This window comes from Bradyrhizobium cenepequi (genome assembly GCF_020329485.1).
GTDB lineage: Bacteria > Pseudomonadota > Alphaproteobacteria > Rhizobiales > Xanthobacteraceae > Bradyrhizobium > Bradyrhizobium cenepequi.
Genome location: NZ_JAGKJI010000004.1, coordinates 172,087 through 229,757, shown reverse-complemented (window position 1 = coordinate 229,757; position 57,671 = coordinate 172,087). Strand labels below are relative to the sequence as shown.

The 57,671-nt window shown below is 59.7% G+C and carries 48 protein-coding genes and 1 pseudogene (2 of these 49 only partly in view); 36 read left to right on the top strand and 13 right to left on the bottom strand.

Going from position 1 to position 57,671, the window contains the following annotated elements; translation table 11 throughout:
• The 4 genes from phnC to phnE (J6497_RS08020) form a co-directional block, all read left to right on the top strand.
• On the top strand, positions 1 to 43 hold the final stretch of the coding sequence (gene phnC, locus J6497_RS08035) for a phosphonate ABC transporter ATP-binding protein (protein WP_225703714.1). It extends 773 nt beyond the left edge of the window; 43 of the gene's 816 nt are visible here — the last part of the coding sequence; its start codon lies off the left edge, out of view; the stop codon is at positions 41 to 43.
• 80 nt (positions 44 to 123) lie between these two features.
• The gene (phnD, locus tag J6497_RS08030; protein ID WP_225703713.1) at positions 124 to 1,059 is read left to right on the top strand and encodes a phosphonate ABC transporter substrate-binding protein; all 936 of its coding nucleotides are present in this window, start codon (positions 124 to 126) and stop codon (positions 1,057 to 1,059) included.
• 73 nt (positions 1,060 to 1,132) lie between these two features.
• Entirely contained in the window at positions 1,133 to 2,017 is an 885-nt protein-coding gene (phnE, locus tag J6497_RS08025) for a phosphonate ABC transporter, permease protein PhnE (protein WP_225703712.1), read from the top strand.
• Positions 2,014 to 2,862 (top strand): phosphonate ABC transporter, permease protein PhnE, encoded by an 849-nt coding sequence (phnE, locus tag J6497_RS08020; protein WP_225703711.1) that lies wholly within the window; start codon positions 2,014 to 2,016, stop codon positions 2,860 to 2,862. Before phnE (J6497_RS08025) ends, phnE (J6497_RS08020) begins: the two co-directional genes overlap by 4 nt.
• 149 nt (positions 2,863 to 3,011) lie before the next feature.
• Here the strand turns inward: phnE (J6497_RS08020) and phnF are convergent, their stop codons facing one another.
• Positions 3,012 to 3,743, bottom strand: coding sequence for a phosphonate metabolism transcriptional regulator PhnF (phnF, locus tag J6497_RS08015; protein WP_225703710.1), 732 nt, complete (start codon positions 3,741 to 3,743; stop codon positions 3,012 to 3,014).
• Positions 3,744 to 3,856: 113 nt separating this feature from the next.
• On the opposite strand from phnF, the gene phnG reads away from it, so the two are divergent.
• From phnG to J6497_RS07965, 10 genes are all read left to right on the top strand, one after another.
• Positions 3,857 to 4,318, top strand: coding sequence for a phosphonate C-P lyase system protein PhnG (gene phnG / locus J6497_RS08010; RefSeq protein ID WP_225703709.1), 462 nt, complete (start codon positions 3,857 to 3,859; stop codon positions 4,316 to 4,318).
• A gap of 5 nt (positions 4,319 to 4,323) precedes the next feature.
• Positions 4,324 to 4,929, top strand: coding sequence for a phosphonate C-P lyase system protein PhnH (gene phnH / locus J6497_RS08005; RefSeq protein WP_225703708.1), 606 nt, complete (start codon positions 4,324 to 4,326; stop codon positions 4,927 to 4,929).
• 2 nt (positions 4,930 to 4,931) lie between these two features.
• A complete protein-coding gene (locus tag J6497_RS08000; RefSeq protein ID WP_225703707.1) occupies positions 4,932 to 6,035 on the top strand; it encodes a carbon-phosphorus lyase complex subunit in 1,104 nt (367 codons plus the stop codon).
• Positions 6,032 to 6,916, top strand: a complete 885-nt coding sequence (locus tag J6497_RS07995; RefSeq protein WP_225703706.1) for an alpha-D-ribose 1-methylphosphonate 5-phosphate C-P-lyase PhnJ — start codon at positions 6,032 to 6,034, stop codon at positions 6,914 to 6,916. Before J6497_RS08000 ends, J6497_RS07995 begins: the two co-directional genes overlap by 4 nt.
• A complete protein-coding gene (gene phnK, locus J6497_RS07990; protein ID WP_225703705.1) occupies positions 6,909 to 7,709 on the top strand; it encodes a phosphonate C-P lyase system protein PhnK in 801 nt (266 codons plus the stop codon). The genes J6497_RS07995 and phnK overlap by 8 nt, the downstream gene beginning before the upstream one ends.
• An 8-nt stretch (positions 7,710 to 7,717) precedes the next feature.
• Positions 7,718 to 8,416 carry a phosphonate C-P lyase system protein PhnL gene (gene phnL, locus J6497_RS07985; RefSeq protein WP_225703704.1) on the top strand — a complete coding sequence of 233 codons (699 nt, stop codon included), beginning with the start codon at positions 7,718 to 7,720 and terminating at the stop codon, positions 8,414 to 8,416.
• A 27-nt stretch (positions 8,417 to 8,443) separates the two neighbouring features.
• Complete coding sequence (locus J6497_RS07980) at positions 8,444 to 9,595, top strand: alpha-D-ribose 1-methylphosphonate 5-triphosphate diphosphatase (protein WP_225703703.1); 1,152 nt, start codon at positions 8,444 to 8,446, stop codon at positions 9,593 to 9,595.
• Positions 9,592 to 10,188, top strand: a complete 597-nt coding sequence (gene phnN / locus J6497_RS07975) for a phosphonate metabolism protein/1,5-bisphosphokinase (PRPP-forming) PhnN (RefSeq protein ID WP_225703702.1) — start codon at positions 9,592 to 9,594, stop codon at positions 10,186 to 10,188. Before J6497_RS07980 ends, phnN begins: the two co-directional genes overlap by 4 nt.
• A gap of 13 nt (positions 10,189 to 10,201) precedes the next feature.
• Positions 10,202 to 10,813: a pyridoxamine 5'-phosphate oxidase family protein gene (locus J6497_RS07970; RefSeq protein WP_225703701.1), complete on the top strand. Its 612-nt coding sequence runs from the start codon at positions 10,202 to 10,204 to the stop codon at positions 10,811 to 10,813.
• A 271-nt stretch (positions 10,814 to 11,084) separates the two neighbouring features.
• A complete protein-coding gene (locus tag J6497_RS07965; protein ID WP_225703700.1) occupies positions 11,085 to 12,221 on the top strand; it encodes a GGDEF domain-containing protein in 1,137 nt (378 codons plus the stop codon).
• A 36-nt stretch (positions 12,222 to 12,257) separates the two neighbouring features.
• On the opposite strand, the gene J6497_RS07960 is transcribed toward J6497_RS07965, so the two are convergent.
• Together J6497_RS07960 and J6497_RS07955 are read right to left on the bottom strand one after the other, a co-directional pair.
• On the bottom strand, positions 12,258 to 12,929 hold the full coding sequence (locus J6497_RS07960) for a glutathione S-transferase family protein (RefSeq protein WP_225703699.1): 672 nt from the start codon (positions 12,927 to 12,929) through the stop codon (positions 12,258 to 12,260).
• A gap of 1 nt (position 12,930) precedes the next feature.
• Positions 12,931 to 13,671, bottom strand: a complete 741-nt coding sequence (locus tag J6497_RS07955) for an SDR family NAD(P)-dependent oxidoreductase (RefSeq protein WP_225703698.1) — start codon at positions 13,669 to 13,671, stop codon at positions 12,931 to 12,933.
• A 441-nt stretch (positions 13,672 to 14,112) separates the two neighbouring features.
• On the opposite strand from J6497_RS07955, the gene J6497_RS07950 reads away from it, so the two are divergent.
• On the top strand, positions 14,113 to 15,138 hold the full coding sequence (locus J6497_RS07950; protein ID WP_225703697.1) for an aldo/keto reductase: 1,026 nt from the start codon (positions 14,113 to 14,115) through the stop codon (positions 15,136 to 15,138).
• Between the two features lie 58 nt (positions 15,139 to 15,196).
• On the opposite strand, the gene J6497_RS07945 is transcribed toward J6497_RS07950, so the two are convergent.
• Entirely contained in the window at positions 15,197 to 15,568 is a 372-nt protein-coding gene (locus J6497_RS07945; RefSeq protein WP_446479922.1) for a hypothetical protein, read from the bottom strand.
• Positions 15,569 to 15,572: 4 nt separating this feature from the next.
• The gene (locus J6497_RS07940; RefSeq protein WP_225703762.1) at positions 15,573 to 16,205 is read right to left on the bottom strand and encodes a hypothetical protein; all 633 of its coding nucleotides are present in this window, start codon (positions 16,203 to 16,205) and stop codon (positions 15,573 to 15,575) included.
• Here J6497_RS07940 and J6497_RS07935 point away from each other — a divergent pair.
• Positions 16,205 to 16,483: pseudogene (locus J6497_RS07935) on the top strand (transposase domain-containing protein); the annotation flags it as partial. The gene J6497_RS07940 and the pseudogene J6497_RS07935 sit on opposite strands and share 1 nt — an antisense overlap.
• Before the next feature lie 298 nt (positions 16,484 to 16,781).
• Here the strand turns inward: J6497_RS07935 and J6497_RS41525 are convergent.
• The gene (locus J6497_RS41525; RefSeq protein ID WP_225703695.1) at positions 16,782 to 22,346 is read right to left on the bottom strand and encodes a DUF4082 domain-containing protein; all 5,565 of its coding nucleotides are present in this window, start codon (positions 22,344 to 22,346) and stop codon (positions 16,782 to 16,784) included.
• 498 nt (positions 22,347 to 22,844) lie between these two features.
• Between J6497_RS41525 and J6497_RS07925 the strand changes: the two genes are divergently transcribed.
• A complete protein-coding gene (locus J6497_RS07925; RefSeq protein ID WP_225703694.1) occupies positions 22,845 to 23,102 on the top strand; it encodes a hypothetical protein in 258 nt (85 codons plus the stop codon).
• 178 nt (positions 23,103 to 23,280) lie between these two features.
• Here J6497_RS07925 and J6497_RS07920 read toward each other — a convergent pair whose 3' ends face one another.
• Complete coding sequence (locus J6497_RS07920) at positions 23,281 to 24,531, bottom strand: GTP-binding protein (RefSeq protein WP_225703693.1); 1,251 nt, start codon at positions 24,529 to 24,531, stop codon at positions 23,281 to 23,283.
• A gap of 1,012 nt (positions 24,532 to 25,543) precedes the next feature.
• Entirely contained in the window at positions 25,544 to 25,915 is a 372-nt protein-coding gene (locus tag J6497_RS07915) for an H-NS histone family protein (RefSeq protein WP_225703758.1), read from the bottom strand.
• A gap of 737 nt (positions 25,916 to 26,652) precedes the next feature.
• Between J6497_RS07915 and J6497_RS07910 the strand changes: the two genes are divergently transcribed.
• On the top strand, positions 26,653 to 27,021 hold the full coding sequence (locus tag J6497_RS07910; protein WP_225703692.1) for an H-NS histone family protein: 369 nt from the start codon (positions 26,653 to 26,655) through the stop codon (positions 27,019 to 27,021).
• A 256-nt stretch (positions 27,022 to 27,277) separates the two neighbouring features.
• Here the strand turns inward: J6497_RS07910 and J6497_RS07905 are convergent, their stop codons facing one another.
• The 3 genes from J6497_RS07905 to J6497_RS07895 all read right to left on the bottom strand — a co-directional run bounded on the left by J6497_RS07905 (position 27,278) and on the right by J6497_RS07895 (position 32,901).
• Entirely contained in the window at positions 27,278 to 28,756 is a 1,479-nt protein-coding gene (locus tag J6497_RS07905) for an undecaprenyl-phosphate glucose phosphotransferase (RefSeq protein WP_225703691.1), read from the bottom strand.
• 389 nt (positions 28,757 to 29,145) lie between these two features.
• The gene (locus J6497_RS07900; RefSeq protein ID WP_225703690.1) at positions 29,146 to 30,318 is read right to left on the bottom strand and encodes a polysaccharide biosynthesis/export family protein; all 1,173 of its coding nucleotides are present in this window, start codon (positions 30,316 to 30,318) and stop codon (positions 29,146 to 29,148) included.
• Between the two features lie 255 nt (positions 30,319 to 30,573).
• Complete coding sequence (locus J6497_RS07895; RefSeq protein WP_225703689.1) at positions 30,574 to 32,901, bottom strand: polysaccharide biosynthesis tyrosine autokinase; 2,328 nt, start codon at positions 32,899 to 32,901, stop codon at positions 30,574 to 30,576.
• 659 nt (positions 32,902 to 33,560) lie between these two features.
• On the opposite strand from J6497_RS07895, the gene J6497_RS07890 reads away from it, so the two are divergent.
• The 12 genes from J6497_RS07890 to J6497_RS07835 all read left to right on the top strand — a co-directional run bounded on the left by J6497_RS07890 (position 33,561) and on the right by J6497_RS07835 (position 46,681).
• A complete protein-coding gene (locus tag J6497_RS07890; protein WP_225703688.1) occupies positions 33,561 to 33,887 on the top strand; it encodes a hypothetical protein in 327 nt (108 codons plus the stop codon).
• Positions 33,865 to 36,087: a peptidase domain-containing ABC transporter gene (locus J6497_RS07885; RefSeq protein ID WP_225703687.1), complete on the top strand. Its 2,223-nt coding sequence runs from the start codon at positions 33,865 to 33,867 to the stop codon at positions 36,085 to 36,087. The genes J6497_RS07890 and J6497_RS07885 overlap by 23 nt, the downstream gene beginning before the upstream one ends.
• A complete protein-coding gene (locus J6497_RS07880) occupies positions 36,084 to 37,502 on the top strand; it encodes an HlyD family type I secretion periplasmic adaptor subunit (protein WP_225703686.1) in 1,419 nt (472 codons plus the stop codon). Before J6497_RS07885 ends, J6497_RS07880 begins: the two co-directional genes overlap by 4 nt.
• Before the next feature lie 194 nt (positions 37,503 to 37,696).
• Complete coding sequence (locus J6497_RS07875) at positions 37,697 to 38,758, top strand: Gfo/Idh/MocA family protein (protein WP_225703757.1); 1,062 nt, start codon at positions 37,697 to 37,699, stop codon at positions 38,756 to 38,758.
• Positions 38,759 to 38,809: 51 nt separating this feature from the next.
• Entirely contained in the window at positions 38,810 to 40,312 is a 1,503-nt protein-coding gene (locus J6497_RS07870; RefSeq protein WP_225703685.1) for an oligosaccharide flippase family protein, read from the top strand.
• 31 nt (positions 40,313 to 40,343) lie between these two features.
• A complete protein-coding gene (locus J6497_RS07865; protein WP_225703684.1) occupies positions 40,344 to 40,862 on the top strand; it encodes an acyltransferase in 519 nt (172 codons plus the stop codon).
• A gap of 115 nt (positions 40,863 to 40,977) precedes the next feature.
• Positions 40,978 to 42,087 carry a DegT/DnrJ/EryC1/StrS family aminotransferase gene (locus tag J6497_RS07860; RefSeq protein WP_225703683.1) on the top strand — a complete coding sequence of 370 codons (1,110 nt, stop codon included), beginning with the start codon at positions 40,978 to 40,980 and terminating at the stop codon, positions 42,085 to 42,087.
• A 29-nt stretch (positions 42,088 to 42,116) separates the two neighbouring features.
• Positions 42,117 to 43,154 carry an NAD-dependent epimerase/dehydratase family protein gene (locus tag J6497_RS07855; RefSeq protein WP_225703682.1) on the top strand — a complete coding sequence of 346 codons (1,038 nt, stop codon included), beginning with the start codon at positions 42,117 to 42,119 and terminating at the stop codon, positions 43,152 to 43,154.
• A gap of 228 nt (positions 43,155 to 43,382) precedes the next feature.
• Positions 43,383 to 44,243, top strand: a complete 861-nt coding sequence (locus J6497_RS07850) for a glycosyltransferase family 2 protein (RefSeq protein ID WP_225703681.1) — start codon at positions 43,383 to 43,385, stop codon at positions 44,241 to 44,243.
• A gap of 207 nt (positions 44,244 to 44,450) precedes the next feature.
• Positions 44,451 to 44,966, top strand: coding sequence for a glycosyltransferase family protein (locus tag J6497_RS07845; RefSeq protein ID WP_225703680.1), 516 nt, complete (start codon positions 44,451 to 44,453; stop codon positions 44,964 to 44,966).
• The gene (locus tag J6497_RS07840) at positions 44,963 to 45,475 is read left to right on the top strand and encodes a glycosyltransferase (RefSeq protein WP_225703679.1); all 513 of its coding nucleotides are present in this window, start codon (positions 44,963 to 44,965) and stop codon (positions 45,473 to 45,475) included. The genes J6497_RS07845 and J6497_RS07840 overlap by 4 nt, the downstream gene beginning before the upstream one ends.
• Before the next feature lie 66 nt (positions 45,476 to 45,541).
• Positions 45,542 to 46,681 (top strand): DegT/DnrJ/EryC1/StrS family aminotransferase, encoded by a 1,140-nt coding sequence (locus J6497_RS07835; protein ID WP_225703678.1) that lies wholly within the window; start codon positions 45,542 to 45,544, stop codon positions 46,679 to 46,681.
• A gap of 75 nt (positions 46,682 to 46,756) precedes the next feature.
• Here the strand turns inward: J6497_RS07835 and J6497_RS07830 are convergent, their stop codons facing one another.
• Complete coding sequence (locus J6497_RS07830) at positions 46,757 to 48,055, bottom strand: glycosyltransferase family 4 protein (protein ID WP_225703677.1); 1,299 nt, start codon at positions 48,053 to 48,055, stop codon at positions 46,757 to 46,759.
• Positions 48,056 to 48,316: 261 nt separating this feature from the next.
• Here J6497_RS07830 and J6497_RS07825 point away from each other — a divergent pair, with 261 nt between their 5' ends.
• From J6497_RS07825 to J6497_RS41520, 4 genes are all read left to right on the top strand, one after another.
• On the top strand, positions 48,317 to 49,837 hold the full coding sequence (locus J6497_RS07825; protein ID WP_225703676.1) for a class I SAM-dependent methyltransferase: 1,521 nt from the start codon (positions 48,317 to 48,319) through the stop codon (positions 49,835 to 49,837).
• 33 nt (positions 49,838 to 49,870) lie between these two features.
• Positions 49,871 to 51,064, top strand: a complete 1,194-nt coding sequence (locus tag J6497_RS07820; protein ID WP_225703675.1) for a glycosyltransferase family 4 protein — start codon at positions 49,871 to 49,873, stop codon at positions 51,062 to 51,064.
• Positions 51,061 to 51,786: a polysaccharide deacetylase family protein gene (locus J6497_RS07815; RefSeq protein WP_225703674.1), complete on the top strand. Its 726-nt coding sequence runs from the start codon at positions 51,061 to 51,063 to the stop codon at positions 51,784 to 51,786. The genes J6497_RS07820 and J6497_RS07815 overlap by 4 nt, the downstream gene beginning before the upstream one ends.
• Positions 51,787 to 51,856: 70 nt before the next feature.
• On the top strand, positions 51,857 to 53,212 hold the full coding sequence (locus J6497_RS41520; protein ID WP_225703673.1) for an O-antigen ligase family protein: 1,356 nt from the start codon (positions 51,857 to 51,859) through the stop codon (positions 53,210 to 53,212).
• Positions 53,213 to 53,414: 202 nt separating this feature from the next.
• Here the strand turns inward: J6497_RS41520 and J6497_RS07805 are convergent, their stop codons facing one another.
• Complete coding sequence (locus J6497_RS07805; protein WP_225703672.1) at positions 53,415 to 54,332, bottom strand: hypothetical protein; 918 nt, start codon at positions 54,330 to 54,332, stop codon at positions 53,415 to 53,417.
• Between the two features lie 555 nt (positions 54,333 to 54,887).
• Here J6497_RS07805 and J6497_RS07800 point away from each other — a divergent pair.
• Both J6497_RS07800 and J6497_RS07795 read left to right on the top strand, forming a co-directional pair.
• Positions 54,888 to 55,910, top strand: coding sequence for a glycosyltransferase family 2 protein (locus tag J6497_RS07800; protein WP_225703671.1), 1,023 nt, complete (start codon positions 54,888 to 54,890; stop codon positions 55,908 to 55,910).
• Between the two features lie 778 nt (positions 55,911 to 56,688).
• Positions 56,689 to 57,671, top strand: the start of a protein-coding gene (locus J6497_RS07795; RefSeq protein WP_225703670.1) for an Ig-like domain-containing protein. The gene runs 1,762 nt beyond the window's last position; the window shows 983 of its 2,745 coding nt (coding positions 1-983); it begins with the start codon at positions 56,689 to 56,691; its stop codon lies beyond the right edge, outside the window.

The following is a 57,671-nucleotide window of genomic DNA, read 5'->3' as shown; positions in this document are numbered from 1 at the left end:
TGCCGCAACAGCTCCGGCGCTCGGCACCGCAGCCGCGGCCTGAACGTCGCAACCTCAAATCCAGGGAAAGTCGCTGCAGTGTGCAGTGGCCTAACAGGCGTTGCCACAACACAGGGGTAAACCATGATCACTCGTCGCATCGTTCTCGCCGGCGCCGCAGCGCTCGCGCTCACCGCGTCCGCTTCGGCGCAGGACTGGAAGGCCAAATATCCGGAGCTGACCTTCGCGGTCGTGCCGGCCGAAAACGCCTCCGGCGTCACCGAGCGCTGGACGCCGTTCGTCAACCACCTCTCCAAGGAACTCGGCGTGAAGGTCACGCTGCGCATCGCCAACGACTACGCCGCCGTGATCGAGGGCCAACGCTCCGGCAACATCCAGATCGCAAGCTACGGTTCGGCCTCCTTCGCCCGCGCGCGGCTGACCGGCGTCAAGACCGATGCCTTCGCCAACGACATCAATGCCGACGGCTCGACCGGCTACTATTCGGTGTTCTTTGTCAAGGCGAACAGCCCCTACAAGACCGTGGAGGACGTGAAGGGCAAGAACCTCGGCCTCGTCGATCCGAACTCGACCTCCGGCAACAACGTGCCGCGCTTCGAGCTCAACAAGAAGGGCATTCCGGACGCCGACGCCTATTTCAGCAAGGTCGTCTTCACCGGCAGCCACGAGAACGCCGTTCTCGCGCTTTCGCAAGGAACAGTCGATGTCGCGGCCAACCAGTGGACCAGTGACGCCGACTCCACGCTCGCCCAGATGCTGCACAAGGGGATGCTGAAGAACGCGGACGGCTCGCCGATGAAGAAGGATGATTTCCGCATCATCCACAAGTCGGCCGAGATCATCAACGGGCCCTATGCCTACAATTCCGATCTTCCCGACGATCTCAAGGCTGCGATCGCAAAGGCGTTCTTCGATGCGCCGACCAAGGACAAAGCGATGTTCGACAAGCTCTCGGACGGCCAGAAGAAGGGCTTCCACCCCGCGACCACCAAGGATTGGGACGGCACGATCGAGCTGATCAAGTTCGTCGACGCGCTGCGCAAGAAGAAGGCGTCCTGATCGATCGATACGAATACGCAGGCCGGGTCGATTGCGACCCGGCCTGTTTCTGTCGAGGCAAGCAGCAAATCCGATGGCCACCGGCGTATCCATTCTTCCCGCCCAGCAGCTTGCGGCGCTGAACGATGCCTATCGCAAGGCGGTTGCGCGCAAGCGGCTGAAGACGATGATGGCGGGGGCGGTGTTCTTCGGCGCACTCGTCGTCGCAGGCATCGGCGCCGAAGTGAATCTGCGCACGCTCTTCACTTATTTCGGTAACTTCGTCTCTTATTTCGACCGCATCCTCACGCTCGATAGCGGCCAGCGGGTCTGGACCGATGTCGGCGAATGGTTCTGGGGCTGGCAGAAATGGCTGAAGCTGCTCGCCGAGACCATTCTGATCAGCTATGTCGGCACGCTGATCGGCGCCGTCTTTGCGTTCGCGCTGAACTTCTTCACCGCGCAGAATACCTCGCCCGGACCGTGGTTGCGCTTCATCGTCCGCCGCCTGCTCGAATTCGCCCGCACTGTGCCGGGCATCGTATTCGCGCTGGTCTTCGTGATTGCGTTCGGCCTTGGCCCGATGGCCGGCGTGCTCGCGATCGCCGTGCATTCGACCGGTGCGCTCGGCAAATTGTTCTCCGAGATCGTGGAGAATGCTGACATGAAGCCGGTGGAGGGCATCCGCTCAACCGGTGCGAGCTGGCTCTCCTGTATGCGTTTTGCGGTGCTGCCGCAGGTCTCGGCGGGCTATGCCAGCTACGCGCTGCTGCGCTTTGAGATCAACGTCCGCGAAGCGTCGGTGATGGGGTTTGTCGGCGCCGGCGGTATCGGGCAGGAGCTCGTGGTCGCGATCCGCAAATTCTATTATTCCGACGTGAGTGCCATCCTGGTCACCATCATCGTGACCGTGTTCGTGATCGACATCACCACCGGCTGGCTGCGCGCAAAGCTGTTCGGCAAGGAGGCGCGGGCATGAGCCAGTTGCCGAAGCCGGACCCGCAGGCGTTGCGGGCGAAATATCCTGACGTTTTCGAGCGGCCGGCATCGGCCCGGCTCGCCACACCCTTGATGCTGCTCGCGGCATTCGCCGTCCTTGCTTTCGGCCTGTTCGATCTCGGTTTCTCGCCGTCGAGGCTAGTGAGCGGGCTCCGCGAGCTCGGCTGGATCACGCTGATGATGATCCCGCCCGACCCCGGCTCGTCGCTGCCGACCTATCTCTCCGCGCTCGGCGAGACGCTGTCGATCGCGCTGCTCGGCACCACGCTTGCCGCTTGCATGGCGCTGCCGGTCAGCCTGCTTGCGGCGCGCAACATCATTCCCTCCGCCATCTTCCGCTTTCCGGTGCGGCGCTTTCTGGATTCGATCCGCGGCGTCGACACGCTGATCTGGGCCTTGGTGTGGATCAATGTCGTCGGCCTGGGTCCGTTCGCCGGCGTGCTCGCCATCGCGGTGTCGGATTTCGGCGCCTTCGGTAAGTTGTTCTCCGAGGCCATTGAAGCCGCAGACAAGAAGCAGGTCGAAGGCATCAGGGCCTCCGGCGGCAGCACGCTGCACGAGATTCGCTTCGGTCTCCTGCCGCAGGTGTTGCCGGTCATCGCCGGGCAGGTGCTCTATTACATCGAATCGAACACACGTTCGGCCACCATTATCGGCATCGTCGGCGCCGGCGGCATCGGGCTGCAGCTCGCCGAGCAGATCCGCGTGCTGGAATGGCAGAAGGTGTCGTTCCTGATATTGATGATCCTGATCGCGGTCGCCGTGATCGACTGGATCTCGACAAAACTCCGCTTCGCCATCATCGGCCAGCGCGCGGTGGCGTAGGAGTCACCTCGCCCGCTCTTGCGGGGAGAGGTCGGCGCGAAGCGCCGGGTGAGGGGGATTCTCCGCGGACTCCTGTCTATCGAATTTGCGGAAGCAGCCCCTCACCCTGACCCTCTCCCCGCGAAGAGCGGGGAGAGGGAAGAACAAGCTCACCCGTTCTCCACCAAAAACTCCACACGCTCCGCCGCGAAGCGCGAGCGCTTTGTCACCAGCGGCCTGCCGTCGGGATCGACGTCGGTCGAGTCGACCACCAGGATCGGGCGGCCGAGCGCCAGGTCGAGCCGCGCGGCGTCGGTGGCGTCGACGATCCCTGCGGTGATTCGGGTCGAGGCGCGGCGATAGTCGCGGACGCCGAAATGTTCGAGCAGCTTCGTCATCGAACGGACGCTAGCGAAGACGTCTCCGGCGCCCGGAAAGCGTTCGGCGGAAAGCCAGGCGGTGGAGACGCAGATCGGCGCGCGATCGGCGAGCCGCACCGACTCGATGCGAACCAGCGGCGCGCCGGTCTTCAGTCCGAGTTCTCGCGCCAACTCGCGGCTCGCCACGTCTTGCGACGCATCGATCAATTGCCCGCGCGGTTCGCGGCCGCCGGCGCCGACGATCTCAGAGAATCGCGTGCGTGAGCGCAGCGGATAGGCGATCTTCTGCTCTTCCACATAGGTGCCGCTGCCGCGCTCGGCGCGCACCAGTCCGCGCTCGGCCAGCGCCGCCAAGGCCCGCCGCACCGTGTGCCGGTTCACGCGGTAGGTCTCCGCGATCTCCATCTCGCCCGGCAGCTTCTCGCCGGCGGCAAAGCGGCCCTCGGCGATGCCGCGCTCGATGCCGTCGGCCACCAATCGCCACAGCGCGACCCCTGATGAGGAGGTGTCCTGCAGGCTCATCCCGGAAACCCAGTTCTGTCCAAAATCATGCCTGTGTCATGAAACAGTCATGGCGTTTGCTTATCAAGTTGTCTATTATCATAGACAACTTGAGTCAGGCAAGGTTCCGCGACATGATGAAGACCGAGCAAGACAGCAGGCGGGCGCAGCGCAGGGCGGCAATGGCGGTGCTCGCGCAGTCGGAGGCCGCCGATATTTCGGCCCGGCTCAGCGCGATGGCGCTGCCCGATCACAAAACCCTGCGCGAGCCGGAGAACGGCCTCGTGATGGTGCGCGGCCGGGTCGGCGGCGACGGCATATCCTTCAACCTCGGCGAGGCGACCGTCTCGCGTTCAGCGGTGCTGCTTTCGACCGGCCAGGTCGGCTTTGGCTACACGCTCGGGCGCGACCATGAGAAGGCGCAAATGATCGCGTTATGCGACGCGATGGCGCAATCGGACGCTTTTGCCGACGCAGTCGAGCAGGAAGTGATCGCGCCGCTGCGTACGGCCATGATCGCAAGGCGAAGCCAAATGGCCGCGGAGACGGCGGCGACGCGGGTTGATTTCTACACCATGGTGCGCGGCGAGGGCTGAAGGACATGACGACGGTTGCTGAACTGCCGCCGGGTTTCTCTGACAAGGTCTTATCGGCGCAATCGACGTTCCGCTCCGTGATGGACGCGCTGGCGCGTCCGGGGACGGTCCAGCGGATCGCGGCATCGGCCGGCGCGCCAGAGGGCATGATGCACGGCACAGCCGCGATCGCGCTGATGCTGTTCGATCATGACACGCCGATTTGGCTCGATGGCGCGATATCGACCTCCGATGCCGCCAAATGGCTGAAATTCCACACAGGCGCGCCCATCATCGACCATCCCGCGATGGCGGGCTTTGCGCTGATTGGCGATCCCAAAAATCTTCCTGCGCTCGATCGTTTTGCGCTCGGCAGCAGCGAATATCCCGATCGCTCGACCACGCTCATCCTGCAGGTCGATAGCCTGTCTCGCGGCACGGCCTATGAGCTGCACGGGCCCGGCATCGACGGCTCAACTTTGCTGACCGCGAGCATTGAGCCGCACGATCTGTTCGATCGGCTCGCCGTCAACGCCACGCTGTTCCCGCGCGGCATCGACGTCGTGCTGGTCGACGGCTCCTCGATTGTTGCGATCCCGCGCACCACGCGGCTCGTTCATGGGAAGAACTAACGATGTACGTTGCAGTCAAAGGCGGCGAACGCGCCATCGAGAACGCCCATCGCCTGCTCGCGCATGAGCGGCGAGGCGACCGGGAGGTGCCGGAGCTTACGCTCGCGCAGATTTACGAACAGCTCGCGCTCGGCGTCGACCGTGTGATGGCGGAAGGTTCGCTCTATGATCGCGAGCTCGCCGCGCTCGCGATCAAGCAGGCGCGCGGCGACCTGATCGAAGCGATCTTCCTGGTCCGCGCCTTCCGCGCCACGCTGCCGCGTTTCGGCGCCACCGAGCCGGTCGATACCGGCAGAATGCAGATCCGCCGTCGCATCTCCTCAACTTTCAAGGACATTCCCGGGGGGCAGATCCTGGGTCCCACCTTCGACTATACTCATCGCCTGCTTGATCCGCAGCTTGCCGAAGGCTTTGTGCCGGAGGTGCCCGCGACCGGCGAGGTTTCGGAGGCTGAGATGCCGCGCGTCACCGACATCCTCGGTCGCGATGGGCTGATCGAGCCGTCGCCGCAAGCAGAACCGGACGCGCCGGTCGGCGACCTCACGCGCGAGCCGCTCAGCTTCCCGGCCGACCGCGATCTGCGGCTGCAGAACCTCGCCCGCGCCGATGAAGGTTTCCTGCTCGCGCTGGGCTATTCCACCCAGCGTGGCTATGGCCGCAACCATCCCTTCGCCGGCGAGATCCGCTTCGGCGAGGTCGAGGTCGAGTTCTTCGCCGAGGATGCTGGCTTTGCCGTCCCGCTCGGCGCGATCGCGCTCACCGAGTGCCAGATGGTCAACCAGTTCAAGGGCTCGGCGACCGAGGCGCCGTGCTTCACCCGCGGCTATGGCCTCGCCTTCGGCCAGAGCGAGCGCAAGACCATGTCGATGGCGCTGGTCGATCGCTCACTCCGTGCGCGCGAGCTCGGCGAAGAGGTGAGGGCGCCGGCGCAGGACGAGGAGTTCGTGATGTCGCATTCGGACAATGTGCAGGCGACCGGCTTCGTCGAGCATCTCAAGCTGCCGCATTATGTCGACTTCCAGTCCGAGCTCGGCCTGCTGCGCAGGCTGCGCCAGGAATTCGCCGAGGCAAACGCATCGGAGCCGCTGCAGGAGGCCGCCGAATGAACGCGCCATCCTACAACTTCGCCTATCTCGACGAACAGACCAAGCGGATGATCCGCCGCGCGATCCTGAAGGCGATCGCGATTCCGGGCTACCAGGTACCGTTCGCAAGCCGCGAGATGCCGATGCCCTATGGCTGGGGCACCGGCGGCGTGCAGGTCACCGCCGCGATCCTCGGTCCCGATGACATATTGAAGGTGATCGACCAGGGCTCCGACGACACCACCAACGCGATCTCGATCCGCAAATTCTTCGGCAAGACCGCAGGCGTCGCGACCACGACGTTGACGATGGAAGCAACCGTGATCCAGACCCGCCACCGCATCCCCGAAGCGCCGCTGCATGAAGGGCAAGTGTTGGTCTATCAGGTACCGATCCCCGAACCGCTGCGCTTCCTCGAGCCGCGCGAGACCGAGACGCGGCGCATGCACGCGCTCGCCGAATACGGGCTGATGCATGTGAAGCTCTACGAGGACATCGCGCGTTTCGGCCACATCGCCACGTCCTACGCCTATCCGGTGAAGGTGAACGCGCGCTATGTGATGGATCCATCGCCGACGCCGAAATTCGACAATCCGAAGATGGATAATTGCGCCGCGCTGCAATTGTTCGGCGCCGGCCGCGAGAAGCGCATCTACGCGATCCCGCCCTATACCACCGTGGTCTCGCTCGATTTCGAGGACCATCCGTTCAAGCCGTACCGCTTCGATGCTCCTTGCGCGCTCTGCGGCGCGGAGAACTCCTATCTCGACGAGATCGTCACCGACGACAAGGGCGGGCGGATGTTCGTCTGTTCGGACACCGACTATTGCGAGCAGCGCCAGGCGGAAGGCCATCGCGGCCGCGAGAGCGCCGCGCCGCACAAGGAGAGGGCGCATGTCTGAGCCGGTGTCCACGCCCGACGATGATCAGCCGCTGCTCATCGCGGACGGCTTGTCGAAGAACTACGGCAGGCTGGCCGCCTGCCGCGACGTGTCATTCTCGCTCTATCCCGGCGAGGTGCTGGCGATCGTCGGCGAGTCCGGCTCGGGCAAATCGACATTGTTGCAATTGCTGTCGGCGCAGCTCGCGCCGAGCGCGGGCCGCGTATCCTACCGGATGCGCGATGGCGTGCTGCGCGATCTGGCTTCGCTCGGCGAGGCCGAGCGGCGCTTCCTGTTCCGCACCGATTGGGGCTATGTGCATCAGGATCCCGCGCAAGGGTTGCGCATGGCGGTCTCCGCCGGCGCCAACGTCGGCGAGCGGCTGATGGCGGTCGGCTGGAATCACTATGGCCGTATCCGCGACACCGCGACGACATGGCTCGATCGCGTCGAGATCGACGTCGGCCGCATCGACGATGCCCCGAAGACCTATTCCGGCGGCATGCGGCAGCGGCTGCAGATCGCGCGCAACCTCGTCACCGAGCCGCGCCTGGTGTTCATGGATGAGCCGACCGGCGGGCTCGACGTCTCCGTGCAGGCCCGTCTGCTCGACCTCATGCGCAACCTCGTCAGCGAGCTCGATCTTGCCGCCATCGTCGTCACGCATGACCTCGCCGTGGCGCGGTTGCTGTCGCACCGGGTGATGGTGATGAAGGGCGGCCGCGTCATCGAGACTGGCCTGACCGACCAGGTGCTCGACGACCCGCGCGAGCCCTACACCCAACTGCTTGTTTCCTCGATCCTGCCGCCATGAGGGCACCGATGACTGCGATGATCGAAATCTCCAACGCGGCAAAGACCTTCACCATGCATCTGCAGGGTGGGGTCGAATTGCCTGTGGTTAGCGGCGTCTCGTTCCATGTCGAGCCCGGCGAATGCGTGGTGCTGTCCGGTCCGTCCGGCGCCGGCAAGTCGTCGATCCTGAAGATGATCTTCGGCAACTATCGCTGCGGCACTGGACGGATCGATATCCGCCACCAGGGCAAAGTGATCGATCTCGCCAGCGCCGAACCGCGGCAGGTCCTGAGCGTGCGCCGCGCCACCGTCGGTTATGTCAGCCAGTTCCTGCGCGCGGTGCCGCGGGTGCCGACCATCGACGTCGTGGCCGAGCCGCTGATCGCGGGCGGCACGCCGCGGACCGAGGCGCACGACAAGGCCGGCGCGCTGCTGCGCCGCCTCAACATTCCAGGCCGGCTGTGGCGGCTGCCGCCCTCGACCTTCTCCGGCGGCGAGCAGCAGCGCGTCAACATCGCCCGCGGCTTCGTGTCCGATCTGCCGATCCTGCTGCTGGACGAGCCGACGGCCTCGCTTGATGCGGCCAATCGCGCCGTGGTGGTGGAACTGATTGGAGAGAAGAAACGCCGCGGCGTCGCGATGGTCGCGATCGTGCATGACGATGAAATCCGTCATCTGATTGCAGACCGAATCGTGGATGTCACGTCATTCGCTGCGGCGGCATGAGGGGGTGACATGAGAGGGAAGGGGGAGATGACCGCAAGAGAGACTATCATTGGCAACGCGCGTCTTGTGCTGGCCGACCGCGTCATCGAGCGCGGCTGGGTGGCGCTCGCCAATGGATGTGTCGCCGAATTCGGCGAGGGGAGCGCGCCTGATAGCGGCGAGGACGCCGAGGGCGACCTCATCATGCCCGGCATGATCGAACTGCACACCGATCATCTCGAAGCCCATTACGTGCCGCGCCCGAAGGTGTTCTGGGATCCGGTCGCCTCGGTCATCTCCTATGACGCCCAGCTCGCGACGTCAGGCATCACCACGGTGCTGGATTCGCTTAGGGTCTGGCGCGAGGATGGCGCAGAGGACGTCGATGGCCGCGCCGGTATTCTGGCGGCGGCGATCTCGGCGGCGCGCGAGGGCAATCTGCTGCGTGCGGACCACTTCCTGCACCTGCGCTGCGAAATCCCGATGCCCGATGTGGTGCAGGAGACGAAGGAGTTGATCGATCGGCCCGACGTGCGGCTGATGTCGCTGATGGATCACACGCCCGGCCAGCGCCAGTTCCGTGACGAGGTGAAGCTGCGCGACTACTATCGCGGCAAGGGCGGCGGCATGACCGACGCCCAGCTCGACGAGCTGTTCGCTAGGCGCTTCGCCAACCAGAAGGCCTATGCCGCCACCAATATGCGCGCCATCGTTGCGCTTGCGCATGAATACAACATCCCGCTCGCAAGCCACGACGACACTACCGAAGAGAACGTCGTCGACGCCGTACGCGACCGCGTCTCCGTCGCGGAATTCCCGACCACGATGGAAGCCGCGCGCTGCCTGCATACGGCCGGCATCGACATCCTGATGGGCGCGCCCAACGTCGTGCGCGGCGGTTCGCATTCCGGCAACATCGCTGCGGTCGATCTCGCCCGCGAGGGGCTGCTTGACATCCTGTCGTCTGACTACATCCCTTCGAGCCTGCTGATGGCCGCGCTGCAACTGCCGCAGCATGTGCCGGCGATCGACCTCGCTTCCGCCGTGCGCACGGTGACGAAGACGCCGGCCGAAGCGGTGGGGCTCACCGACCGCGGCGAGATCGCCGTCGGCAAACGTGCCGACCTGATCCGCGTGCATCTCGCGCGCGACCTCCCGGTGGTGCGCAGCGTCTGGCGCGAAGGGGAGCGGGTCGCATGACGGAAGCACAGGCACTTGCAATCGAGACATCTGCTGCGATCGGCCCCGGCCGCCTGGTGCTGGTGGTCGGTCCGAGCGGCGCCGGCAAGGATACGCTGCTCGGGCTCGCCAAAGTGGCCTGTGGCGAGGACGGGAATGTCGTCTTTGCGCGCCGCGTGATCACGCGCGCCTCCTCGGCCTCCGAGGACAATGAGGAGGTCAGCGCGGACGCGTTCAGGGAAGCGGTGGCGCGCGGCGACTATGCCATGCATTGGGAAGCGCATGGTCATTGCTATGCCCTGCCGCGCGCGATCGATCACGATCTCCGCGCCGGCCGCACCGTGATCGCCAACGTCTCGCGCACGGTGATATCGATGGCCCGCCGCGCCTATGCCAATGTCATCGTCGTCCAGATCACCGCGCCGCCGAACGTCCTGGCCGAACGGCTGGCGATGCGCGGACGGGTGAGCGACGGCCGGATCGAGCACCGGCTCAGCCGCACCGTCGATGAGACCACGACAACGCCGGACTTCACCATCGTGAACGTCGGGATTGCCGACTATCACGCGCGCCAGCTCGCGCGGATCATCAGGGGCAGCCGCTGGGACGAGTAAACAAGGGAAGCCGATGACACGTATCGCGACGATCGAGCAATTGGAGGCGATCTACGGCTTCCCCAACGACGCCTCTACCGTCAAGGTCGCTGACCGTGTCACGCCACCTTATCGCATCCTGATCGAGACGTCGCCGTTCGCGGCGCTCGCCACCATCGGTCCCGAAGGCATCGATTGCTCGCCGCGCGGCGACCTGCTTGGCTTCGTCCGCATCCATGACGAGAACACGCTGCTGATGCCGGATCGTCGCGGCAACAACCGCGTCGATTCGCTCCGCAACATCGTCCGCGACCCGCGCGTCGCGCTGCTGTTCCTGATCCCCGGGTCCGGTACCACGCTGCGCGTCAACGGCCGCGCTCATCTCTCGATCGATGCGGACTTGCTTGCTTCCTTCAAGATGGAAGGCAAGACGCCACGCTCCGTCATCGTTATGACTGTCGAGGAGATCTACTTCCAGTGCGCGAGAGCCATCGTCCGCGCCGATCTCTGGAATCCCGACAGGCGCGTCGATCCCAGGACACTGCCGACGCCCGGCCAGATCCTCGCCAGCATGAGCGAAAACAAGGTCGGCGGTGAAGCCTATGACCGCGAATGGCCGGAGCGCGCCCGCCAGACGATGTGGTGACTGGCGACCCGCAACGACTTATCGTCATTCCGGGGCGACGCGAAGCATCGAGCCCGGAAGCCATGTCTCCACTTGCACATGCGGCCCGATGGATTCCGGGCCCGCGCCTTGCGGCGCGTCCCGGAATGACGGCGGTATGCTTGTTCCAGAGCGGAACTCCTGCTGCGGCTACGTTGGCCTTGATGCTCCTTTAAGCCTGTCATGAAAACTGGCAACGACTGGACTGATCCACATCACCGTTTCTTAGTGACTCGGCAGCATGGTGCCGGCCATGAGACCGACCGATCTGTCCGGCGCCGTGCAGCCAGCCATCCGCCGCGAACTGATCAAGCTGCTTTACACGTCCCTGCCTCAGGTCATCGCGATCACCGTGACCTCCGGCAGCGGCGCGATCGCGCTTGCACTGGACAGCGGGGATATCGGCTATGCCCTGATCTCCTGTCTCATTTTGATCACCGCTGCGGGCCGGCTGTACAGCCTGCGCCGCTATAGGTTGAGTTTCGCGAATTTCTCTGATCAGGACGTGTTGCGCTGGGAGCGCATCTACGGCATCGGCGCGGTAGCGTTCTCGGTCGGGCTCGGCCTGCTTTCGTTCCGCGCGCTCCGGCTCGGCGATGCCGCCGGCGCGTGGATGAGCTTCGGGTTGTCGATGTCGTTCTGCGTCGGCATGGTCTCGCGTGCGGCGGTGCGTCCGTGGATCGTGCTGTCGGCGTCGGCCGTGCTGTTCGCGCCGACCATCGTGGCGGGCCTGCTCCGGCCGGAACTCGCCTACAAGCTCGGCGCCTGCATGCTCTTTCTGTTCTGGGTTATGCTGCGCGAAGCCTCCCGTCATCTCAGCACGGCCTTCATCGAGCGGCTGGAAGCCCAGCAGGCGCTCGCGCGTCAGGCCCATCATGATTTCCTGACCGGATTGCCGAATCGTGCCGCGTTCCTTTCGGCGCTGGAGAACGCGGCGGGGCGCGTCGCCATCATCGCTATCGATCTTGATGGGTTCAAATCGGTGAATGATCGGCTTGGTCATCACGCCGGAGATTCGCTGCTGCGCCAGGTCGCCGAACGATTGACCCACTGCATCGGGCCGCAAGGTGCCGTTGCCCGTTTCGGCGGCGATGAGTTCATGCTGTTGCGCCCGGTGGACAGCGGACCGGCTGGCAAAGATGCGGCGGTGGCACTCACCAAGCGGGTGGTCGAGGCACTGTCGCTGCCTTTCTTCGTCTCGCAACAACCGGTGCGGATCGGCGCCAGCGCGGGCATCCTGGTGACCGAACTTACCGCTGATGCGGCCGTCGGTACCGCGTCGCTGCTGGAACAGGTCGACCGCGCGCTCTATGCCGCCAAACGCGCCGGTGGCGGACGCTGGCGGTGGTCGGGTGACGAGCCCACCGTGCTGGAGTCAAGCTGCGCTTGAATTCCGACCTCTTCAAGCAGGGGTAAGGTGACGTCGTCACGTCTTCGGCGGCGGCGTGGTTGGAGCCAGCGGCCTGTTGGCAGCCTGGCCGAGCTGATACGCTTCCCGCTGGTGCATGCGCTCGAGATAGGGATGGGCGTTGTCGCAGATGCCGACACCGTAGGCGATCGCCCAATCGAGGCAGGTGGTGAGCAGAATATCGGCGCTGGTGAATTGATCGCCCATCAGATATTGGCGGCCGTCGGCGAGCGCGACCTCCACATGGCGCGATTGCTGGCGGAAATATTCTGCCGCCTGCGTCACGACCTCGGGTGCGACCCCGTAGATGCGCCCGAGCGCGTCGGCCCTGTGCCGGCGCATGACATAAAGGCTCGTCGAATCGAGCTCGGCAACGATGAAGAAGCACCATTCTAGCCAGACGGCGTAATCGCGTTGGCTCTCCGGAATCAACGCACGATCTGGCATCGAATAGGTCCGCGACAGGTAGGCAACGATCGCTGCGCTCTCGCCGATACAGAAATCGCCATCCTGTAGCAGCGGAATCTTCTGCCGTGGATTAAGCGCGGTATATTCCTTGGTTTTGGTCTCGCCGGTGCGGGGGCCGATCGGTTTCGTTGCGTAGGAGAGGCCAAGCTCGTACATGGCCCAGTGCGGCCTTATCGTCCGGCTCGTGCCCACGCCCCAGAGGGTCAGGTCCGGCGCGGCCATCTCACCATCTCTCCACCGAGGGACGCAGATCGAGCTCGTGCGTCCAGCCATCCCGCGTCTGTTGGTGCGCGAACCAATAGGCTTCCGCGATCGACGCGGTCTTGGTCAGGCTGTCGGGTGGAACCGCGTTGGCCTCGATGCCGCGGGCCTTCATCCGCTCATGTATGGCCCGACTGTCGACGCCGGCATCGATGATCAGGTGCACGACATGGACGTTCTTCGGACCGAGCTCGCGCGCCATCGCTTGCGCGACCGCGCGCAGTGCGAATTTCGCAGATGAGAACGCGGCAAAGCCGTTGCCACCGCGGATGCTCGCGGTCGCGCCGGTAAAGAAGATGGTGCCATGGCCGCGCGGCACCATGTAGCGCGCCGCCTCGCGACCGACCAGAAACCCGGCGTAGCAGGCGAGCTCCCAAGCCTTGAAGAACAGCTTTTCGGTGGTCTCGAGCAGCGGCTTGTTGACGTTCGAGCCCGCATTGAAGAGGCAGATCTCGATCGGGCCGACCTCCCTCTCGACACGCGCGAACAGATCCTGGACTTCCGCCTCCTGCCTGGCGTCAACGCTGAGCGCGTGAACCTCATGGCCTGCAGCCTTCAGCTCGTCGACCAGGTGCTGCGATTTGGCGGCATCGCGGCGGCAGATGCAGACGGTGTAGCCGCCTTTTGCAAAACGCCGCGCCACGGCGGCCCCGATGGCATCGCCCGCACCGACCAATATCGCGACCGCGCGGCGTTCTATCATGCTGATCTCCCATATAGTTCTTATTTAGTACTTAACTACTAAAGAGCGCGGAGGAGGATGTAAATGGACTTATTTGCTTCGTGCGGGCGATGATATCGCCAAATTCATATCATTCGGCTGTGAGCCACTCGCTCGCTCTTGAAGAATTGAAATCGAAGAGTTCGAAAAAGGAATGTATCCCGTTCTTGCGGGCTCCCCCTGCGAAGACGGTGAGCGATGGACTCGCGGAAGCTCCCTCGCACCCGAAATTCAAGCTGCGCTGGCCGCTTGTGACGTGGATGGGCGCGGCGCTCTGACACAGAGTGTCAAGTCACTTCGACTTCACTTCGTCGTTCCATAGCCGTGATTGCGGCTGTGCCAGATTTGGTTAGGATCGTAACATGGTGGCGCTTGGATAGACCGCACAAGGTACGAAGCCAGATCAACGCTGGGAGAATACAGATGGAATGCCGACGCCTGGGAAAGACAGGGCTTAGCGTGCCCGCGCTCAGCTTCGGGACCGGCACCTTCGGCGGCGTCGGTCGCTTGGCCGCATGGGGCAATACCGATGCTATCGAAGCGCGGCGGCTGGTCGATATTTGCTTCGATGCCGGCGTATCGATGTTCGACACCGCCGACGTCTACTCCATGGGCGAATCTGAACGCGTGCTCGGCCAGGCAATCAAGGGCCGACGCGACAAGTTGCTGATCTCGACCAAGGCCAGCTTCCGCTTCGGCGATGGACCGAACGATATCGGTTCGTCGCGTCAACACCTGCTTGCGGCCGTCGACGGCTCGCTCGGCCGGCTAGGGACCGATTATATCGACCTGTTCCAGTTGCACGGCTTCGATGCATTCACGCCGCCAGAAGAGGTACTCGCAACACTGGATACGCTCGTGCGTGCCGGCAAGATCCGCTATGTCGGGGTTTCGAATTTCTCCGGCTGGCACCTGATGAAGGCGCTTTCGGTTGCCGACAAATACGGCTTCCCGCGCTATGTCGCCAACCAGACCTATTATTCGTTGATCGGGCGCGATTATGAGTGGGAGTTGATGCCGCTCTGCCTCGACCAGGGTCTGGGCGCGGTGGTGTGGTCGCCGCTCGGCTGGGGCCGGCTCACCGGCAAGATCCGGCGCAACCAGCCGCGGCCGGAGGTCAGCCGGCTGCCGCAGACGTCTTCGTTCGGACCGCCAGTGCCGGATGAACATGTCTATCGCGTGGTGGATGCGATCGACGAGATCGCCAAGGAAACCGGCAAGAGCGTATCGCAGATTGCGCTGAACTGGCTGTTGCAGCGACCGACGGTGGCCACGCTGATCGTCGGCGCACGCAACGAAACGCAGCTGCGCGAGAACCTCGGCGCGATCGGATGGTCGTTGACCGGGGAGCAGGTTGCCAAGCTCGATGAAGCCAGCAAGGTGACGTTGCCTTATCCCTATTGGCATCAGCGCTCGACCTTTATCGACCGCAATCCGCCGGCTGTGTAGAGCACGATGAGACCAGGTGATGCTGGCATTGGCGCCGCTAAGGCCAAGAATGCCTCAGCTAGGCCGAGGATAGTTTCGGCATCGAGATCGACGCAGCACTCATCTCGCTCAAAAGCCCTTTGGCCGCGCGAAGGTCGGCCGTGTCGAAACCCTCGGTGAACCGACCGTAGGTTTCGGCAAGCGTGGCGTGCGCTTCGGCCGGATCTCCCTGACCGATCTTCAGACGGGCAAGGCTCGTCGTCGTGCGGAGTTGTAGTGAGAGCGCGGAATGGCTCCTCGCCAGGGCAAGCGAGCTCCGCAAGTTCTCTTCCGCGGCGGCCGCATCTCCGGCCTGCGCCAGGAGTGTGCCCCTGGTGCGCAGCAATTCCGGCAGATCCAACGAACCGCCGTTTGCATTGGCGATGGCGATCGTATCGTCGAGCGCGGTCACGGCTTCATCCAGTCGGCCGCTCGCTCCAAGGCCGTCGGCCAAGGCCAGATACAACCCGCCGGTATAGAGTTCGTAATGATCCGCCCTCAGCTTCGCCAGCGACGCCTGTAACAATTTCGACGCCAGGCTCGATCTCGCCGCGGTTGATCAATACGGCGCCCTTCATGCCGTGGCCCACGGCGACATGCGGCGCGAGCGAGTATTTGCTCGCGTAGGCGATCAATCGATCGGCCCGTTCTTCGACTGTGTCCCAGTCACCGATCCATCCGAATACGTTTGCGCCCCAGATCGTCACGATGCAAACCGGCACCGGGCTCTGAACACTGGCCGCTTCCTCGTCCGCCTTCCTGGCGGCCTCAACCGCTTGATCCGGAAAGCCGAGCAGCCAGAGCACGCGGCCACGACCGATCCGGGGCACGCGGCCGGCGTTGAAGGCGCTGGTGTCCGTGATGTGGGACGGGCGCGGCTGCCACGTTTCCAGGTGGGAGAGAGCCTCGGGCTGGTTGCCCACGAGACGATGAGAGGTGCTGAGCAATCGATGCGCGGCCGACAGTCCGACGGGATCGGCGATCTCTTCCGCAACGGTCCAGGCGCGCTCGGCGAGCGCGAGCGTGTCCCGGAATTTTCCGGCCCGCAATCGACGGCCGCATCGAACCCGACAACAATATCGTCGAACGTTCCATTCGCCCGATCGCGCTCAATCGAAAGGATGCGTCGTTCGCAGGTTCTGACGGGGGAGCCGAGCATTGGGCGACCATCGCCTCGCTGATCGAAACCTGTAAACTCAACGACGTCGATCCGCTCGGCTATCTGACAGATGTCCTCAACAGGATCGCCAACGGTCATCTCAACCGCAATATCGATCAGCTGTTACCTTGGGCCTACGGAAAGCAAGACCTCAAGGCCGTGGCTTAAGAACACCGCTCACGAGCCAGCTCAGCCGTCCGCCGACGATCGGCCGTGCATCAACGGCGGGCTCGGCTGGCTTGAGGTTAAGTGCAACCGCTGCAAGACGCGGGTGAGCCTGCCGCGGGAGGTGGTGAGAATGCCGTTTCCTTTCGATAAACGGAGCGGATCATGAAGAAGACGAAACGGAAATCGATGCGGTGCCGAAGGCAAAGATCGCTCGGACGCGCTGCGAGAACGATCAAGGGTGGCAACCCGGATTTGATCCGAGTTGCCGGAGCCAGCCCCGAAGCCGGCAAATCAGCCGTTACGCCGCGAGTTGCGGACGGAACAGCACGTCGACGCCGTAACTTGTCGAGTTGTAGGTGTTAGTCGGGAAAAGGCTGCCTGATCCATACGCATACATGCCATTACCTCCGCTCGAGGCTGACGATGGAGCCGTCAGCGGCCCGTTGCTAACCGCCGAGCTGAACAGGTTGGGATCGGCAGAGTAGTTTCCTGAGGTGTGATAAGACGCGATATACGTCGTACCTGGAGTGATCGTGACCGGCGTGGCGAAGTTGACTTGCTGCCAGCCGCTGGCCGTCTCGTTGGTGAAGGTGGCGGTGGCAAGCAGGGTGCCGGTGCTGCTCCAGAGATTCGCGGTATGGGTGCCGGTGTTCGATGGGCCCTTGTAGAAGCGCAGCCCGGTGATGTCGCCGGTGGTGGACGCTTGGAATTTGAGCCCAAGCTCTACCGAGTTCGGATCGTTGACCGATACCATGCTCGGCGTGGGATTAGAGCTGAACAGGCTTACGATAGTGGCAGATGCGGCGTTGACGGTCAGCGAGGCCGATGCGCTCGCCGTTCCACCCCGGCCGTCGGAGACGGCATAAGTGAACGACGCCGGTCCCGCATAGCCCGAGTTGGGTGTGAAAGTGACGGTATTGGTCTGAGCGTTGAAGCTTGCGGCACCGTTGACGCCGTTGCTTGCGCCCGTGATCGTCAGGTTATCGCCGTCTGGATCGGTGTCGTTGGCGAGCAGCGCGGACGCTGAGATCGTGAGCGAGGAGTTTTGAGTGACGCTGAAGCCGGAGTCGTTCGCTGCGACCGGTGCTTGGTTGGCGCCGCCGGCCGCAGGGCTGAAGAGCACGTCCACCCAGTAGTTCGTGGCATTGTAGGTGCTGGTCGGGAACAGATTGCCGGTGCCGTAGGTGTAAACGCCGTTGTTCCCGGCAGATGCTGTGAGCGGGCCATTGACGCGCGCAGTGGTGAAGTAGTTTGCGGTGGACGTGTAGTGGCCGTTGCTCTGGAAGCTCGCCACGTAGGTCGTGCCGGCGGTGATCGAAACTGGATTGCTGAAGATGACGGTTTGCCAGCCGCTGCTGGTTTCATTCGTGAACGTAGCGGTCGCCAGCAGCGTGCCCGTGCTGCTCCACAACGAGCCGGTATGAGTACCGGTGTCGCCCGCGCCCTTGTAGTATTTGATGCCGTTGATGGTGCCGGCCGCAGAAGACGTGAACCGTACCCCGAGATTGATCGGGACTGTGTCGGGATCCGAGAGAAGCGCAGGCGTGTTTGAACTTGAGAACAAGCTGAGCGTCGTTGTGGTCACTGACAAGTTCGCGGTTGCCGTCGCGGTGCCACCGCGCCCGTCGGAGATGGCGTAGCTGAACGACGCAGGGCCGATGTAGCCGGTAGTTGGCGTGAAGGTGATGACATTGGTCTGGGCGTTGAAGCTGACGGTGCCGTTGACGGCGCCGCTCACGCCCGTGATTGCCAGCGGGTCGCCGTTCGGATCGGTGTCGTTGGCAAGCAGGGCCGATGCAGCGATGGTCACAGCGGTGTTCTGCGTGGTGCTGTAGCCGCTATCGTTGTTGGCAACCGGCGGCTGGTTGGCTGCCGCGTTCACCGTCAAAGTCGCCGTTGCACTCGCGGTGCCGCCGCGCCCATCAGAGATGGCATAGTTGAACGACGCGGCGCCGGTATACCCGGCGGTCGGCGTGAAGGTGACGACGTTGGTCTGGGCGTTGAAGCTGACGGCGCCGTTGACGGCGCCGCTCACCCCCGTGATTGTCAGCGGGTCGCCATTCGGATCGGTGTCGTTGGCAAGCAGGGCCGATGCGGCAATGGTCACCGCGGTGTTCTGCGTGGTGGTGTAGCCGCCGTCGTTGTTGGCAACCGGCGGCTGGTTGGCTGCCGCGTTCACCGTCAGAGTCGCCGTTGCACTCGCGGTGCCGCCGCGACCATCAGAGATGGCATAGTTGAACGACGCGGCGCCGGTATACCCGGCGGTCGGCGTGAAGGTGACGACGTTGGTCTGGGCGTTGAAGCTGACGGTGCCGTTGACGGCGCCGCTCACCCCCGTGATTGTCAGCGGGTCGCCATTCGGATCGGTGTCGTTGGCAAGCAGAGCCGATGCGGCAATGGTCACCGCGGTGTTCTGCGTGGTGGTGTAGCCGCTGTCGTTGTTGGCAACCGGCGGCTGATTGCTGCCGCCGCCGGACGGCGCAAACACGACATCAACCCAATAGTTGGCAGCGTTATAGGAACTGGTCGGGAAGATTCCGGAGGTGCTGGTTCCACCGTAGGAATACACGCCATTGCCGCCAGAGGCAGTGCTGGAAGGCGCGGTTAACGGCCCGTTTGTCACGGCCGTGGTGAAGTAGTTGTTGGTCGCCACATAGGCGCCGGTGGTGTGATAGGACGCGATGTAGGTGGTGTTGGCGGCAATCGAAACCCCGGATGGCAGCGTGACGGTCTGCCAACCGCTGGCCGACGTATTGGAGAAGGTGACCGTGGCAAGGCGAGTGCCTGTCGCCGTCCAGAGATCGAGTGTGTTGACACCGGTGTCGCCGGGGCTGCGATAGAATTTGAGAGCCGTGATCTGGCCGGCGACCGAGGATGTGAACTTCATCCCGACTTCGAGCTGGGATCCGTCATTCAGGTTGGTCTGCGCCGGTATATCAGACCCGCTGAACAGGCTGACGGGAGCGGTTCCCGGCGGTGCCACGGTGAAGCTGACCGTGGCCGACGCCGTACCGCCGCGGCCATCGGAGATCGTGTAGGTGAAGCTCGCCGGACCGGTGTAGCCGGCATTGGGCGTAAACGTGATGGTGTTGTTTTGTGGATTGGGCTGGGTATTAAGGACGACGGTGCCGTTCGTCGCTCCGCTCACCGCGGTGACGCTAATTGCATCCCCATCGGGATCACTGTCGTTCCCGGTCAGGGTCGACGCTGCGATCGTGATGGCCAAATCGCGTGTCGCGGTCGGCCCGACGTCATTGGCGGCCACCGGCGCTCCATTGACGGTGGATGGATTGAACATGACGTCAACCCAGTAATTCTCCCCCGAAAACGTGTTTGTCGGGAACGCGCGGTTACTGCTGTAGGTGTAGACGCCATTGCCATTAGCGGAAGCGGTCAGGGGACCGCTCGTCACATCGCTCGTGAAGTAGTCAGAGCTGACGGAGTAATGACCGACGTTCGTGTGATAGGAGGCGACATAAGTGGCGCCCGGCGTCAGCGAGACTGGGTTAGAGAATGTCACGCTCTGCCAGCCGGTTGCGGTTTCGTTTGTGAACGTTGCGGTTGCGAGCAAGGTTCCGGTGCTCGACCAAAGTGAGCCGGTATGGGTACCCGTATCCTGGCTGCTCTTGTAGAAGCGGATCCCGCTTACCGTGCCGGATATCGACGTTTGAAACCTCACACCCAGCTCGACAGCGCTTGCATCCGTGGTGTTGACGATATCGGCGCTTGCCGAGCCCGGGAATAGCGTGAGGTAAGACGGCGCGGTGACAGTCACCGTGCGACCTGCCGAAGGCATTTCCAGATTGATGCTGTCATCCACCGCGCGAGACTTGATGGTGTAGGTCCCGGCAACCTGCGGCGACCAGGTATAGGTCCACGTCTCATCACCGGTTGCATTAAACCAAGTCGCTCCGCCGTCCGTTGACACCTCGACACCGGCGATCACGCCGCCACCAAAATCCGCTGCGGTGCCGGAAATCGTGACCACACTTTGTGCACTGAAACTTGCCAGTGCGTTGATCGTGGAGGTTGGACGGGTAGTGTCCGTTGAGGCGGTTGCTGCGACCATCCCCGACTGGAGCGTTCCTGGCTGAATGCCCATATCGGCCAACAGGTTGATCATCGCCTGTTGCACGCGTGGGTCGCTGGGAGTTGGTTGCAGGTCGTGATTGTCGCTCAGGCCCCACGGCCAGTAGACCGTTCCGGCGCCGAAGACCAATGCGCCGCTCGCTGCGCGATAGAGAGTCAGATTATGTGTTGAGATGCCACTTCCGACTGTGTTGCCGTAATCAAGCAGATAAGTATTGACCGGGAGCGTTGTCGAGGAGAGCCGAACCAGGCCGGCGGGATCGAATCCGTTGTCGGGCGCTTCGTCCCACTCATAGCCGAGATAATTCTTCGTCAGCGTCGCGGTCTGCGCCGGCTGAAGATTGGCAACGCTGGTGTTGCGCCAGAAGCGCAGGTTGGCGTCGTCGTAGGGAATTGTGATGGCCTGCAGGGCGTCGGCTTGGGTGACGCCGACATCATCGACCTGGAACATCTGTCCGATCAAGGCATTTTCCGGAATCCCTCCGCCGGTCGCCGGTGGGCTGAAGCGCGGATCACGAAACGTTCCGGTCCACTGGTCGCTCGGATCGATCGACGAATTTGCCCAGGTTTCTTTATAGGAGATCAACGTGCGGTAGGCCGTGGCGTCGCTGCTTATGCTGTTGCCCCAGCGCGTGCGCCAATACATCTCGTTGCCGCTCCAGAACGCCAGATTCACGCCGGCGTCCCGGGCTGCCTCGACATTGGCGCGTTGCTGCCCTGACCAATACTCATCGTGCCCGGCGTCGAGGTAGAGCTTGTGGTTGAGAAGCAGACTGCCGTAACGGTCTGTATCGACGCCCGCCATGTAGGAGACGTCATAACCGTTCTGCTCCAGCCAATAGATCGCCGCGTATTCGGCGCCGAACAAATAGTCCTGCGGACCAGAAGCGGTTCCGATGCCGCCGCGGGTGGCAATAGGCCGATTGTAGCTTACCGCGTAGGCGCGTCCCGCACCTTGACCTGTGGCAGGACCGTTGCCGCCATAGAAGTTTGCGCCGCCCCACCCGTTATACGCTTGCCACGTTGTGTCAGAGGTCTGAAAGACCACATCACTCGTGCTGCTGTCGTCTCTCACGATGAACGGGATATGATTCTCGCCGAAAGTTCCATCCTCCCGCACAAGCTTTGCGATATAGACACCGGACACCGCGTCCCCCGGAACGTTCCAGGATGCGGAAACGGACCAGTTGCCGGCATCGACCAAGCCGGTGGCCGCGTCGCGCAGCGGCGCAGGCTGGTTTTGCACGCCCGTGTGCTGAATAGTGGTGACAAGTCGAGCACCCATGCCGCCATAGTAACCGAGGCGATAGATCTCGATCCGGTAGTCCGATGAATCCGTATTGATCTTGAAGTCAACTCTGTTGCCGATGTTGACGCTGATGTCAGTAGCAAAACCTTCGATATTCGAACTGCCAGCGCCGTCGATATCCCAAACGCTTTGTGGGGTTCCCTGCTTCTGATTCTCAAGAACAATCGGGTTTGTAGATGTCGCGGCGGCCGCGAGAAGATTTGGCGATGCCGTTGTGGCGACCTGCCGCGCGGGAGAGGAGGTTTGCGCGGTGGTCACCGAGCCGGACAGCGTTCCGATTATGCCATTCGACGTCCCCGTACCCGTCTCTGCGCCGCCCGGCAGCACGTTCGAACCTGTAATCGACCCTCCGCCTGGCAGCCAACCTGTAAGCGGCGCAACGTTCTGCAATGACATGTCGACACTGATGGAGGCTCCCATGCCCCCGGCTTGGCCGGCCAACACGAGATCTGTCGCCCCGGACACTCGGCTATCGTGCAACTGGCCGCTCAATTGCACCGGCGCCCCATTGGCTGCTCTCTGATCGAGCAATCGTGTTGGAGCAATGAAGTAGCCGCAACCACAAATCTGCGCGACTGCTGGAGGTGTGGAAGATCCAATGATGTCCGGGGTCAAGGCCGCCGAGGGGACCTGACCAAGGATGACGACGGGATTTGACGTCGCTGGTTCGGCTGCTGCAGAGGCAGGCGTTCGGACTTCTGCTGTCAACCCAGCAAGTCCGGCGTCCCGGGTTTCAGTGGATACCAACGCCGCGGCACGTGAGGCACTCAGGCCCGGACTTTCCAACAAATTCCGTGCGTCGAACGGCGATAGCAACCCGTTCTCAGCGTCTGAATCGGACGGCCGGACTTTTCCTCGCAGGAGAGTGCGTCGCCAAGTCTCCAATCCGAGAGCAATACGGCCCAAACCAGAATCTTCGTATAGGGACCTCATGATGTCCTCGCGAGAATGAGGGGAATACGCATGACAGATACAGATTCTGAGATCTGCGGCGTTGACGACAGAGTGGATGCCGAAGCGACGGCTTCAAACTTTGCGGACATGCCGACCGTGGATCGCTGCACAGTCGTGCTGCCGGGGGCCGTGAACCTGAACCAGGACGCGTGCTGGTTCGACAAGCCACACGGTTCGATTTGCCGTCTGGCTGCGCCTGCACTGTTATTCATGATGGTTGCTACGACCACGGCATCGCTGGACAAACGTTTAATTGCATCGAATTAAACCGCGATATTAATTCAGATTAAATATTTTAATATTAATTTTGTCTCCATGTCGAGCACAAGTTTTGGTGAGCGGCCCGAAGTCCGCTCTTGCATCAAACTAAACGGTGGATAGCCATGGGTTGAATCCGGTGGAGCTTCTGTTGCCCGGCGCCTCGCGCGCCGGCAGGCGTCGAGCTCTAGCGAAGGAGCGCGCCGGTATCGTTCGTGTGATCAGGATAATGCCAAGGTGGAAACGGGTCGCTGAGATTGCGCCAGCTCTGCGGATCGAACCCATACTCCGATTGGGTAAGGCAGCCGTCCAGCGAGGCCCGGATGTACACTTCGTCCATGTCTGAACCGATGAACACGAGTTCCTGGCGACGGTCGCCCCAAATACCGTCCCATCGACTGTTGAGATGTTCTCGAAACTGAGGATGGCTTGGCCACCTCGGCTTTGGGACTGTCGCCCACCAATAGCCCATGGGCTCGCACCGACGTTGCATTCCAGCAACGGAGAGGAGACCCACCCAGTCCGGACGGGTGGCAAGCCAGAAATGTCCCTTGGCGCGAATCACACCCGGCCATGGCTTATTGAGAAAAGACAAGAGTCTGACGGGATCGAAGGGACGTCTTTCCCGGTAAACGAAACTGAATATGCCGTACTCCTCGGTCTCTGGCACATGGGAATCGGGGCTGTATAACTCCTTATGCCAGAGCGGATGTGTCGCTGCCTTTGCTTCATTGAAAAGACCTGTGTTGAGAATCGCCTTGAGGGGAACTTCGCCGAAGTCGGTCTCGACTTGGCGCGCCTGGGGATTGAGCGCGGCAACAACCTTGCGAATTTCCGCGCGCGTCGCCTCTGTCGCTTCTGATACCTTGTTGATCACCACGACATCGGCAAATTCGATCTGCTCAACCAAAAGATCGACGAGCGTCCGCTGGTCGTACGTATCGCGTAACTCGCCGTGGTCGCGCAGCAGATCGCGACTGCTGTAGTTGGCGAGCAGGCTCAAGGCGTCCACAACGGTAACCATTGTGTCGAGTCTCGCAAGATCGGAAAGAGATGCACCAGCTTCGTCCCGAAAGGAGAAAGTGGCCGCAATGGGAAGAGGTTCGGAAATCCCTGTTCCTTCGATGAGAAGGTAATCAAAGCGCCGTTCTTTAGCCAATCGCCTGACCTCCAGCAGGAGGTCGTCACGCAACGTGCAGCATATGCAACCATTGCTGAGCTCGACCAGTGTCTCGGTCGTATGTGACAGGTTAGCGCCACCGTTGCTGACCAGACTCGCATCTATGTTCAGCTGACTCATGTCATTAACGATGACCGCAACGCGTAGGCCCTCGCGATTCCTCAGCACGTGGTTAAGCAGTGCCGTCTTCCCCGCACCGAGAAATCCACTGAGGACGGTGACTGGCAGCCGACTGGCCTCGCTCGCACTCTCTTTCATAAGCTTTTCTAGCCGATGAACTGCGGCCCCGTTGATGCTTCATGCTGGTCCCGCCGCCACTATCTTGGGTGTCGGTGCAGAACATTAAATATTTAATTTCGTGTCTAATATTCAGTTTTATTTTTGTCAATTAAATCAGGTGCGGCCAGAACCCGAAGGGATTCCGGAATCTCAAAAGAGAGCGCACGACCTGCTTCTTTGCCCTCAGCGGTACCTCTGAGCACCTGAATTCTCGCTACATCCTGCGCTGCGCAGTAAGCAGGACCGCGATTGATGCAGGAGGCGGATTGGTTGCGGTCGTCGAAGTGTCGACGGATGGCGGAGCGACCTGGCACACGCGAGCGGATATCAAGACTGGACCTACACGTGGACGCCGCTTGCCGGCGGCGCATATACGGTCAAATCGCGCGCCGTCGATGAAAACACGTAGTGCGAGGAAAATCATTGGGCCGAAATTCACTCGCATATGCGGGAAGGTCTAATCTAGCTTAAGAAAGGATCGGAAATTGCACATCTCAGCTGATCTCGGTTGCGTCGCATTCTAGGTCGATTTAAGCTATCCTTGCCTGGACGGAGGCGAGCGAGGTTCGCTTTGCCCGCTTGTCCGATCTTCGGAACGGAAAGGATGCGACAAATACTTGCGCGTAAAATTGTCGCGGGATGGATGAACCGTTGTCCTTCGTTGCCGACTAACGAAAGTAGTTATTGCCTGCCACTGGTCATTTATTTGGATAATCGGGAGTCAATAATGAGGAACATTTATCAGTCGGGTGATTGCGTCCTTTGGGATTCCCTTAACGCGATCAAGCAGGCGCAAATTCAGCTTCACCTTTTGAACGGTGAGGGGGCCAACCCAACTGTCATTGCCTCCCGAATTCAACTCTGCGACGTCCTTCTGGGCGAGATTTCAGGCATTCGCACCAGTCTTGCCAGGCACCTCGAGTACACGCGCGGAGCCGTGCAAACCGGTCCCGTTCAGTTGCACAGCTAAGTATTTCGGCGAATGACGCGCTCAGGTGTGCTGAGCGCTGTTGTCGTCCGTCGTCTTCTCGCTGTCCTCGATCCTGAACTCCTCCAGCTTGCGGCCGGACTGCAGCGCCGCGACGAGCCATCGGGGTTGCTTGCCGCGACCGGACCACGTTTCCGTCGGTTCCATTGGGTTGCAGTATTTTGGCGGCACCCTTGGATATCTGCGACGCGGCCGTTCGCTGCTAGGCTCGGAGCCTGTGCCATCTTGAATCGGCTCGGGCGGATTGAGCTGAGCCAGGCGTTTCTCCAGCTCGAGCTTCTCCGCTGTGATTCTCTCCGACAAAATCTTCGTAATCTCTTCGTGGAGAAGCCAGAGCTCGTCGAAGGTCATAGCCTCAAAATCTAATTTTCGCATCGTGCTCTCGCGACCAATTTGAGCCCGGGCGGGGGCAATCTCTGAACAAAAACACACTCTCTGCTCAGTCAATAAACGTGCTGAGCGCTGACGTGAATGGAAGACATTATATGTGACGTAAATATTATATCCAATGATTTATTTAATGCTTGATAAATCGTTTTTTATTGGCAAGCTACGCTGGAATTTTCGGCCGCGCTGCGGGTTTAAATAGATAAATAATTGTGCGGAAACGTGGTTTAAGTTGGTGTTGTAAGGGTTTGAGAAATGGACCGTATTGAGCTCCCCCTCTGCCATCTTCATGAGATCGTCAGTCACTTCATCGCCCCTTCCGCTGCGCTGCGGGATATTCGAGCCTTGCGGGCTCAGATCGAGCTTCGACGTCTTGCCTTGAGGGATATTGAAGTAATTCGCTGCCGGTTACGGCCGCCCGCGAGCAGGGGCGGCGAGCGCCTGGTCTCGAGCCTGCGCAAGAGGAGTAGCAGGCGATTGCGCCAGAGGTCGGCATTCCGCGCCAGAGGCCTGCTCGAATCCTGCGCCGCACTTTAAAGTCAGTAACATATCTTATTGCGGGTTATTCTGGATTGTTGCAGCTTCTAGAATAGGCTGTACGCACATAAATGTGTACAAGGCGGATTTATCCAGAACTTGTCTTGGAACCTTTTGGCATTCCCCTTGATTAATAATGAACGAGGCAATATGACAGCCGATTATTAAGGTGGAACCGCGGGACGACCATGTCGGCGAAAGAAATCGAACTAAAGTCCATGTCTCTAGATGATCTCTGGTCGCTTCATGAGGAGATCAGCGCGATATTGTCGGCTCGAATCGAAGCAGAGAAGCGCGAACTCGAGAAGCGGTTGGCGGTTCTTAGCCGGGGCGTGGCGGCCACGCGCGAGCCGGACGATGCACGCGCACTCCCAGCCGGGAAGCCGCGGCGGAAATATCCGAGGGTGCTGCCGAAATACCGCAATCCTAAGACCTCTGAGACCTGGTCGGGACGTGGCAAGCTACCGCGATGGCTCGTCGCCGCGATGAAGTCAGGCAAGAAGATCGAAGAGTTCCGGATCAGCAACAGCGGCTCCAAGGTCCGGCAGCGCGCCTGATCCTGGAGAGCGTTCCTGGAAAGCGAATCCTCGATCATCAGGATGACGCAAACAGTGGCCCGGCAGGACATGCAGGACATGTCATTCGGGCTTGAACGATCTTGCATTCATTCGGGCGACCCCCGCCGGGAGCGGCTTCGATCCGGCGCACCTAGAGCCGTTCTCCAGCGAGATAGACACCGGGTCGCGTAAAGAAAACGCGTCAAGGCAAGGGGTTGGAGCGTCGGCCTGATTCAAGCAAGAACCGCAATGCGCTCTAGAAAGCGTTGCGCGCTCGCAATACCTCCATTGGGGTCCGAAGGAGAATTGCGAGGTCCAATCGTAGACTCCAATTGTCGATGTACCACAGGTCGTATTCGACGCGTTGCTCGATCAGGTCCGTTGTGGGCGTCGGACCGCGGCAGCCATGGATTTGTGCCCAACCGGTGAGCCCAGGCTTGACCCGCCGCCGGAAGGCGTAGTGCTGGACCGCCTTGTCGAATTGACTGTCGTGCGCCATCGCATGCGGTCGTGGACCGATCAGAGACATGCTCCCTTCCAGCACATTTAGAAGCTGGGGCAGCTCATCTATGCTCGTCCTGCGCAGCCATTTGCCAATCCGGGTCACGCGGCTGTCGGCGGCCACGGCTTGGGTCACCGAAGGCCCATTCTCCAGCACCCGCATCGTGCGAAACTTGTAGATCGCAAAGCTCCGGCCGTTGAAGCCGCAGCGTTGCTGCCTGAAGAGAATGGGGCCCGGCGAGTCCAGCTTGATCATGACGGCAACTGCGGCCAGCAGCGGCGCCAATGTGATCAGGCAGATTCCAGCGCCGATCAGGTCAATGCATCGCTTGGCAGCCCGTTCAATTGGGGTGAGAGGCCCGCGTTGGACTTCAACACCTATGGCGCTTCCAAGATCGCGTGTCGGTTGTGCGAGCATCTCCGACGCAGCTCCGACCGGAACGAAGACGACCGGAAACGGCAAGACCCTCAGCTCGGCAACGAACTCGCGCAATTCGCGCCACCGGTTCGGATCCGCCTCCACAATGATTTCTTCGAGGTCGAAGCCGCGTGCGTGCTGGACGACAAGAGCGCTAAGGCGCTTGCGGTGACTTGAACTGGCACCCGGCCGAGGCAGGCTGAAATGTCCGGTCAACCGAAATCCCAGTGACGTGAGCGCCTGCGCCAGTCCCGTGTCACGCGACTGCGCCTGGTCCGTGATCAGTACCACATTGCCACCGGAAAATTTTCGGTCGTTGAGGCCTTTCAGGAGCAGGGCTCTCGTGATGACCCGGTTTCCGATCAGCATCGCCAGGCCGGCAACAGCAAAGGCCGCGCCGGCGCCGCGGGAGAGTTCGGCACTAATGTTCAGGGCGCCAACGGCTCCGCTGAGCAGAACGAACACGGACATCCAGGAGAGGCAAACGGCGTGAGTTTGACGGCGAAGCGCGAGAAGCTCAGGCGGCCGGTACATGCCTTGCATCTTCAGCAACGAAACATAGAGTGCCGAGACGACGATCGCGGAACCTACCGCCTTACTGATATCGGCCGCGGTGTCGCCAGCGTAGAGCCGGTAAAGCAGTGTAGAAAGCATGCTGGCGATCAGGATGATCGCGATATCGCTGCAGGTCGCGAGCAACTCGATGGAACGATAGCGAATCGGCCATTTTCGTTCTGACTTCAGCGGTGGACTGAAGTTACGAGCGGCAAACTCGCCGTGGACGTCCGCTGCAATATTGCGGGTTATGAAATTCATGGCTGGCTGAAATGATCACACGTGGCCTGACTTAACCATTTTTTAATGTATAATAAAATATTAAATAGGGCAACGATAAATTGGCGAAATTAAATGAATTAAATGTGTGATCGTTCCTCGAGCGCACTCTGATCGCGTCCGCCTTAGGGCGGTGGGGGCCAAGCGATCCAACTTCTCGATGTGAGCGCGGCGCCGCGGCGCATCCAGGCTCGCGCGCGCTTCCGGCTCACCGATTCCAATCGTCGAGAATTAGATCGCAGATCCGCACGCAATCAGTTGGAAGCAGGCTTTCTTTGCTCGGCATCGCTGGCCCAGAGCCTCCTGATCACGTATGATCTCCCTTGGAGATCATGCCGTGCCTGCAGCGTCGCCGGCGTAAGCCCGTCGTATCACTGAGCGATCGCTGGTGTAGTAACTGTGACCGATGGTGAAGTAATTGGCGTCGGTGTCGTGATCACCGTGCTTGGTTGGCCCGCGGTGGCGGCCTTGAGAGCGTAGCCGTTGGTCGCGTAGATGATCGGGTCGTTTGCCGTGGCCATGATCGTTCGCAGGAAATTCAGGAACTTGGTGGTCTCGACGATAGGGGAGTTGGACGTGTAGATGACGTCCTTGTTCCGCATTTCGAAAGTTTGAGCGAGGAAATAACCCGAAGGATCGCGGAAATTGATCAGATAAATGATGGGAATGATCGGGCCCTTAAAGGGTCTGCAATCGACGCCCATTTGCTGGGCCACTTCGCGCGTCTCACCGCGATACAGGAAGACGGACGACGGATCGGCCAATCCGTCGTTCATGCCACCCTGCTTGCCTACTGCCTCGGCCAGCGAGATGCGCCACGCATCGAACTTGAATTGCCCCTGAAGGCCGGAGGCGCCGAACGCGACGAAGGTCTGCGGCTGGCTGTAGAGATAGATGACGTCGTTCGGCAACACATAGATGTTGTTGGAAGGCTCGTACATCAATGCGCCAAACGGGACGCTTGCGCGGTGCCCCTTGCGCTCGAGCGACACCCACATGTCATAGCCTTGCGTGACAGGTCCGCCGGCGCGGGCGATGGCATCGATGATGCGCTCGGCGGACGGGCTCGCGCGAAAGCGGCCTGCCGTACGTACGTCGCCAAGCACGCTGACAAGGGACGTGTTCTGCTCGGCCACGGCCACGACGACTTGCGGTTCAAGGGCTCGGCCCTTGAGCTTGTCGGTGATGTCATCTCGGATCTCCGAGGGGGTGCGGCCCAACGCCCGGATCGTGCCGGCGTACGGAACGGCGATATAGCCCCTCTCGTCCACCGCTTGGTTTGGAACGGTGACGAAGTTGCCGGCGCGGACGCCGGCCTCCGACGTAAACAGCCCGCCGGCTGCAGACTCGAAGATGGTGATACTGACCGTGTCGCCTATGCCGAAGCGGAACGACTTCGCCGGCGCCCTGTCGGCAAAGGCCGAGGACAGCCTTGGTGTATAGCGGCCGAGAACCTCGACAACCTCAGGCGTCAGCTTGACCAGGGCGTAGGGGAGGGCGGCGGGCTCAAGTCCTTCCGACGCCGTTCGGACATCGGTCGCCAACGGGCCGGACCCGGGCGTCATGATGCACCCGGCGCAACATAGCGCCAGGAGACCAGCAGCGATCCTCCCGCATGTTTGCAGCGCAATAATGGTGAATATCCCCAAGTCGACCTGGTAGAGTATAGGTAAAGTACATTAATGAATGATTCAGGCTAGGGAATCATTGCGTCAACCTGAACGCAACCGGCGCTTGTTGCCGATATGCAACATAGTTTGGCGGGGGGCGCCACTCGTAGGCAGAGGGGTCGAATCCGTTCAGTTGGAGCCGGTCAGCCCATAACGGATGTAGTGATCATCCCGATAGTAGTCGCTGCGGTGCGTGTCGTAGCGAGTCATCATCTTGATGTCGGTCTTGTTGAGAACCGCTCCGATCAGGCACTCGTGGATATTGGGGGCGGTGTGCAACGCGTGCTTGACCACCTCAACTTTCGTCTGTCCCCATTCCACCACCAGCACGTAGCAGTCGATGAAGCTGGTCGTCGAACGGACATCGACCAGGGGGGTCAGCGGTGGAAGATCGACGATGACATAATCATACGTCGATCGCAGCTGCTCGAAGAGCTTACGCATCGAATCCGCTGCCAGCATCTCGCTGGTGTGCAGAACCGGTGTCAGGCTGATGGCGGGGAGGAATGCCAGATTTGTTTTTGGATCCCGCCAGATTACCTCGTCGATCTGCCTCCCGTGGTTGATGATGTCTACGATGCCCGTGGTCGCGTTTGTGGCGAGGCTGGCGGAAAGCGACGGGTTTCGGAGGTCGCAATCGACGACGATGACGCTCTTGCCACAATGAGCCATAAGCTGGGCGAGCGAGGCTGCGATCGTCGTCTTGCCCTCGTTCGGCAGGGCCGAGGTGATGCCAATCACCTGATTGGAGGCTTTGCTGGGATTGAGGTCTATGGCGAGTTTGATTGTGCGGATTGACTCGGCGTACCGAGATAATGGCTTGCCGACGATGGTCCTGTGAAATGTCGAACCTGCGGAGATCTTTCGTTGCCGCATGTCGGGGCCGGAGTTCCATGACGCTGTGCTTGAGGTCAACGGCTTCTCCGCCCGCAGCGCCGGCACCAGCGACAGACAAGGCAATCCGAGCACCGACTCGATCTGCGCGGACGTACGGAATACGCGATCCATCACTTCCCTGAACAGGCTAAGCCCCAGGCCCAGCCCAAGTCCACCGAATAGACTTAGCGCCATGACCAAAGCGCCTTTCGGTTTGCTCTTGCTCTGCGGTGGCATGGCCGGATACATCACCCGGGCCTGCGCAATGGGAAAACTTTCCTGCTGAGTTGTGCCGACAAAACGTTGCAGGAATGTATCGTGCAGGCTGCGCAAGCTTTTTGCCTTGCTCTCCAACTCGCGGATCGTAATCTCAGCCATGTTGGTCGATCGCGACTGCTCTACCGCCTCGGATAGTTGCTTCTCAATCTCCTGCTGTCGCTGCTTGGCCACCTCGAGTTCACTTCGACTCGTCTCTGCATACCTCTTGACTTCATCGAGGATCGAGCCTCGGACCTCACGCATACGATTGCGCAAATTGACAACCGCGGAGTGGTCGCGGCCAAAACGCGGTCCCCATTCGGCGACGCGTCGTTCGAGTTCAAGATATTGTTGGCGAAGACTGTTGATAATGGGGCTGCTGAGTGCATCGGCGCCCGCGGTGTCCAGATTGCCGATCGATGATGAGTTCGCCGGATTGGCGTCCAGGATGGCCTCGTAGCGGTTCAATTTGGCCAACGCCTCGGACGCTTGCGCGCGAGCAGCGACCAACCGGCTGTTGAGCTCAGAGACCTGCTGCTCGTCGATCGGCCTTCCTCCCGTGGAAACGAGATTGTTCTTGGACTTGTAGGCACTGACCGCGCGTTCTGCCGCGAGCGCCTGCCCTCCGAGCTCCCGAAGCCTTTCCTGCATCCAGTCCCTTGTTCGGCGGTTTGTCTCCAGCCTCGCTTTCTCCTGGTCGGCAAGATAGGCACTCGCGATTGCGTTGGCGATCTCGGCCGCCCGTATTGGGTTGCTTGAACTAAAGCCGATGTCGATGAGGTTGCTAAGGTTGATCCGGCTGACGGTAACGCGATTCTGAAACGCAGTGATGATGCCGTCCTGCGGCGCGATTCGCGAAGGCTGTGGCGGATCGTTCGATTGAGACGACCCAAATACACTACGAACGCGCTGCCACATGGAGGACAGCGACGTCGGCGATTGACTAAAATCGGGGTCATCGGCGAGATTAAACTGGTTGATGATCTGGACCGCCATCCCTCTCGATTTGAGGATCTCCACCTGAGTTTCGAAGAGATTGCGATCTAAGGCCGGCTCGGCCAAGGCTGATTGCTGCTGGATGAATTGCGCCGTGGCGTTTTCTAGGAGCACCTGGACCTGGGCTGTATAGGTCGGTGGCGTGATCCGCAGGTAGATCAAACCGGAGGTTGTTCCGAGTGCTGCCGCTAGAGCAACTACCACGCAATGACGTCGCAGGAATGCTAAGGCGGTATCAATGAGTTCACCGATACCGCCGCCCTCTCCTTCAGGATCTTGGGCTAGGCCGCGGATTCTATCAGTTTGCAGCATATTGCTCTGGAGCATTCGGTTTTTTCGCCTCCGCCACCTGTAAATTTGCCGGGCCAGCAGAAGTCTGGTGAGGCCGCGGAATGTCCAGGCTTTCAAATAAATATACTAGAAAATGTTCGTTCGTTCAAATTAAATAATGAAATGGTTAGTTTGAGACTGGTTGGTTATGAGAGAGTGTTTGCTGGTCGGCGACGTGTCGGCTAGCGGATTTTATTAGAAAAATGTTGGTGCCCGGAGACGCTGACGTGGCGATTTCATCGCGTTTTTATTGAGGAAAATCCATGCTTATTGCCCAGTTCTTGATCGAGCGCCGAGCTTCGTGCTTGGGAACCAAGATGGGCCGATTAATAATGGCGAATAATATATTTTGCGGAATGCGCTATAATTAATTGACTTTTTAATTGCTGCGATTTTATTTATTGCCTGGTTTCCGGATCGACCATTTTGGGTGGTCGGAGATGCCAAGATAAAATCGAGCGGTTCATTTGATGGCTTCTATACTCTCCGCATTCCGGTCGCCCGCCAGTCCGTGGTGGCCAGGCGCTATCGCGGCAACAGCGGCCCGTTTGGTTTTCGACCGAGCGGACGTCGCACAATGACTATCGCAAGCGTCGATCCCCTGGCTGCAAGTCGACGCCGGATTGAAGCCGAAGTTGGCAGCATAGGAGGCTTTGATGCACGCTGAACTCTATACTGACGGAGTGGACGAGATCACCATTGGCGGCTCGATCGTCCGTGTCGATCTGTTCAGCCTTTCGCCGACCGAACGTGATGCCAACAATGCACCAAAAAAGGTGTTCCGGCAAAGGCTGATCTTTTCAGTGGAGTCGTTCGCCAACTCGGTCGAGGTGATGCAGAACGCGCTGCAAGGATTGGTCGACGCTGGCGCGGTGCGGCGCAATCCGCCGAAAACACCGGGCGGACAGCCCCAGACCACTTCGGCGGAACGTGATCCGCCTGGCAGCTCACGATTCCCGAATGTCTCAAGCAATTTCCGTTGAAACCGAGCTCGCGGTCGCGGAACCTCCGCCTGCGAGTGCCGAAGAGGCCGTGCACCCGGTCGCGCGGACCGAGCTTCAATGCCTCGCAAAGATCGCCGCCTATCACGGCGTCGATCTGCCAGTCGAGCGTCTAAAGCATAGCTACGCTGTCGACGGGGTCCCCGTTTCGACAACTCGGCTGCTGCGCATCGCGAAGGAGGCCGGGCTGCGCGCGACTCGCACGCAGCTCGACTGGGGTGCGCTTTTCCGGCTCGGAGAGGCCTATCCCGCCCTCGCCCGACTTTCGAATGGCAACTGGATCGTCGTTCTCGGGGCAGGGCAGGGCGCCGATGGCGCAGAAGCTGTTAGCGTGTTCGACCCGCTCGCCGAGCGCCGAGACGAGCCTCTGATCGTTGACAGGGATACTTTCTGCTCCCGATGGGAGGGTGAGGCCATCCTGATCAAGCGTGAGCGGCTTGCGTCGGATAGTCGGCCGGTTTTCGGGCTCCGCTGGTTCATCCCTGAACTGGGCCGCCAGTGGCGCCTCTTCGTCGACGTCGCGATCGCCGCCATCATGCTCTATGCACTGGGGCTCGCGATACCGATATTCTTCCAACTCGTCATCGACAAGGTTCTCGTGCACGAGAGCTTCACCACGCTCTATGTGTTGGCAGCCGGTGCGACTGCCGCGCTGGCGTTCGACGCGATATTCGGCTTTCTGCGGCGCTATCTTTTGCTCTATGCGACCAACAAGGTCGATATCCGGGTAGCAACCAAGACGTTCGGTCACCTCCTTGGCCTACCCGTCACCTTCTTTGAGCACATTTCGGCCGGCGTCCTGGTAAAGCACATGCAACAGGCGGCGCGAATTCGCGAGTTCCTGACCGGCCGCCTGTTCCTGACCACGCTCGACGCGCTGTCACTCTTCGTCTTCATCCCGGTGCTGGCGCTCTACAGTCTCAAATTGACCTGCATGGTGCTGGCTTTCACTGCCGCAAGCGGCTTGGTCGTTGCGCTTCTGATGGGACCGTTCCGGCGCCGTCTCTATAATCTCTACCAGGCGGAAGGCGCGCGGCAGGCTCTGTTGGTCGAGACCGTGCACGGCATGCGCACGGTGAAGTCACTGGCGATGGAGCCGCTGCAGGGCAGGGTCTGGGACGATCGCTGTGCGCAGTCGGTGACGATGCGGTTCGGCGTCGAAAAGATCTCCGCCGCCGCCCAGTCGGCCACCGGATTTCTCGAGAAGATGATGACGCTGGGCATCATCTCGCTCGGCGCGCTCGACGTCTTCAGCGGCGAGATGACCATCGGCGCGCTGGTCGCTTTCAACATGTTGGCAGGGCGTGTGTCAGGACCGCTGGTCCAGCTGGTGACGATGGTTCATGAATATCAGGAAGTCGCCTTGGCAGTGAAAATGCTGGGCGAGGTGATGAACCAGAAGCCCGAACGGGACGGCAATCGCGAGGGGCTGCGGCCCGACTTCGCCGGCAAGATCGAGTTCGAAAATGTCTCGTTCCGCTACGGATCCGAGGGAGCGCCAGCGCTGGATGACGTCTCGTTCTCGATCGCCCCGGGGTCGATATTCGGGATCGTCGGCCGAAGCGGCTCCGGCAAGACTACGCTAACGCGGCTCATTTCCGGGATGTATCCGGTGCAGCAGGGTCTGCTGCGCGTTGATGGATACGATTCGCGGGAACTCGATCTCGCTCATCTGCGCCAAAATCTCGGATTGGTCCTGCAGGATAATTTCCTGTTTCGCGGTACGGTTCGCGACAATATCGCCTGCGTGAAGCGCGACGCGACCTTTGCTGAGGTCGTCCGCGCTGCGCAGCTCGCAGGGGCGGACGAATTCATCGAACGGCTCCCGCGCGGCTTCGACACCATGCTGGAAGAGGATGCCTCGAACCTGTCGGGCGGACAGAAGCAGCGCCTCGCGATTGCTAGGGCGCTCATCGTCAACCCGCGCATCCTGATCCTGGACGAGGCAACGAGCGCCCTCGACTCCGAAAGCGAAATGATCATCCGGCGCAATCTGCGCCGTATCGCCGAGGGACGGACCGTCATTATCGTCTCGCATCGGCTGTCGATGCTTGCAGACGCGAACCAGATCCTGGTGATCGACCGCGGCCGGATCGTCGACGTCGATCATCACGACCGGTTGCTCTCGAAGTGCATGATTTACCGGCATCTCTGGAACCAGCAGACGAAGCAGATCGCATGACCAAGCCCGAGAAATCTCGCGGCGATGCCAACGCGCCGGCGCGAACGACCGAACGGCGGCGTCGTGGGCTGTTCAGGCCCGCCAAGCGCCAGCCGCCGGTGGTGACGGAATTCCAGTCCGATGCGATCGAGGTCGAGAATCGCGCGCCGCCGCGCATTGCCCGCGTGACGCTCTACTGCGTCCTCGCTCTGATACTCACCGCAATCGGCTGGGCCTCGGGATCGCAGGTCGATATGATCGTAACGGCCCAGGGCAAGCTGGTCACCACACGCCCGAACATTGTCGTGCAGCCGCTGGAGACCTCCGTCATACGCGAGATACACGTCAAGGCTGGCGACCGGGTCGATCGCGGCGACCTGCTGGCGACGCTCGATCCGACATTCTCGCAGGCCGATCTTGACCAGTTGAGCAGTAAGGTCGCCGTCTTCAATGCGGCAATCGACCGTCTGAGAGCTGAACTGGATGGCAACGAATATCTCGTCGGCGACTCGGCCAACGCCGAAGAAGTGCTGCAGCGCAAGATGTTCCTGCAGCGCAAGACTTTTTACGATGCGCAGATGCAGAACTACGACGCGCAAATCGCGTCAGCACGGGCCAACCTGAGGACTGCGGAAAACGAAGAGGCGGTGTTGGTTCAGCGGCTCGAAACGATGAAGTCGATCGAGACCATGCGCTCGATGTTGATGGACAAGGAAGTGGGCTCGAAGCTCAATTTGCTGCTCTCGCGGGATGCTCGCCTCGATGTGGAAAGCAATCTCGCGCGGGTCCGCGGCAGTATCGCCGATTATGCACATCGCGTCGACAAGTCTCAGTCGGACCAGCGAGTCTTCGCGGAGGACTTTCGTAAGACGGCTTATCAGGATCTCGTCGAGACGCTGGCGAAGCGAGATAGCGCGGCGGAAGACCTCAAGAAAGCCGAGCTTCGCCGGAAACTGATCATGTTGAAGGCCCCGGCCGATGCAATTGTGCTCGAGATCGCCAACCGAACTGTCGGATCGGTCGTCCGCGAGGCCGAGACGCTGTTTGTGCTCGTCCCCCGTGACGTGCCGCTGCAGGCCGAGGTAAGTGTCGAGGGCAGGGACGTCGGCCAGGTTTCGGTCGGCCAGCCCGTTCGGATCAAGTTCGACGCCTTCCCATTCCAGAAATATGGCACTGCGAAAGGTGAGGTGCGCGTCATCAGTCAAGACTCGTTCTCCCCGGATCCGAAAGCCGAAGGTGCGCACCGTACGACCGTCCCCTATTATCGCGTATTGGTCGACTTGTCCGACACGCACCTTCGGCTGCCGGCGGAGCGCGCTCAGTTGATCCCTGGCATGGCGGTGACTGCCGAGATGAAGGTCGGGCGGCGCAGCGTGATCTCCTATTTCCTTTATCCATTACTTCGTGGATTCGATGAAGCTATCCGCGAGTACTAATCGCAGACACGAATTGTACGTCGGTCATTTCATGAGGTTGGAATCCAATGCCAGTTGCCGGCTGGTGATGCCTGTGGTCGCGAACGAGCCGTCACAGATGTCGAGCTGGGTGAACTCAACATCGAGAGCTTTACACGTTGCTGGCTGCGGAAACGCAAACACTGTTCGCTTATTCAAGAAATCGAGGATATTTCATGCAAGATAGTCGCATCGGACTGGGCGTTGTAGGATACGGTTATTGGGGGCCGAACCTTGTACGCAATTTCGTCAGTAACCCATCCGCTCGGCTGGTCGGCGTCGCCGATCTCGACCCCGCGAAGCTTGCGGCGAGCGCGCGCCTCTACCCGGCGGTGGCCACGACCAACCGCTACGAGGACCTGCTCAAGGATCCCAGCATCGATGCGATCGCTATCGCCACGCCGGTCCGAACGCATTACGAGTTGGCGCTTGCAGCTCTCAAGGCCGGCAAGCACGTTCTGGTAGAGAAGCCGCTGGCGCCAAGCGCGGATCTGGTGCGTCGACTTATCGACGAGGCAGATCGGCGAGGGTTGACCTTGATGGTCGACCACACCTTCCTCTACACGCCGGCGGTTCAGAAAATCCGTGAGTTGGTGTTGAAGGATGAACTCGGCGAGATCTATTACTACGACAGCACGCGTTCAAGCCTCGGACTGTTCCAGAGCGATGTGAACGTCATTTGGGACCTTGCGGTCCATGACGTCTCCATCATCCAACATATTCTGAACGAGGACCCTGTGGCCGTGTCGGCGACGGGATCTTGCCATGTGGCCGGCACGCCGGAGAACATGGCCCATATCACGCTGTTCTTCGACAGCAAGTGCGTGGCTCACGTGAGCGTCAACTGGCTATCACCCATCAAGGTCCGCCAAACGTTTGTCGGCGGCAGCAAGAAGATGATTGTCTATGACGATCTCGAGTCGACCGAGAAGATCAAGGTCTACGATAAGGGCATCACTCTGAACGAATCATCCGAGAAAGCCCACCAGTTCCGAATTGGCTACAGAGCTGGAGATATGTGGGCGCCGAATATTTCGACCAAGGAGGCGCTGCAGAACGAAGTAGAACACTTCATCGATTGTGTGCGTACCGGCAAGCCGCCGGTCTCCGACGGCTTTTCCGGGCTGCGGGTGATCGAGGTGCTCGAGGCCGCGTCTCGTTCAATCGCTGAGCAAGGCAAGCCTGTCATGCTGCAGCGGCGGAGCCGGATCAGAGAGAGCGTCAGGGCGACGGCGTGATGACGTGCAACAGGTGAAACAAGCTGGCCATAAGCCATCGATTGGTTCGCGATGAGCACAGTCCAACGTTCTATCTTGTTTTCCGCGGTCGAGCGCTATGCGAGCTTGTTGCTATTCCTCGTCTCGACCGCGGTTCTGTCCAGGCTGCTAACTCCCAAGGAGTTCGGGATCTATGCGGTCGTCGGCGCTGTCACCTCGGTAGTTGCGGGCTCGTCTCAAGAGTTTGGCGGGGCCAATTATCTCATTCAGAAGGCGTCACTATCGGAAGAAAACGTCCGAACCGCGTTCACGATCACCTTTGGCCTCTCGGTCGCAATCGGAGCGGCCCTTTACTTGCTGGGTGGCGTATTGGGGACGCTGTTCGGCGAGGACGCCCTAAAGGCCGGAATCTCGGTTGCGGTACTGAATTTTGTGGTTACGCCGTTCTCGATGACGATGGTTGCACTGCTTCGCCGAAATATGCAGTTCGGCGAGATTGCCGCCAGCAACCTAGCAGGAAATTTTGCGACGGTTGTCGCGTCGATAGCGCTGGCGGCGATGGGGTACAGTTACCTTGCGCCGATCTGGGGCATGATCGTCGGAAGTGTCGCGCAGACAGCGTATCTGATCGCGAGGCGCGATGATGTACGAATCTTCATCCCATCTTTGGCGGGCTACCTGGATGTGGTCCGGTTCGGCCTCTACTCGAGCGGTGTAGTCTTGATCAACCTGGTCTATAATTCAGCGCCTCAAGTGTTCTTGGCGCGCGTACTGGATTTCGCTGCAGTAGGCTTGTACAGCAGGGCTACCAACGTCACTCAGGTCTTCGACAAGCTGGTTATTCAAGTCATCAGTCCCGTGATCATGCCAGCCGTCTGCGCGCAGACAAACGCGGGGGGTGACCTCAAACGCATTTATCTCCACGCGATTTCGCTCCTTACGGCTCTGCAATGGCCATTTCTGATCTTGATGGCGGTGATGGCCAAACCGATTATCTCCGTTTGGCTTGGACAGTCCTGGCTTGAGGTGGTTCCGCTGGTGCGCGTGCTGTGCCTCGCCTATCTTTCGCTGTTCGCGGCTTGTCTTACGTATCCCGTCCTCGTCGCCGTGGGCAGCGTACGCGACGCGCTCATTTCGTCACTGATTTCTTTGCCGCCGTCATTGCTGCTGATATTCGGCGCGTCGTTCTTTGGTGTTGAAGCGGTAGCAGCGTCAACTTTGGTAACCTTGCCGTTCCAGGCCGCTGTGGCGATCTACTTCGTTGGCCGGCATCTCGATCTGCGGTTGACCGACATTGTCCGAGCAACATGGAAGAGCGGCATTGTAGCTCTCTGTAGCGGCGCCTCGGCAGCGATCTGGGCGCCACTTATCGATTACGGTGTTATCGGGTCGGTGGCCGGCATCTTTGCTGCCTTTGCTGTAGCGGCGGGAGCATGGCTTGCCGCAGTGATTGTTGTGCAACATCCGTTGTTGCCGTTCGTAAGGACCGCGGCCGATAGGGTGCTACTCAGCGCATGGCGCCTGAAAGGCCCCGTTGCGGTTCCTGCCGTCCGATCGGATCGCGATGCTTGTTGAGGACGCTTTTTGACGCTCAGGAGAAGGTGTGATGCCCATTGCCAAGGACGTGCAACTCGGTCGGGACGTCCGAATATTCCATCCGGATCTCGTTAATCTCTACGGATGCTCTGTCGGGGACGAGACCCGGATCGGAACTTTTGTCGAAGTCCAGGTGGGCGCGAACATCGGCTCGCGTTGCAAGATTTCCTCGCACAGCTTCATCTGTGAGGGCGTGACCATTGAGGACGAGGTCTTCATCGGCCATGGAGTGATGTTCACCAACGACAAATATCCGAGAGCAACTACCGCGGACGGCCAGCCCCAGGGGCCCGCGGATTGGAAGGTGGAGCCTACCCGCATCGGCCGAGGGGCGTCCATCGGCTCCAACGCCACTATTCTCTGCGGTGTCACGATCGGCGCCGGAGCTATCGTCGGCGCTGGCGCGGTGGTGACGAAGGACGTTCCGCCGCGGGTGGTCGTCGCCGGGGTGCCAGCGCGGCTCATATCGTCCGATGAAGCGCGTCACACGGCAACGGCGCTGCCCTCCGTTAATCGATCGTCGGATTAAATCTAAATATTGGACGGTCGACTATTTTAATCACGCTGATTGTATGATTTAATGTGACTGTGAATAAATGATTTAAATATATTTATGGGTCGGCCTGACCCAAGAGGACAGCGTCTTGGTACCTTTTCTGGATCTGAAAGCTCAATATCGCACGATTAAGCCACAAATCGATGTCGCGGTTTCCCGCGTCATCGAGAGTGCCCAGTTTGTCCTGGGGCCGGAGGTCACCGCCTTCGAGGATCGCTTTGCAGCCTATTGCATGGTCGATCACTGTCGTGCGGTCAACAGCGGAACATCGGCATTGCACCTTGCGCTGCTCGCCGCTGACATCGGACCGGGCGACGAAGTGATCACGGTGTCGATGACATTCGTCGCTACGACCGCAGCGATCCTGTACAGCGGGGCCAAGCCAGTCTTCGTCGATGTCGATCCCGTCACCTGGACCATGAACCCGGCGTTGATCGAGGCTGCGATCACGCCGCGAACGAAGGCGATCCTTCCGGTGCACTTGCACGGACTGATGGCCGACATGGACCCGATCATGGAAATCGCTCGCCGCCACGGGCTTGTCATCATTGAGGACGCGGCGCAGGCGCATGGCGCCGAATATAGAGGTCGCCGTGCGGGCTCCGTCGGAGACCTCGGCTGCTTCAGCTTCTATCCAGGCAAGAATCTGGGAGCATACGGCGAGGGCGGGGCGGTTGTTACCAACAACCCGGACCTCGCCCGACGAATTTCGCTGCTCCGCGATTGGGGGCAGGAATCCAAGTACAATCACGTTGTCCCAGGCTACAACTTCCGCATGGACGGTATTCAGGGCGCGGTCCTGAACGTCAAGATGGACCACCTTGAATCCTGGACAGAGGCGCGCCGGGCGGTGGCCACGGAATATGATCGTATGCTCGCGGAATTTCCGTTCGGGACCCCGCGGGCACCGATGCACAGCCGGCATGTCTATCACGTTTATGCGGTCAGGCTCCCCCGGCGTGATGACGCGCTGAAGTTTCTGCACGATGGCGGGATTGGAGTTGGCATTCACTACCCCGTTCCTGTTCATCTGCAGAAGGCCTACGCGAATCTTGGCTATCGCGCCGGCGACTTTCCCGTCACGGAACGACTGGCAAATGAATTTCTATCGCTTCCGATTTATCCGGAATTGCAGACTGGCCAGATCTCGGACGTTGTTGCTCAGCTGCAGAAGGCCGCACTGGTCGAGGCCGCTTAAGGCATCTCGGTCGAAGCAGCACGTCTTGCATGTCGGCTTGCCGAGCCAACAAAGAGGAGAGCATCTTGGCTGATCTAAAGGGGAAACGCATTCTGGTTACGGGTGGAGCGGGTTTTATCGGCTCGCACATCATTGACCTGCTGTGCGACGAAGGGTGCCTCGAAATCGTTGCGCTTGATAACATGGTGAGAGGACGGCCAGAAAATCTTCGGCACGCTGCCTCGCGCGGTCCAGTGCGCCTCGTCCACGGCGATATCCGCGATGGCAAGCTCATGGCAGCGCTGGTGCAGGCGGCCGACATCGTCTTTCATCAAGCGGCACTCCGCATCACCCACTGCGCCGCCGAGCCGCGCTTGGCCATGGAAGTCATGGTCGACGCGACGTTCGATCTGCTCGAATTGTGCGTCAAGCACGATGTCGAAAAGATCATCGCGGCCTCCTCTGCATCGGTGTACGGCATGGCGGAGGAGTTTCCTACGACGGAACGGCAGAATCCATACGACAACCGCACCCTCTATGGGGCGGCAAAGGCCTTCAACGAAGGGCTGCTCCGCACCTACAATGACATGCACGGGCTCGAGTACGTCGCATTCCGCTATTTCAATGTCTATGGCGAACGCATGGACATCCATGGCCGCTACACTGAGGTGCTGATTCGCTGGATGGAGCGGCTGGAAGCCGGCCTGCCACCGATCATCTTCGGCGATGGCCAGCAGACGATGGATTTCATCCACGTTCGAGATGTTGCTCGCGCCAACATTCTGGGCGCAAAAGCGAAGGTCACGGACCAGGTGTTCAATGTCGCGAGCGGTACCGAAACCAGCTTGTTGCAGCTCGCCACGGCGCTTGCTTCTGTCATGGGGCATCGCGACCTGACGCCGGAATTCGCGCCGGAGCGCTCGGTCAATCCGGTACCGCGGCGTCTGGCCTCAACCGCAAATGCGGACCGCCTGCTCGGCTTTCGCTCGAGCGTGACACTCGAACACGGACTGGCAGATCTTGTGAAATGGTGGCGAGACGAACGCGGATCGTTCGCGGTCCGTCAGAAAGAAGCGGTGGCATCGTGATGCCGATCGCACTGCCGCTGCTTGCCGATGAAGGGCGGATGCGGCTGTGCTGTCGCGCTCAATCTCACAAGGCCGGCAGGCGCCACCTCCGAGCATAATTTGGCCGCGCTGGCTCTCCCTACGCCAGCGCAAGGTTATGGCCCTGTGAGGTTGAAGGACTGCCATGAGACTGATGACCTATGACAGCCTCAAAGATGTACCCAATTTGATCTTCCGACCCGGCCAGCCATGATTTCGATCGTCGTTCCGGCCCACAACGAGAGTTCCGTGATTGCGCGGACGCTGAGCCAGTGGATCACCGACCCGGCTTCGGACGAGATTAGCGTGGTCGTCGTCTGTAATGGGTGTACGGATGACACTGCGAGTGTCGCCCAGGGCTTCAATCCGGCCGTCCGTGTTGTCGAATCGGATATCGCAAGCAAAAGTCACGCACTTAATCTCGGTGATCAAATCTCAAGCGGGTTTCCTCGGATTTATGCTGATGCCGACATTGTTCTTTCGCTTGACGCTATTCGAGCTCTGGCAAAACGCCTCGAGCTAGGTGACGTTTTGGTGGTGGCACCTACCGCCGATGTCGATCTAGCGAGGTGTTCTTGGCTGGTCCGCAGATACTACGGAATTCGATCACGACTGCCATCTTCGCGCGAGGGAATCGGCGGGTCCGGCGTCTACGCTCTATCTGAAGCGGGGCGCAGACGATTCGGCCAGTTTCCAGACGTCATTGCTGATGACACGTATGTTCGCCTTCAGTTCGGACCAGGGGAGCGGGAGACATTGCCCTGCGTGAGGTCCACGGTATTTCCCCCACGCTCTGTTCGGCAGCTGATTGCGGTCAGAACTCGCGTCCACAGGGGAACGTTCGAGGTTCTCCAGCGCTTCCCCGAACTGCGCGTCAAGAAAGGGGAGGCCAATAATCGGGCGCTTTTTGCGCTGTTCAGAGAGCCTCATCTTTGGCCCGGACTATTGATCTATTGTTACGTCAACATCGTTGCCCGGTGCAGGGCGACCCTGGCGTCCCGAGGTGGAGCTTACCATTGGCAACGCGACGAGACTTCTCGTGAGCCACTTTCCGCAGATTCAGTCAAATGAACTGCAACTGCGTGTTCACATCGGTGATTCGGACGCCCAGATAAATATCTTGATTTTAAATAGGTAAACATTTAAAAACAGCTTGGTATAAATAACGTGACATTTAAAAATATTGAAATTAAATCCAGTGATGCAGGGCCTCGAGTTGCCCAATCCGTCTCGCAGTCGGGCGCTTGCGAGTCTTGCAGCGTGTTAGGAGACCAGCTGATGATTCGGATCCCGGTCGTTAGCCGCCAGACGTTGCTGAATAACAGCATGCCGCAGTCGCGCAGCGTTCGCCCGAAATTGCTAGCCGTCTCATCGGGCGGGGGGCATTGGGTGCAACTGTTGCGAATTAAACGCGCTTTCGAGGATTGCGAAGTCACCTTCGTCACCGTCCATCAGTCGTATCGCGCGCAGGTATCTGACCATAAATTCTACGTGGTCAATGACGCCAATCGCTGGACCAAATTTGCGCTGTTGAAGTCGGCGTGCCAACTCGCATGGATCATTTGGAATGAAAAGCCAGACATCGTGGTTTCGACAGGTGCTGCTCCGGGCTATTTGGCGCTGCGGTTCGGACGAATGATGGGTGCGCGCACGATCTGGCTCGACAGCATCGCTAACGTCGAGCAGCTCTCGATGTCGGGAGACCGAATCGGCCGCTGCGCCGACCTCTGGTTGACTCAATGGCCCCACTTGGCTCGACCTGATGGTCCTCATTACATAGGCTCGGTGTTATGATTTTCGCAACAGTCGGGACGCAGGGACAGTTTGACCGTTTGATCAGTACGGTTGACAGGTGGGCCGGAGTGAATGGAAGAGCTGATGTCTTCGCGCAGACGGGCCCATCAGACTACCAGTCCGAGCACATCCGTACCGAGCGCTTTATCGACCCGACCGAGTTCCGGAACCGAGTCGAAGCGGCAAGCCTTGTGATTTCCCATGCCGGCATGGGCTCTATTATTACCGCTCTCGAGCTTGGAAAGCGGATCATAGTCATGCCTCGTCGGGCGAGTCTTGGAGAGCACCGCAATGACCATCAACTCGCGACCGCAAAGCGGTTCGCTCAGCAAGGCCGCATCGCGGTTGCCTTCACAGAACAGGAATTGGTCGACAAGCTGGATCAACTTCAGGTCTTCGACAAGACCGAGCGGCTCAGTGCACAGGCATCACCAGACCTTATCTCCACGATTCGGACATTTATCGAAAGCGGACAGTTTCGTTCCGAGAGTAGAAATGCTTCTTTGTAGGCGGGAAATGGAAATGTTGGGAACCAGAAACGTCGATATCTCCTGCAGACAAGAGGCGTTGGCTTCATGATCCCGATCGCAAAACCGTGTCTCGACGAGACCGAAGCCGACGCGGCACGCGAGGCCGTGCTATCCGGCTGGATATCCCAAGGGCCCCAAGTGGCCGCCTTTGAGCGCGAGTTTGCCGCATTGGTTGGCGCGCCACACGCCTGTGCGGTGTCAAACTGCACGACTGCACTGCACCTTGCGTTGCTTGCCTTGAATGTAGGGCCAGGCGATGAAGTCATCACGGCCAGCCACTCCTTCATTGCAAGCGCCAATAGTATCCGCTACTGCGGCGCGACGCCCGTTTTCGTCGATATCGATCCCGCCACCTACAACCTCGATCCGGAATGCGTCGCTGACGCGATTACCGAACGCACGCGAGCAATTCTGGCCGTCCACCAGATGGGCATGCCTTGCGATCTGACCTCGCTCCTCGCATTGGCAAACCGCCACGGCATTGGTCTGATCGAAGATGCCGCCTGCGCGATCGGAAGCCAGATCAACATCGATGGTAGGTGGGATTTGATCGGTAGGCCGCACGGCGCAATGACCTGCTTCTCCTTCCACCCTCGCAAGGTCATTACGACAGGCGAGGGCGGAATGCTAACGACGTCCGATTCCGATCAGGATCGCAAGCTTAGACTCTGGCGTCAGCATGCAATGGACGTGCCTGACACCGTGCGGCACGGCTCACCGCAAGTCATTTTCGAGAACTACCTTTTCGTAGGCTTCAACTACCGGATGACCGATATGCAGGCTGCGATCGGGCGAAAGCAGCTTGGACGGCTTCCTGATCTGATCGCGCGCCGGCGCGCGCTCGCGGCCCGCTATAGCGAGTTGCTGGGCAATTTGGAAGGATTGAAGCTGCCGCACGAGCCGGAGTGGGCCCGCTCGAATTGGCAGAGCTATTGCGTCCGTCTTCCGGACCGGGTCGATCAGCGAACGGTGATGCAGAACCTTCTCGATCAAGGCATTGCGACACGGCGCGGTATCATGTGTGCGCATCGCGAGGCGCCTTACGCGAGCAATAAGCAGCGCCACGATTTGCGTCAATCCGAACTCGCGCAAGATCACTCGATCCTGCTACCGATCTACGCACAGATGGTCGAGGATGATCAAGTGCGTGTCGCGAAGGCGTTGAGATCCCAGCTAGGGTACTGAGAATCTTTCCGCTTCTTTTTGCTGCAGTGACGTCGCCGTCCGAGTGAACCGTGGTGCAGCGGCTGGTATATTCTGCTAGTTGGTGCCTGCTCGTTCGCTTGGCGAAGGCAACATCTCGCCGCGTTTACCGTTTGCAAGGATCGCGGCGATGAGATTGCGCGCGTTGCTGTCGTCAGTCGGCGCCTTGCCAATCCACCGTTGATACCTTCGCTCGATTTTATTGCCGAACACTCCGGCGATGACATGGGCGACGTCCGAAAGCACACGCTCAAATGGTGCAGGGTTATCTATTGCGGACGTATACAGGTTCTCGATGACTTCGGCCGCATGATCCAGACTAAATCGCCGCTCAGTCAGTCGGCGGCCAAAGATCCCCAACTCGCAACGCAGCTCCGGCGACCTGACGAGCCGCCCAAGCGCCATGCGCAGCGCCGATGGCCCCGCCCCGAGCGAACCAGATCCAAGACCATACCATCCCTGCCGCAGGAAGATCGACGCACTTTCCGGCGTCACCAATTCGCTAAAGCCCTCCTCGCCGATAACCACAAGAGGCTTCCCGAAGGCCATTCCTCGCAGTGCCGAACCGCCCTGGCCGAGGATGATGTCCGCCGCGGCATAGGCAGGACGGGGGTCAGCCATCTCGCCTATCATCAACACAGCCTGGTAGCCGGCAGACGCGTTGACCTCGGTGGCACGTCTAGCCACATCGCCGCGCGCCCGGCCGTCACCGACGATCACCAGCCGCACCCGATGGCCCGCGACCGCCAGCTCGCGAACCGCGTCGCATGCCGACAGCAGACCCTCGAGCTTGAGGTCAGGCACCAGCCGGCAAACTATGGCAATAAGGACCTCATGCGGCTGGACGCCGTGCTGGGCACGAAAGCTCTGCCCGTCGATGGATGGGTTGTCGGCTTTCGTATCCACTGGTGGCTCCAGCAGCTCGACGCGCCGGTGCCCGGCGGCAATCGCTGCCTGGCGGATGAATTCGGTTCCCACAGTCAATGGTACGTTGCGGGGCAGGAAAGACGCCACAGACATCGACATCACGGTTCCTACGACAGCAGTACGGCGGGATATCCCACTGCTGAGGAATGCCTCGATGATAGGTGGCCACTCATGCCCGTGCACCACGTCGATCCGGCGTTGCCGCACGAGATGGCCGATCATACGGATCACTTTCGGAGATGGCCGTCCCCAATGCTGGGGGAGCTCGATATGTTCGAGAGCCATTTTTCTCACCCGCTCCACGAGAGGGCCTGCCTCGGAAAGAACGATCACCTCGTGCCCTCGGTCACGGATCGATCCAGCTAACTGTATAGCGTTGAGCTGTGATCCCCCGACTTCCATGGAATGAGGGTAGAGAAGCACCTTCATACCGATCTTGTCCTTTTTTCGCGGATGCCTGGTCAGCCGGACTTGTCCGCAACGATGAACAGGAACAAACTCACCGGGCCGCCCATTGGCTTTCCGGTCATATTAATGCTGGTATTAAAATTATCGATATAATTATATTTTTTGGAAGTAAATCAATCGGCCTTCGATTATACTATTAAATAATAATTGCTGCGCTGCCAGAACTGGTTGGCGGCGCCTAGGCCGGTCGCAGTCCGGTTTTGAAAAGGGACGATTTCGACAATGACGGCGCTTGATCAGAATGACCGGAAGGCACCGCTCAGCATTCTCGTAGCGCTGGCGAGTTATGGCACTTCCAATGACCGGTACCTGGAGCGATTGATTCGTGAATACCGGTCCATGCCATTCGACATCGACATCGTCGTTGTTTCGAATATCGACAAGTCCACCCTAGGCGTTGATTGCCGCGTAGGAATTCCAAACAAGAATCCCTGGTCGTTACCCTTTGCGCACAAGAAATTGTTTGCCGAGCGTGCCGACAAATACGACCTGTTTATCTATTCCGAAGACGACATCCTCATAACCGAAAGGAACCTTCGGGCTTTCGTGGATGTCAGCTCGGCGCTTCGACACGATGAAATTGCTGGGTTCTTGCGAATAGAAGAGGGCACCAACGGCGAGAAGAGCTATCCCGATATTCATGAAAATTTCCATTGGGAGCCTGCCTCGGTCCGCCCCAGAGGCCCCTATACGCTCGCGCATCTCACTAACGAGCATGCTGCTTGCTACGTGCTTACACGGACGCAGCTCAGGATGGCCATTCAGTCAGGAGGCTTCCTAGTGGATCCCCACCAGGAAAAGTACGACCTTCTCTGCACTGCGGCGACGGACCCATACACGCAATGTGGGTTGAAGAAATTCGTTCCGGTTTCTCATATCGACGACTTCACCGTGCATCACTTATCCAACAAATATGTCGGCCGGGTCGGCATCACGGCGGCCGAACTGAGAGATCAGACCGAGGCGCTGGTCGGGATTGCCCAATGGTGGAAGACGCCACGTCCGGCGTTCAATACTGAGACGAAGTTGCCGCGCGGGCTTTACTCCAAGGATTACTACGAGCCTGTTAGTGAAGACGTCATTTCTGCAATTCCGCGAACGGCGCGCAATGTCTTGTCGATCGGATGCGGATCGGGAGCGACGGAAAAGGCACTACTCGACCGAGGATTGCGAGTCGTCGCAGTGCCATTGGATCCCGTCGTGTCCAGGGGCGCCGCCGCGCGTGGCGTAGAAATGATTTATGGAGATATCGACGAGATTGCGGCGCTTACGAAGGGGGAAAAGTTCGATTGCGTTCTGTGCTTGAACGTCCTGCACCTTGCACGCGATCCCGCAACAGCGTTGTCCAGGTTGAAGGATTGCCTGTCTGATAACTCGACCGTGATCATTCAAAGCCCGAGCATGCTGTCTCTTCGAACCATCCGACAGACGTTCCGGGATATACCCGTTCTTCGGCTTGGAAGGAGCTACTCATCGACCGGGGTGCATTTCAGCACAGTTCGGCATGTGAGGCGCTGGTGCGCCGAGTCTGGCATGAAAGTAGATCGGACGATTGGAATCCGGAATCGTCAGGAAACAAGCACGTTCGGTAGGATCGCATCCGCGGTCGGTGACTTTCTCCCGACGTCGTTCGCGGTCTCGCTTGCAACATCCATTGTCGTGTCGGCAAGACGGCTGCCGGATGAACGCAGTCAGCTTGCATCCCGGTCAATGCGCGAACCGGGTATTTCGGGTGCTACCTGATCCGAGGAACTCGTGAACTGACGACCCTGCGTAATGGCCGAGTTTTCTCTAAGGGACCAAATGAATCAGAGCCACGTCACCGGCAGGCAGGCACCACGGCGCATTGCATTCGCCACGATCGGTGATGCGAGCGAGGTTAGGTTCTGGTCCGGTACCCCATTTCATATGTCGAAATGCCTCGCAAATGAAGGTCACAAGGTGGTCAATATCGGTCCGCTGAGCGCACCGATCCTTCCTCTATATAAGGCGTATTCCAAATTCTGCCGTACCCTTCGCAGGCGCAGCCTTTCCCCATTCCATGCGGCGCCTGTCGTTGCGCAGTATGCAGCGGATGCGGCACGAAAAATCCGCGCTCTCTCGCCCGATATCGTCTTCGCGCCGGCTGGATCCACCTTTGCCTGGAGTGTGCCCGACGGTGTTCCTCTCGTCTATGCGTCCGACGCGACCTTTCGCCTCGTCGAGAATTACCATCCAAACTATCGGAATTTGTCCCGCGCCGCTCGGGAGATTGCTGAACGCCTGGAACGCAGTACGATCGCGCGGGCAGATCTGGTTCTCTACCCTTCGGAATGGGCCGCCGAATCGGCGATTAGGGATTACGGCGCCGACCCTGCGCGCGTGCATGTCATTCCTTGGGGAGCCAACCTCGAAGAACCACCCGATCGTACTTCCGTGTTTGAGTGCCGCAAGCCGGGTCCATGCCGGCTCCTCTTCATCGGCGCCAACTGGGAGGAGAAGGGTGCAGACGTCGCGGTCGAAACTCTCGCTGAACTAAGGGGCAGGGGCGTAGAGGCGGAGCTCGTGATCTGCGGATGCACTCCGCCCGAGCCTGTCGCCCAGGACGGCTTGACGATTATCCCTTACCTCGACAAGAACAATCGCGAACAGCGCAACCGACTGGATCAACTCTACCGCGACGCTGATTTCTTCCTATTGCCTACCCGGGCAGATTGCTACGGTATCGTGTTTTGTGAAGCGGCGGCCCATGGCGTGCCGAGCATTGCGCCGGCCACTGGTGGCGTGCCTGGCGCTATCCGCGATGGGGAGACAGGCATCTTGTTGCCGCCGGATGCGACAAAGGCGGACTATGCAACGCTCATTGCCGAGACCTTTGCGGACGCGGACCGATTGGCACGCCTGAAACGATCGAGCCGCGACGCTTTCGAGGCCCGCCTGAACTGGCGGGCGTGGAGCCGGCGTGTCTCAGATCTGATACAGACCCTATGATTGTACTGAACTATCACGAGTTGGCTGAAGCCTCGCCTTCGAACGCATGGTGTCTGACGCATGAAACGTTCGATACGCATCTTGCACTTTGCGGCGATAGGCTGATCTCGCCTCAGAGATTTTTAGAGCATTGCCCCGATCCGAATGCCAGTCGCACCGGTACGATCCTGCTTACGTTCGATGATGGATTTCTTTCCGACTACACGCATGTCTATGCTCGTTACGTGAGAACCAATCGAATTCCGGGTTTCATGTCCTTTATCCCGGTAGATTTTGTGGGCCTGCCGGGACGTATGAGTTGGGACATGATCGCGGAACTTGGCAGCGGCGGCGTTGCGATTGGCTCGCATGGCATGGCCCACATCGATTTGACCACCGTCTCGGATGTCGAACTCGATCGTGAGCTTACGATGTCGAAGTCGATACTGGAAAACCGTCTTGGGCAGCCGGTTACACTGTTTGCCTTCCCATATGGGCGCTTTTCCCGACGGGTTTGGGACGCAGCTCTGAAGGCCGGCTATACGCACCTCTTTACAATCCAGCTTGGGTATCATGGCGGATTCGAACCCTTTCTCTATTCTCGCCTTTGTCTGACGAACAACATGGATGCAGAGTACATGCGCCAGCACTTGCTTGATCCGGATGCGATGCGCGGCCTTGCTTGGAGGATCAGCACAAACTTGGGACTTTATCGCCAATTGATGCGCTGGCGGTATCGATAGCGCGTCATCCGCCGACCATCTCGCGCTTGCTTCGAGGCGGCGAGGACGACATTTACTCCTGGAGGGCAGGGTGCAAAGCATTGCAGGAAGAGCGTCTCGTGAGGTTGGGAGGACGCTACCTTCCACGGGTGGACAAATCGCAGCGGCGCGGCTGACGCGGAGCCACAAGGCCTCCCCGCTTGTTCCAATCTTCGTTTTCTCGTTGGCCGTACCGGTTATTTTCTATCTCGGTCCGACGCGCTTGTCTCCCTACCGGCTGATGCTGGTAATAACCTTCGTTCCGTGTTTGATAGCGTGGTTATCTGGATCAATCGGCCGAACACGGCTGCCGGACATTTTGATGTTTTTGGCGGCTACGTGGGGCGCAGTCGTGTTGGTGACTCAGCACGGCGTCGACAAGGGGCTGCAATCTGCAGGCATATTCGTCATAGAGACGTTCGGTACATTTCTTTTCGCAAGGCGATACATTCGAGATGTCTTGGCATTCCAGCGCATGGTCAGAGCTCTCGTGTTTATGGTCCTTTTTCTTTTGCCGTTCGCTGTCTATGAGAATGTCGCAGGCTCGCCGATCCTGATCGAATTGCTCGGCAAGATATTCACCGTTTACGATATCGTTGGCAGTGAGGCGAGATACGGACTTAGACGAGCTCAGGGTACCTTCGAACACTTCATTCTGTTTGGTGTCGTTTGTTCAAGTGCGTTCGCGTTGAGCTTTTATGTATTTGGTGCCGGCACGCGCCTAGGAGGTCGATTAAGCGCGGGTCTTGTGGCAATGGCGGTCGTCTCCTCCCTTTCCTCGGGCGCCATCCTGTCGGTTATCGCCCAGGCAATGTTGATCGTTTGGGACAAGGTCACGGCGAGCCTGACTAGACGTTGGGGAATATTGGCTACAATTGCAATTGCCGCCTATTGTGCGGTCGAACTCAGCTCGAATCGTACCGCGTTCGATGTCTTTATCTCGTATCTGACGTTCAACGCTGACACTTCGTACATGCGCGTGCACATCTGGCACTACGGTACTCAATCAGTGATGCAGCATCCTATCTTTGGGATTGGCTTAAATGATTGGGAGCGTCCAGAGTGGATGGGCGGCAGCATGGACAATTTCTGGTTGGTCACTGCCGTCCGCTACGGCGTGCCCGGCCTTTTATTCATGGCGGGCGGCTTTCTTTCGGTTTGCTTTGGTCTGGGACGGCTGAAGGACCTCTCGTTCGAGGTGGCGCAATGCCGAAAGGGTCTCATTATCACCCTTTGCGGACTAGCCCTGTCCATCTGCACGGTCCACCTGTGGGACGGTCCTTACGTCTTGCTTATGTTCCTGCTCGGCAGCGGCATGTGGATGTTTGATGCACGGAACGGAATTGCTCCTGCCCGCTCCGCCGCGCAGAACTTGCATTCCCGCTCGGTAACTCGTCTCAACCTGTGAAGATGTTTGCTTCCCCACCCGACGCAATTACATTTGGGTTTCATTGATCGATCGAGGCCGCTACACGTCGCTCTCCGCGAGGGCGCTCGCGGCAATGCCTCCCTGCAAACATTAATTGATGGCGAAACGAGGGTACATTCTACCAGTAAGCGATGCTTCGACCCAATGCGGAGGCTCGTGCGTTGTCCGGTCAGCAATCCCCCTACGGTCGTGGGATGAACTCCCCGAGAACGAGCTGATCGCCGTTCCAGCTCGCCCAGCGCACGTTCTCCCACTGCGCAATTTTTATACGCTGGCCCTTGACCACGTCGAATAGGAAGGGCCCATAGCGGAAGGAGCCATGCACGAAGTAGACGTTCTTCAGGCTCACCGACGAGCCGCCGTCCGCCGGTATACGAAGTCCGTGATTGCCGCCCTCGAACAATACGTTTTCGAAAACATGTGAGCCGTGCCAATTATCGGCCGAGAAGTAACCCGCGGTAGTTGCCCCGGCCATCTTGAACGTCGAATTCGTGACTGTGACAGTGCCTGTAGAACCAGGGGCGTAGCACTGCAACCCATCCGCGTGGTCACTGTCGATCCCGGTAGCCGTAATATAGACCCACGTCAGATTGATATCGCCGCCGAGGCAGCGAACGCCTTCGCGGGACTGAATGCGAACCCGCGTAAGGCTGCAAGAGCCATCGCAGGTAATCGTCGGCTCCCCTGAGTTCTCAACGATCGACAGGTCCGTTCGTGACGAGCCCGACGACAACATGATACGGCTCGTGCCGCTCTTGACGTTGGCATAGACGGGATCGTCAAAGCTCAACGGAACGCCGGCCAAGTTTGACACCGGATCGGGCGCACGGTCCGGTGTCGGAGCAGGATCGACTGCAACACGCACCGCAGCACCAATCCGATAGCCATTCGGGCGCATCTCGAATACTTGCCCGGGAGCCACCAAGGCGCCACTAGGGCAGGCCTCCGGCGCCTTATCAGCCCGCGTATCGCTCAAGCGTACTGCGCTCGAGAAATTACGACACGTCAATTCAGCAGACTCAATCCTCGTCGAGGCAAGTATCAGTTGGGCTGCAACGGCGCCTGCCGGCAGTAGGGCCAGCGTCATCAGGTTGCGCATGAAAGCTCCTAAGGCGGATCTTCCGGCAAATTTCTCTAGCTGGTCCGTTTGCTTCGTCACGCCAGCACGGTGTCTCCTTCGTTGCGCTTCGCCGCTCGAACCGCACCCGCTCGCTGACAAACTGAACATTTTGCTGGAGAATTTTATCAAGATTATATTTCTGATCGAAAAATATTCCTAATATTCATCTCTGGTGGATAGCAATTATAACGGGTATTGTGGCAGATTGCATTGAATTGTCAATAAATCGTGCATTCATAAGAAACGCTCCCCGGCCCACGTCTCAGGTAACGGCGATAAGCACCACGTGGAGGCGATGTGAACAGATCGCGTTTCTCCGATAGAATGAGGTCGAAAAACCGCAGCCGCTGCAGCCGCTATAGTCATCCGCCCGCGCCCCTTGCCGAGCCCGGTGTGCATGAGTGGATCGCGGCTTCTGCTTTGGGGCGGGGCGCTGAGGCGGCGTTCAAACGTTGCACAAGCGTTCGTGGCCGACGTCGCTCGCCGGTGTCGACAGCAAGGGAGGAAGGTGTCTGGGCTATGTCGACCGCTAGCGTGAAACTTGCCGTTATCATCGTCTCATACTGCAATGCAGATGATGTCGATCGTTGCTTGAAGTCGCTCGCTCGTTCGGATTGGGATCACTTCGAGGTCTTCATTTGCGAAAATGGCGGGGAAGCAGCCTACGGGCGATTGCTGGCTGCGCTTGTGGGACCCGATCGAACGCTGCAACGAACTTCTGATGCGTCGAACACTCTTGACGAGCCACAGAAGCGGCTGGTCTCAGTGGCGAAATGTCGATTTCAGAAGCGCGCGAATGTCGTCCGAGTTGGGCTTGCGACAGAGAACCTCGGTTATGGAGGCGGCGTCAACGCGTGGCTTGAGCCATTACTAGGCGTCTCCGACTGGGGTTCAGTGCTTGTACTGAATCCTGATACCGAAGTGGATAGCCGCGGCCTATCGGAATTAATTGCCAAGTCTGCTGAGGGATTCGGCATGGTTGGCGGAAGCTTGGTTTTCGACCACAGTCCCGAGAAGGTTATCAACTACGGACTGCATTGGTCTCCTATGACGGGCCGTGTCATTGCCGTAGGAAGGAATGCGCCAGCCGGCAGTGCACCGTCGGCCGAGGATATTGCCAGGATCGATGCAGTAAGCGGCGCGTGTGTTCTGGCAACGCGAGCGTTCGTCGAAGACGTCGGTCTCATGGCCGAGGAATATTTCCTCTATATGGAAGATCTGGATTGGGGACGCCGGCGAGGAAAGCACCGCATCGGCTTCGCGAGCAAAGCCATTATTCGCCACATTGGAGGTACGACCATCGGATCTGCCGTTGCCCTCGAGAAGCGCTCGCATCTCTCGATCTATCTGTCTGCCCGCAACAGCATTCTGTATGCTCGGCGCTTTGCGGGATGGCGCTGGATCTGTCATTTCGGAGTCGGTCTGTTGTTCGTAGCGCGATATATGCTCAAGGGCTCGCTGTCGGCCGGGAGAGTCGCTTTTGTGGGTCTGCTGGACGGTGCAAAAGGCAAGACAGGGCGGCCGGGTGCGGCGCCCGGGCCGCAGCAGATCGGTTGATCGGCGCGCCGATCCCAATCAGATCTAAGTAAAGCCGCAGGTTTGAACAGTTCGAGACGCGGAGGCTTCGCCGTCATTCGGCGGTCGCTCTGATGTCGGCCTGCGGCACTCGGGCGTAAATCGCGCCACGGATCTGGGGCGGGTGGAATGGTGCTTTCCAAACGGCGAAGCGCCTCGGCAGAGGTATCCGGCGACGATTATTGATCCTCAACGCCGACAATTTTATCGTCTTTCCTTGACGATTAGGGCAGCCTTCAAATTAGCGGGCTGGGTTGATTCGAGCCGGGCGGATGGTCGAACTGCAATTACATGCAATAGCCTGGATTCAAGGGGTTGCGACCCGACCATTACGAGAAAATCAAAGTGATATTATCCAAATATGGATTCTTATTAAATGCCTTTATTTGAAATTTACTGTGCGCAAGAACTGCCAGAAAACGCGATATTTTCGCAATGAAATTAACTGCACCGAAATTGTCGCGCTTTACGCTGAGGCTACGGTCGCGGTGCCGAAAATGACGATATTTTCTTTGCGTGACTTTTCGAGCACATTAAGCAGGTGCGCGAGCGAATTCGTACGGAGAGACTTTTTGACCAGAGTGGCTAAAGATCACCTTGGGCGGGCCGTGATGTCGTCCCAAAAAAGCCTCTGCTAATGACCAGAACGAATCCATCGGCGCTGCGCCAGCAGAGTCGCATTGGGTATCGTTGCTCGGGGAATTCGAATTGGGCACGTGCCTGGGGACAAACTAGATAGAAGCTACCAGGAGAAAATTAGATGGCAGCCATTCCTCTGAGCTGGAATGACCCGTTGTTTAGCGGGGTTACTAATGCGGGTTCGACCTGGCTCCAAGATGGCGGGACCCTTTCATATAAGAGTGTTACCGACATGAGCGGCGAGGCGGCCGTCGGAGGCGCTGGCTCGTTCACCCTCGACCATGTTCGTATTGACGCAAGGGAAGGTGTGCGCATTGGGGGTGGTGGGGATATCACCATTAGCAATTCGTACATTGAAACGACCGGGCAGGGGAGTGATCATGCCGATGGAATTCAGGCCTATGCTCCTGGCAGCACCGGCAATGTAACCATCAAAAACTCGACGATTGTGTCACACAATACTGCTGCAACTGCCGGGATGTTCATCGCCGACGATTACAGCGGGACATTCACTTTTGATAACGTGGTGTTTCAGGGTGGCCCGTACGGTTTGCGTATCGCCGCAGATTCGGACGATATCTACGTGTCCATGAAAGACGTTTATTTCGTCGGACCGTTTGGGTATGACGACTTTCTCCTTCAGCAAGTCAATGCAAAAATACACATCACTCAGTGGGAAAACGTACGCACCGCAACAATCGTGAATGGTGAACTCGTTCCGGGTGCTCTTATTTCACCCCCGTTTCCAGTGGAAGGCGGAGCTCCAAGCACGCCTCCGAGCGCGCCGGATGTACCGATAATCGCTTCCTTCTCGAACGACACCGGAAAAGTCGACGACGGCGTTACCAGCGACAACACGCTTCAGTTGAAGGGGACCGCTGCGGCAAATAGTACCGTCAAGATCTACGACGGCACGAAGCAGATCGGTACGACCACTGCGAATGCGAGCGGGAGTTGGGAGTATATCACGTCGGTGCTGACCAATGCCCAGCACGTGCTGAAGGCAACGGCCACCAATGCGAGCGGTCAGACCAGCGCCGCATCTGCCGCTCTCACGGTCACAGTCGATAATATCGCGCCGACCACCCCGGTCGTGAAGAGCGA

Bases quoted from the DNA above. Each gene is read 5' to 3' on its own strand.
- phnD (WP_225703713.1), top strand. From the start codon at position 124: ATGATCACTCGTCGCATCGTTCTCGCCGGCGCCGCAGCGCTCGCGCTC.
- phnE (WP_225703712.1), top strand. From the start codon at position 1,133: ATGGCCACCGGCGTATCCATTCTTCCCGCCCAGCAGCTTGCGGCGCTG.
- phnE (WP_225703711.1), top strand. From the start codon at position 2,014: ATGAGCCAGTTGCCGAAGCCGGACCCGCAGGCGTTGCGGGCGAAATAT.
- phnF (WP_225703710.1), bottom strand. From the start codon at position 3,743: ATGAGCCTGCAGGACACCTCCTCATCAGGGGTCGCGCTGTGGCGATTG.
- phnG (WP_225703709.1), top strand. From the start codon at position 3,857: ATGATGAAGACCGAGCAAGACAGCAGGCGGGCGCAGCGCAGGGCGGCA.
- phnH (WP_225703708.1), top strand. From the start codon at position 4,324: ATGACGACGGTTGCTGAACTGCCGCCGGGTTTCTCTGACAAGGTCTTA.
- J6497_RS08000 (WP_225703707.1), top strand. From the start codon at position 4,932: ATGTACGTTGCAGTCAAAGGCGGCGAACGCGCCATCGAGAACGCCCAT.
- J6497_RS07995 (WP_225703706.1), top strand. From the start codon at position 6,032: ATGAACGCGCCATCCTACAACTTCGCCTATCTCGACGAACAGACCAAG.
- phnK (WP_225703705.1), top strand. From the start codon at position 6,909: ATGTCTGAGCCGGTGTCCACGCCCGACGATGATCAGCCGCTGCTCATC.
- phnL (WP_225703704.1), top strand. From the start codon at position 7,718: ATGACTGCGATGATCGAAATCTCCAACGCGGCAAAGACCTTCACCATG.
- J6497_RS07980 (WP_225703703.1), top strand. From the start codon at position 8,444: ATGACCGCAAGAGAGACTATCATTGGCAACGCGCGTCTTGTGCTGGCC.
- phnN (WP_225703702.1), top strand. From the start codon at position 9,592: ATGACGGAAGCACAGGCACTTGCAATCGAGACATCTGCTGCGATCGGC.
- J6497_RS07970 (WP_225703701.1), top strand. From the start codon at position 10,202: ATGACACGTATCGCGACGATCGAGCAATTGGAGGCGATCTACGGCTTC.
- J6497_RS07965 (WP_225703700.1), top strand. From the start codon at position 11,085: ATGAGACCGACCGATCTGTCCGGCGCCGTGCAGCCAGCCATCCGCCGC.
- J6497_RS07960 (WP_225703699.1), bottom strand. From the start codon at position 12,929: ATGGCCGCGCCGGACCTGACCCTCTGGGGCGTGGGCACGAGCCGGACG.
- J6497_RS07955 (WP_225703698.1), bottom strand. From the start codon at position 13,671: ATGATAGAACGCCGCGCGGTCGCGATATTGGTCGGTGCGGGCGATGCC.
- J6497_RS07950 (WP_225703697.1), top strand. From the start codon at position 14,113: ATGGAATGCCGACGCCTGGGAAAGACAGGGCTTAGCGTGCCCGCGCTC.
- J6497_RS07925 (WP_225703694.1), top strand. From the start codon at position 22,845: ATGACAGATACAGATTCTGAGATCTGCGGCGTTGACGACAGAGTGGAT.
- J6497_RS07920 (WP_225703693.1), bottom strand. From the start codon at position 24,531: ATGAAAGAGAGTGCGAGCGAGGCCAGTCGGCTGCCAGTCACCGTCCTC.
- J6497_RS07915 (WP_225703758.1), bottom strand. From the start codon at position 25,915: ATGCGAAAATTAGATTTTGAGGCTATGACCTTCGACGAGCTCTGGCTT.
- J6497_RS07910 (WP_225703692.1), top strand. From the start codon at position 26,653: ATGTCGGCGAAAGAAATCGAACTAAAGTCCATGTCTCTAGATGATCTC.
- J6497_RS07905 (WP_225703691.1), bottom strand. From the start codon at position 28,756: ATGAATTTCATAACCCGCAATATTGCAGCGGACGTCCACGGCGAGTTT.
- J6497_RS07895 (WP_225703689.1), bottom strand. From the start codon at position 32,901: ATGCTCCAGAGCAATATGCTGCAAACTGATAGAATCCGCGGCCTAGCC.
- J6497_RS07890 (WP_225703688.1), top strand. From the start codon at position 33,561: ATGCACGCTGAACTCTATACTGACGGAGTGGACGAGATCACCATTGGC.
- J6497_RS07885 (WP_225703687.1), top strand. From the start codon at position 33,865: ATGTCTCAAGCAATTTCCGTTGAAACCGAGCTCGCGGTCGCGGAACCT.
- J6497_RS07880 (WP_225703686.1), top strand. From the start codon at position 36,084: ATGACCAAGCCCGAGAAATCTCGCGGCGATGCCAACGCGCCGGCGCGA.
- J6497_RS07875 (WP_225703757.1), top strand. From the start codon at position 37,697: ATGCAAGATAGTCGCATCGGACTGGGCGTTGTAGGATACGGTTATTGG.
- J6497_RS07870 (WP_225703685.1), top strand. From the start codon at position 38,810: ATGAGCACAGTCCAACGTTCTATCTTGTTTTCCGCGGTCGAGCGCTAT.
- J6497_RS07865 (WP_225703684.1), top strand. From the start codon at position 40,344: ATGCCCATTGCCAAGGACGTGCAACTCGGTCGGGACGTCCGAATATTC.
- J6497_RS07855 (WP_225703682.1), top strand. From the start codon at position 42,117: ATGTCGGCTTGCCGAGCCAACAAAGAGGAGAGCATCTTGGCTGATCTA.
- J6497_RS07850 (WP_225703681.1), top strand. From the start codon at position 43,383: ATGATTTCGATCGTCGTTCCGGCCCACAACGAGAGTTCCGTGATTGCG.
- J6497_RS07845 (WP_225703680.1), top strand. From the start codon at position 44,451: ATGATTCGGATCCCGGTCGTTAGCCGCCAGACGTTGCTGAATAACAGC.
- J6497_RS07840 (WP_225703679.1), top strand. From the start codon at position 44,963: ATGATTTTCGCAACAGTCGGGACGCAGGGACAGTTTGACCGTTTGATC.
- J6497_RS07835 (WP_225703678.1), top strand. From the start codon at position 45,542: ATGATCCCGATCGCAAAACCGTGTCTCGACGAGACCGAAGCCGACGCG.
- J6497_RS07830 (WP_225703677.1), bottom strand. From the start codon at position 48,055: ATGAAGGTGCTTCTCTACCCTCATTCCATGGAAGTCGGGGGATCACAG.
- J6497_RS07825 (WP_225703676.1), top strand. From the start codon at position 48,317: ATGACGGCGCTTGATCAGAATGACCGGAAGGCACCGCTCAGCATTCTC.
- J6497_RS07820 (WP_225703675.1), top strand. From the start codon at position 49,871: ATGGCCGAGTTTTCTCTAAGGGACCAAATGAATCAGAGCCACGTCACC.
- J6497_RS07815 (WP_225703674.1), top strand. From the start codon at position 51,061: ATGATTGTACTGAACTATCACGAGTTGGCTGAAGCCTCGCCTTCGAAC.
- J6497_RS07805 (WP_225703672.1), bottom strand. From the start codon at position 54,332: ATGCGCAACCTGATGACGCTGGCCCTACTGCCGGCAGGCGCCGTTGCA.